Raw genomic sequence first — 57,671 nt, forward strand, 5'->3', positions numbered from 1 at the left:
GTCAAGGTGTGCGCACACGCCAACAGCGACCGCTTCCTCACCGGCATACAAATGAACGAATCCGGGCAGCTTTCCCTGGGCAAACAACTCATGAACCTTATCCTCGAACTTACGAATTTCCAGCATTTTTTGAAAGATCCAGCCGGCTTTTTCTCTGCTTAACGTGATCTTCTTGTCCTGCACAACGTCTACCATACGTTCAACCTCCTCTTGAATTTGAAATGACATGGCCTGCAGCTTGTGAATAAGCGGCAGCGGCAATCCGTTTCGCCGCCTTCACACCAAATAACTAAGCAAAAACTGTGCCAAACCAAATCTCCCGCAGCAATGGCCGTTTTGTGCCCATGTCCCATAAAAAGTAGACAAAATGAGAATGGAGTCTCGTTTTGTCTACTTTTGTTCCCGATTTTACCGGTATAGAACTGGCATGGATGCATATTGTGCCATGAAGCGGAAATTTTTTTCTTTTGAAAAAGGAGAAAATATAGTATTGTGTAATATATATGCTACACATATTGACTTCTGGGAGGATTGCAATGAAAAAATGCATCACAGGCTTGTAGATCTTGAATGTAAGCCCTTACGGTAATGATTCTATTCTTCATTTATAAAAGGAGCGACAGGTGGATGGAAGGGGCATTTCTGGTTGGACTGCTGAAGATTATTTTGATTAATATTGTATTAAGTGGTGATAATGCGGTTGTAATCGCTTTAGCGTGCCGTAATTTGCCTCAGAACCAGCAGAAAAAGGCTGTAGTTTGGGGGAGTTTTGGCGCCATCGCATTAAGAGTCATTTTGACGTTCGTCGCCGTTTGGCTTCTGCAAATTCCTTTTGTACAAGTAGCCGGCGGATTTCTGCTGTTGTACATTGCCGTTAAGCTGTTAAAAGGCGGGGAAGATGAAGAACACTTGAAGTCCGGATCTACGATAACCGAGGCGATTAAAACCATTATCATTGCCGATTTTGTCATGAGCTTGGACAATGTGCTTGCAGTAGCCGGAGCAGCCGGCGGGAATCTTGTTCTGATCGGCCTGGGTCTGGCGATCAGTATACCTCTGATTATTTGGGGCAGCCAATTGCTCATGCGCCTCATGAACCGGTTCCCCATCATTGTGTGGCTGGGTGCCGGACTGCTTGGATATACAGCGGGAGAAATGGTATTAAGCGACAAGGCCGTGGGAAGTTATTTGGAATCGGTGTTCCCGGCGGGCCACTATGTGCTTCCGATCGGACTGGCTGTGCTTGTTATCGTTCTTGGAAAATTGGCTTCAAAGAAAAAAGGGAAAGAAAGCAGCGACGCCGTCATCGCCGAAGATGTTCATTCCACAGTGTCATAAATCATCCGGCATGGACGGCCGGATAGAGATTTGACTCCAAGGTATCGTGTCGGAACAATCATGCATATGGAAAACACCAAAAAGCTTAGTGAAGAAGCTGAAACTTCTTTACTAAGCTTTTTAGGCATTGCCGCATTGATGTGCCGCACCATGCCCCGGAAAACAAAATATATTTAACCTCATTAAATAACAGAATATTTATAAAATTTAGAAAATTGTTATTGAATTATTAGCGTGTGTGGAGTACTATTTAGTTAGAAAAGAACATTAACTAACTAACATAAGGCTAAAGGAGTTGATGGTGTGAAATTACAGAACAAAACGGCCATTGTAACAGGGGCCGGCCGGGGGATCGGAAAGGCTATCGCCAAGAAGTTTCTTCAGGAAGGCGCACAGGTGGTCATTTGCGATCTGGGAGAAACAAGATTACATAACGCGGCCAAAGAATTGAGTGAATATGGAACTGTGCACCGTATTACGGTTGACGTGACGAAGCGGGAGCAGGTTTTGGAGCTGGTGAAATTTACGAAAACGACATTCGGATCCATTGATATTCTGGCCAATAATGCGGGAATTGCCCGTTTCGAACCGTTCTTGGACATCACGGATCAAAATTGGCAGGATACACTGAATGTGAATTTGACAGGTGTCTTTCTGTGCTCCCAATTGGTTGCACACGAAATGAAACAACAACATGCAGGGGTCATCGTGAACATGGCTTCGACGAATGGAATATTGGGCGAAAAAGGTCTTGCTCATTATAATGCAACGAAAGCAGGGGTTATCCTGCTTGGCAAATCGATGGCGATCGAGCTTGCGCCGTTTAACATTCGGGTCAATTCGGTCTGTCCGGGATTCATACTGACCGAATTGGCGCTGGAAGGCGGCATGTCCAAGGAGGAAGTCCAAAACTACACTTCCAAAATTCCCTTGAACCGTTACGGCAAGGTGGAGGATGTCGCCAACGCATTTGCTTTTCTCGCTTCAGAGGAAGCGTCATTTATAACAGGAACGGAATTGGTCGTAGACGGCGGACAGATCTGTCAAGAATAAGCGAATGGGAAGGGGGCTATTCATGCTCGCTAACATCAGCCGGTGGGTAGATGAACATCGCCAGTATATTTTGGATTTTAACAGGTCCCTGGTTTCGATCCCGAGCGAAAATCATTATCCTGTGGGCGACGAAAAACAGATTCAGGAATTTATCTATCATTTTTTAAGTACGTTGAATTGTGACATGGATATGTTTCTGCCGACCGATGTACCGGGCCTGACGGAACATCAAGCCTATCTGGGCAATCGGAAGTATGAGAACCGTCCTAATGTTGTGGCAAGAAAGCGGGGAAAGGGCGGCGGAAGGTCGCTGATCTTCACCGGGCATGTAGATACGGTACCCAGAGGAGAAGACCCCTGGTCGGTCGATCCCTTCTCCGGAACAGTAAAAGACGGCAAGCAGTACGGGTTGGGCCTGTTCGACATGAAGGGCGGGATGGCGGCGGCTATGATGGCTCTCCAGCTGCTCGAAGATCTGAAGATTGCCTTAAAGGGAGACGTCATCATCGAGACCGTCGTCGATGAAGAGTATGGAGGCGCAAACGCCACGCTGGCCTGCGTGTTAAAAGGCTACGAAGCGGACTTGGCCATCGTGCCGGAACCGTCCAATCTCGCCATTTGCCCGGCCAATCAGGGCGGCAGTATGTTCCGAATCACCTTCCGGGGGCGTCCGGGCCGTTCCTTCAGCGGAGAGCCTTTGATCAATCCCGTCTTTGCCGCAGCAAGATTCCTTACGATCTTCCATCAGTTTGAAACCGATCACCGCAGAAAGAGATCCCAATCCCGTTGGTTCGTGAATGACCACGGCCTGCCCGCGTACGTACAAAGCGTGAAAGCGGGTCCCGTTAACTCGCCTCTAAGCGACAGGGTGCCAAGCCACTGTACGATCGATGTATGGATTCAGTGTTATCCGGAGACAACGGAAGAGGAGCTGCGCCGCGACTTCGAAAATTATTACAGGGAAAAGGCTGCCCATGATGACATTCTCCGCGATATGCCGCCTGTCATTGAGAAATTGATCCGTTTTCTGCCGGGGACAGGCATTCCTGAGGATCATCCTTCTTTAGAGGTGCTGTCCAAGGTGGCCCAAACCGTATATCCCGGCGGTCTTCCCGTACAAGGAGCGCCCTTTGCCTGCGACTCCTTCGTATTTAATCTTTACAGCCGGACACCGGCGGTCATCTGGGGACCCAAAGGCGGAAATGCCCATGCTCCTGATGAGTATATCGAGGTGGAGGACTTTTTCCTGCTGGTGAAGCTGTATGCGCTGGCCATGACGGAATGGTGCGGAGTTGACGGCAGTACGGAATGACCAACCGATGACCATTGATAAAAAGGGAGGAATAGACAATGAAAAAACAACTGCTGACCCGTCTGGCGCCGGCTCCTGCGGGTCCTTACTCGCAAGGGATCCAATTCGGCAATACGATCTATACGGCGGGACAAGGACCGATCGATGCCGAAACGGGAAAGGTTCAAGGCGATACGATCGAAGAACAAACGGCTAAAACGCTGGATAACCTCAAGTACATATTGGAGCAAGCCGGCGCTACGTTTGACGATGTGGTGAAAGTGACGGTCCATCTAAGCGACCTGGGGGATTTTCAGGCCTTTAACGAAGTGTATAAACGCTACTTTAAGGAGCCTTACCCTGTTCGTACAACCGTAGGCAGCCAACTGCTGGGCATCAAAGTGGAAATCGACGCCGTGGCCATTCTCAAATAAAATCTGATGCATCCGGGCAAATCGTTATACCGATGGAATAGTGGATACAAAGGTCATATGGAATTGGGGTGAGCCATGGAAATTGAAAAAGGTACGGTCGGATCAGGAATAAAGAAGAAAGAACAAAAAATTCGCCGCAGCAGCCGGATCATCGGGAAAACAATGCCGTATCTCTGGCTGCTTCCGAGTATCAGCCTCATCGTATTCATTACCGTTTTCCCGATTTACGAGCTATTTTCCGCTTCCGTGTCCCAAATCAGCTTATCCGGAGTGAAGAAAGGATATATCGGATTTCGCAATTTCTCCAACGTCCTGAGCGACGCCGTATTTTTGACGGTTTTAAAAAACACGCTGATCTGGACGGTTAGCGTAGTCGGCATCAGCACCGTGCTGTCACTGGGAATCGCACAGCTGCTGAACAGGGATTTTCCCGGGCGGCGATGGGTGCGTGCCGCCCTGATTATCCCATGGGCGGTATCCTTGATTATTACCTCCGTGATTTGGAAATGGATTCTCGATTACAACTACGGTGCCTTGAATTTGATTCTGCTTAAGCTCAACCTGATTAATGAAAATATCTTCTGGCTGGCTTCGCCGTCGACTTCTTTTCCTGCGATGATCGGAGTGGGGATATTCGTGACGATTCCTTTTACGAGCTTTGTGCTCCTCTCCGGCCTGCAGTCGATCTCCGCCGAATTGTACGAATCCGCCAGTGTGGACGGCGCAAACGCCTGGAGCCAGTTTTATCATGTCACCCTGCCGCTTTTAAGACAGCCTCTGACCATCAGTACGGTGCTCAACACCATCTATGTTTTCAATTCGTTCCCTATCATCTGGTCGATGACCAAAGGGGATCCTGTCCATCAGACGGATACCATCATTACCTATCTGTACAAGCTGGCCTTTGCCGCTCATAAGATGGGTGAAGCCGCCGCCGTATCCGTGATCAGTTTTCTTCTTCTATTGTTGTTTTCCATTATTTACACGACCATTGCCTTGAGGAGGGAATAGCCGTGCCAAGGTCAATGAGAATTCAAAATGCATTCCTTTCCATGTTCGCTTATGTTCTCTTTGCTGTCATGGTTTTTCCTTACCTGATCATGCTGATCGTTTCATTAAAAAGCAAGGCCGAGGTCTATTCGATCCCCCCGACCTTCTTTCCGGTCAACTGGACATTTTCCAACTTTGCGGATATTTGGCATATGGTGCCGTTGGCCGATTATTTGCTGAACACCGTCGTGATTGCGGGCGGCGCCACGGCTTTGGCGTTGATCTGTGCAATTCCGGCCGCTTACGTGCTGGCACGGATGAAATTTAAAGGGAAACAAATGTATTTGTATCTGATTATGATAACGCAGATGTTCTCGCCGATCGTGCTGCTTGTCGGCTTGTTCCGCGAAATGCATTGGCTAGGTCTGATGGATTCGGTCTGGGGACTTGTTCTCACCAATGCCGCCTTCAATCAGGCGTTTGCGGTGTGGATACTCAGCGGTTATTTCTCGACGATCCCGTATGAGCTTGAACAGGCCGCCTGGCTGGACGGTTGTACGAAATGGCAGGCCCTGCGCAGGATTACGCTGCCCTTGGCCGTTCCGGGGATCATGACCACCGTCATTTTTGTTTTCATTGCCGCATGGAATGAGTTCGCCGTCGCGTTGACCTTCATTTCGACGGAAACGTCGAAGCCGCTGACCGTCGGAATTTACGCTTTCTTCGGCATGTATGACGTCCAATGGCAGTATGTGTTCGCCACCTCGCTGGTAGCGATCGTGCCGGTCGTTATTCTTTTTCTCAGCATCGAGAAGTATTTAATTAGCGGACTTACGGCAGGAGGAGTGAAGCATTGATGGAAAGTGAAGCAGCTTTAGGAATCGAATCCATAGACACCCCGGCGCTGGTCGTGGATTTGGACATCATGGAAAGAAATATGAAGCGGATGGCTTTAAGAGCGGAGGAAGCGGGAGTGCGTCTTCGGCCGCATGTAAAAACCCATAAAAGCCCCTGGATCGCCTTGAAGCAGCTGCAGTATGGAGCGTTCGGCATTACCGTGGCCAAAATCGGGGAGGCCGAAGTGATGCGAAAGCACGGGATTACCGACATTCTGATCGCCTATCCGATCGTCGGAGAGCAGAAGCTTCGGCGGCTGGAGAAGCTGGCCGCTCATGCCGAGGTAACCGTAGCTTTGGACAGCGTGGAAGCGGCGCGCGGGATTTCCGAGGTTGGCCGCCGGCTCGGCAAAACCATGTCCTTATACATTGATGTGGATACGGGGCTGCAGCGCTGCGGAAGACAGCCGGGGGAAGAAACGCTTCAGCTCGCCGGGGATATCGCCAAGCTGCCGTTTGTTCGCATAACCGGGCTAATGACCCATGCGGGCCACTCCTACAAGGCGGATTCTCAGGAAGAACGGATTCGCATCAGCCGACTGGAAGGAGCGCTGCTGGCGGAAACCAAACGGCTAATTGAGGAAAAGCTCGGGCTGGATATTCCGGAGATCAGCGTGGGTTCGACGCCGACATCGTTTCACTGCAAGGAGGTTGAAGGCATTACAGAAATCAGGCCGGGCACCTACGTTTTCAACGACGCGACGATGGTCTCGCTAGGGCTCGCCGGGATTGTCGATTGCGCCTTGACGATCCATACAACGGTAGTCAGCAGACCTTCGGAAGACCGTGCGGTCATCGATGCGGGCTCCAAAACCCTCTCCTCGGATAAAGGGGCTTATACGGAGGGATACGGATGCATTCGTTCGGCTCCGCAAGTCCGGATTGACCGGCTTTCCGAGGAACATGGGGTCATGCTTACTGCACATGATTTTCCTGTCTCCATTGGCGGCCGTCTGGAGATCATTCCCAACCATGTTTGCCCGACGGTAAACCTGGCGGATGAATTGATCGGTATCCGAAACGGAAAGGTGGAAACCGTGATTCCGGTTGAAGCAAGGGGAAAAAACAAATGAGGGAAGCCCATTACGGATGCCGCATCGATCCTTACGGGACCTACAAAGGCATGAGAACGCTGGTGCTGCAGAACGAATTGATCCGGATGTCGATATTGCTCGATAAGGGATCGGACATTTTCGAATTATTGTATAAGCCCAAGGATGTCGATTTCATGTGGCGATCCCCGATCGGGCTGAGGCATCCGCCTATCCCCGCTTCCATGCAGAATCCCCAGGGCATTTTTACGGATTATTATCACGGAGGCTGGCAGGAGCTGTTTCCTTCGGCCAGCGGACCTTCCTATTACCAGGGCGCCCATCTTGGCTTTCATGGCGAGGTGGCGACATGTCCGTGGGAGTTTGCCGTTCTCGTCGACGAGCCGGAGGCAGTAGAGGTGCTTCTCACGACCAAAACATTAAGAACGCCCTTTATTCTGGAGAAAAGAATCCGCCTGGAAGCGGGCCGGCCGGTCATCCAATTTCGTGAGACGATCCATAATTACGGCAGGACGGAGCTTGACTTCATGTGGGGTCATCATCCCAGCTATGGAGCTCCTTTCTTAAGCGAGGACTGCATTCTCGAGCTTCCGGATTGCACGATTATTACCTCGGACAAAGCGGAGCCATCAAACCGCCTGCCGCACGGCAACCGCTTTGACTGGCCGTACGCTGTCGATGTACATGGAAAACCGGCGGATTTGCGTAAAATTGGAGGCATCGGCGCCGAAACTACGGATATGTTTTATGCGACGGCCTATAAGGAGGGCTGGTATGCCCTGACCAACCGCCGCATGAATCTGGGCATAGGGATGGCGTGGCCTGTGGACGATTTTCCCCATCTGTGGATTTGGCAGGAGTTTGGCGGAACGAAGGGCTATCCGTGGTACGGTAACGCTTATACGGTCGTCATCGAACCTTTCACCAGCCGTCCGTCGATCGGGGAAGACGGCCTTAATGAAGCGATCCGCAACGGAACGGCGAAGAAAATACGCGCAGGGGATAAGATCAGCAAGGAATTAAAGGTTGTTATCTATGAAACCGACAGAGGCGTGGAGAAAATCTTACCGACAGGCGAGGTGATCGAACGGTGAAAGCGGGCTGCTGCAAGATCGATATCACGCCGCAAACCGGTACTCCTATCGGCGGAAACATTCGTCAGGATAACCGGTCCAAGGGCGTACATGATCCTTTATATGCCAATTTCCTGTATTTGAACGACGGAAGGCATGCTTTGTTGTTCATCGGACTGGATTTGATCGGCATTTTCGCATCGTTCGGAAGGCTTATTAAGGAAGGCATCCGCGAAAGAACGGGAATCCTGCCCGAGAGCATCATCCTGTTCGCCACACATACCCATTCCGGGCCTGATGTGATGGAAGCCTTCAAGGACGAATACGATCCGCTCGTCATCTCGTATATTGAAGAACTGACCCGCAAAGTGATCGAAGGGGCCGTCCTATGCACGGACAACGTCTGGGAAGCGGCGGTCGGTATCGGCAAAGGATATGAAGACGCGCTTAGCTTTAACCGGCGCATCATGATGCAGGACGGAACGCTGCGCATGAACTGGGAAGGGCTGGATCCCTCCCAGGTGAAATCTGCGGCCGGGCCGATCGACCCGGATGTATTCGTGATTTCGGTTGCGGACGAACGGCGGGCCATCCGCTCGATCTTGGTTCATTTTACGCTTCATACCGCTGTACTGGTCGGTAAGGATGGGTTGATATCGAGGGACTATGTGCACAGCTTGACCGAACGCTTGGAGCACCGGTTCGGCCGGGATACGGTTGTGCTCTTTGCGAACGGCGCCGAAGGGGATATCAATCATATCGATATATCCAATCCGGGGCAGGCGCGCGATTTTGGGGAGGCGGAGCGCATCGGAAGCCGGTTGGCGGGTCGGGTGCTCGATGTTCTGCCGACATTGAAGTATTCGGCTGCGCTCCGGTTGAAAAGCGTTTCGAAACCGGTTTTACTCCCGAGAAGAAGGATTACGGAGGAACAGGTCCGGCACGCCCTGCAGCTTCTGGAAAATGCAGGATGGAGCATTCCCTCTCTGCTTGACGGCGTGCCGGATGAAGCTTATGCCAAAGAAATATTGATCCTCAGTCAACATAAAGCCGAGTTTCTGCAAACGGAGCTTCAAGCGGTTCAAATCGGAGACCATGCGCTGCTGAGCCTGCCGTGCGAGCTTTTTGCAGAACTGGGTCTGGCTATAAAAGAACGGTCCCCTTATCTCTATACCCTGATTGTGGGGATGGCGAACGATTATATAGGATATGTGCCTACGGAACGCGCTTTTGAAGAAGGAGGATATGAAATCAAAACCGCAAGAACCAGTCAGCTCACGCCGCAGGCCGGAGAGCTGATCGTTCGGGAGTCCATCGGCCTGTTAAACGGACTTAAAGGGGGTGAGAGCATCCCGTAACGGACCCATCGTGCTCTTGCAGACGCTTGCTTCACAAATAGTAACTTTTGGAGGGATTCAAAGTGAACAACAGGAATTCATTAAAACGGGCGCCGGTATTCTTAACGTTGTTATTACTGATGTCCTCTCTATTGGGAGCATGTACCGGGGGCAATTCGACAGACGGAAGCCCGCCACCCTCTCCGGGCCCATCTTCTTCCGGCGGCGGCAGCGGGGAGAAAAAAGAAATCACCTTCATCGCCGCTCAATACAGCAATGCGACCGAGCCTTTTCTCAGAAAGGTTGTCAGTGCATTTGAACAAGCGAATCAGGATATCAAAGTGAACCTGCAGGTTGTCGGTTGGGACGTTCTGGAGCAAAAAATAAATACGATGGTGAGCACCCAACAGACGCCGGACATTTTGAACTTGAACCATTATGCTGCATTTGCCGCTGATGATCTTCTTCTTCCGTTGGACGAAGTGATTTCTCCAAACCTGAAAAGCAAATTTTACGAGTCGTTTTACAAAGCGGGTGAGCTGGACGGCAAAAGCTACGGCCTTCCGCTTCTCGCATCGATCCGCGGTCTGTACTATAACAAAGATCTCTTTGAACAAGCAGGCATTAAAGAGCCCCCGGCAACATGGGATGAACTGAGGCAAACGGCCAAAGCCATTAAAGAACAAACGGGAGTCGACGGCTTCGGCGTACCGATGACGACCTTCGAAGGGCAAGCCTACTTCTCCTATTTCATTTGGGGGAATGGAGGAGATTGGAAAAAGGGCGATCAATGGGTGCTGAACTCTCCGGAAAACGTGGAGGGACTGCAGTATTTGACCAACCTTGTACGTAATGACAAAGTGACCAACCCCGAGCCGACCGCCATCAACCGGGATGAGCTGCAAAAGGTGTTCGGAGCCGGGAAGGTCGGGATGATGATTACGGCCAACTTCCTGCCGACCATTCTGAAGGCGGATGCGCCGAACCTGAAATACGGAGTGGCGCCGATTCCGGTCAATGCAGGCAAACAGCCTTTCAACCTGGGGGTACAGGATTTCCTGATGGTGTTCAAGTCGACCAAAAACAAGGAGGCCGTCGGCAAATTCCTCGAATTCCTCTATGAGGATCAACGTTACGAAGAGTTCATGAAAAATGAAGGTATGCTGCCTGCGACAAAGAGTGTCGGGGAAAGTCTATCCAAGCAGGATCCGTTGGCGGCACAGTTCATCAGCCAACTGCCGATCGCTAAATTTTATCCGTTAAACGATCCTAAATTTACTCAAATACGTTTGGAAACCATCAAGGCGGTGCAGCAGTCGCTGCTCGGCCAAAAATCGCCCAAACAGGCATTGGACGATCTGCAAAAAATAGCGGAACAATAATCAATGAAGAGCGGCTGGAAAGCATATTTACGTTCTATCCGCTCCTTTTCCATGAACGGAACAAATGGGGGATACGAATGGACAACGGGATTTTTTTGAACTATGCTCAAATGGAAAAAACTTTAACCAGTGCGGTCCTGGCGGATATTCTGGACGAAATGGGTTACAGGCAGCAGTGCATGACTCATGATATACGACCGGTGATTCCTTTTTCCAAATTTGCAGGCAGGGCTTTAACCGTGCTCGCTGCGGATGTTTACGAAATTCCGTCCGCACCTTATCAAAAGGAGCTTAAAGCGATCGATGCGCTGCAGGAAGGGGACGTCCTTGTTGCTGCGACCAATGGTTCGACCCGCAGCGGATTTTGGGGGGAGCTGCTCAGTACGGCTGCCAAAATCAAAGGATCGAGGGGAGCGGTGATTGACGGGTTGATCCGCGACAGTATGCAAATCAAACAAATGGAGTTTCCTGTGTTTGCCCGTGGCTATAGTCCGTATGATTCCAAGGGCAGGACCGACGTGATCGCCTGCAACGTACCTGTTCAATGCGGCGGTGTGCTCATCCGTACGGGGGATTTGATTTTCGGCGATCATGACGGCGTCGTCGTCGTTCCCAAGGAGATCATCCATGAGACGGTAACAAAGGCTTCGGACAAGGTGAGCGGAGAGAACCAAATGAGAAAAGCCCTCGAAAACGGGATGGGGATCGTGGAGGCGTTTAATAAGTACGGCATTTTGTGAAAATATATATAGATTTGGATAGGAGCTGCGTGAAATTTGCTTATCATTTCAAGAAAAACAGATATCAAACAATCGAATAAACTCAGTATTTTGCAGTGGGTCCGTAATTCGGGCGAAACGACCCAGCCGGAAATCAGCAAGGAATTGGGGCTGAGCCGCCCTACGGTTTCCGCTTTGGTGGAAGAATTAATTTTGGAAGGATATATCAAAGTGAGCGGAATGGGCAGTTCCACGGACCAGGGAGGCAAGCGCCCCAAATTAATCGCCTTTCATGCCAGGGGCGGAGGCATTCTTGCCTTGTATTTTACCGTGAATACCATAAAGGCGGCGCTCATGGATCTTTCGGCAAACCTTCTGCACGAGCTTCGCGTATCGATCACCCCGAAGGATACGACGGAAACGATGCTTGCCAAGGTGAAGGATTTGGCGGGTGCTTTGCTTCTAAAGGCGAAGGAGTTGGGGATTCCTGTCAAAGGAATCGGAGTAGGCTGCCCGGGACTGGTTGAGACAAGCACCGGAACGATTCTGACATCAACCCATTTAGAAGTGTTAAACGGTTGTTCACTGGGAGAAAGCCTGTCTTCGGCCTTTCATCTGCCGGTTTGGGTGGACAACGAATGCCGCAACCAGGTGCTGGCCGAAAAAATGTTTGGCGAAGGCCAAGACGTGGATACCTTTGTCAGCCTCATGACGGACGTTGGCATCGGGGCGGGGATCATTATCGATAACCGGATTATGAGGGGCAAAGACGACAGCTTTGGAGAAATTGGGCATACGACCATTCAAATGGACGGCTTGAAGTGCCGATGCGGAAATGACGGCTGCTGGGAGATGTACGCTTCGTCGAATTCCCTCATGTCAAGAATTCACGAAAACTTATCGCGCACGTTACTGCTGAAAGACATGGTGCAAACGCGGGACGAGTTGACCTTCGAACTGATCGGGGAAGCGATCCGCCGGGGAGATGACGTCGTATACCAACTGGCCATTGAGGATTTGGGCAAATATCTCGGGATCGGTATCGCCAATCTTGTCAATTCAATCAATCCGGAGCTGATCATTATCCATGGCGAAATGATTCACTTGGGAGAACGCCTGATCACCGAAATTGAGAAGCAGATTCAGCAGAGAGCTCTGCCGGTACCGAAGGAAAGGGTGCGGGTCATTTTTTCCAAACTGGGGCCGAAGGCCAACCTTATCGGATCGTGCGCTCTTGTGTTGAAAGAATTGTTCGATAATCCGGAGCTTTTATTTCAGGTTAATTTGTAAGGAAGGCTTGATCCGGCAGGCCGCGATGCCGCCTGCCGGATGAATGGTTAAAAAAGGGTATGGGGAGGGACTATCATGACAGAATGCAGCCTTGTATTGGATGCCAAAGCCGATCTGGGTGAAGGTGCGATATGGGATGCTGAAAAGCAGGTGCTTTACTGGGTGGATATTACGGGAAAAACGCTGCATGTGTTCGACCCGGAGCACCATACCGACCGTTCGATTCCCATTGGCCAATTCGTTGGAACCGTTGTGCCCAGAGAAGCGGGCGGTGTTATGCTGGCCCTGCAGAATGGGTTTTACTCGCTTGATTTGGAAACGGAGGTGCTGACCCCTGTCATGGATCCGGAACAAAATCAGCCGGAGAATCGATTTAATGACGGTAAGTGCGACCCCGCCGGAAGATTCTGGGCAGGAACCATGAACTTGAACGAAACAGGGCGGTCGGGTGCCTTGTATTGTTTGGATACGGATCTGAACGTCCGCAAGATGCTGACGGGAATCGGTATCTCCAACGGTATTGTCTGGAGCCTGGATTGCCGTACCATGTATTACATCGATTCACCGACAAAGCAGGTGGTCGCCTTCGATTACGAAATGAGCTCAGGAACGCTGAGCCGTCAAAGGGTGATGATTGATTTGACCTTAGATCATGCGCTCCCCGACGGAATGACCATCGATGCGGAAGGCATGATTTGGATCGCCCATTGGGGCGGATATCGGGTTACCCGCTGGAATCCGGATAACGGGAAGCAGCTTGACGAAATAAGGGTTCCAGCCTCTCAGGTGACGTCATGCGCTTTCGGTGGAAAGGATCTCGATGTCCTGTATATTACGACGGCCCGCCATGGACTCCATGAACGGGAGTTGGATAAACAGCCGTTGGCCGGTGGAATATTCAGCGTAGCCGCGCAGGTTAAGGGGCTTCCGGCATTTTCGTTCAAGGGGTAATGAAAAGGTTGCGGGCATCAGTCTTGTAATAGAATAGAACAAATTATGGACAGGAAGCTGCGGCTTCCTGTTTTCTTTTTCGGAAGGAAATGAAGTTAATATTGTATATTTTATTGCCCTAACTATTTTCATTGTTGTAGACTGAGGAATAGGACAAACTCGAGGGTTAGTGAATGGAGACGAATGGATGGAGAATATTAAGCGATTCTTTTTAAATCTGACGGTAAGACGATTTCTGATCATCTTAGTAATATGTTTGCTGTTGTTTAGCATAAGGGACATGCTGAACCTCATTCTGTTAACCTTTTTATTCATCTACATTATGAACAGTCTTCAGCATTTTTTAACGAAGCAAATCAATAAATACATCCCGGTCAACAGCAAGGTCATTATCATATTGCTGTATCTTATTTTAGTTACGACCATCGTCATCGGTATCATTAATTATTTGCCGAAGCTTTATGTTCAAATCAAACAATTAAAAGCTACTCTGATCGGGCTGTCGCATTTGCCGGTTCCTCAGGATGAGCTGTCTCAATATGTGTACAAAACCATAAAAGACCTGGATTTGCAATCCTACGTAAGACAAGGCTTCGAATATATTCTTAAAATCAGCAATTGGGGGACGACGTTCGTACTGGCAATCGTGCTGAGCTTTGTCTTTATCCTCGAAAAAAACAGAATTGCCGCCTTTACATCCAGATTGAAAAACAGCAAAATTTCCTGGTTATATGAAGAGCTTGAGTATTTCGGGAAGAAATTCGTTTTATCTTTTGGCAAAGTGCTGGAAGCTCAACTTCTTATTGCTACATGCAATACCATCTTTACGGTTACCGGCCTATGGATTCTCGGCTATCCTTACCTTTTTGCGCTAACCATCATGATCTTCCTGCTTAGTCTGGTTCCCGTAGTAGGTTTCTTGGTTTCATTAATTCCTTTAAGTATTATCGGATATGCGATAGGCGGTTATCTGATGGTCATCTATGTGTTATCTATGATTGCTGTGCTTCACTTTCTTGAAGGGTATTTCCTGAACCCGAAGCTGATGTCTTCCAAAGTGAACCTTCCTATGTTCTATACGTTTATTATTCTCATTTTTTCGGAGCATTACCTGGGCACATGGGGCCTGATCGTGGGAATTCCGATCTTTATCTTTTTATTGGACATGCTTGATGTCGATACGTCGGCGTAACACGAAATTTATGAAAGCTGCTGGTGCAGTCATTGCAGTCTACAGACAAAACGTTAGCCGCGGCGGCGCGATTCAAGGACGGGGGAGGATTTTGGGCAGCCCCACGTGGAAGTAGGGAGTGTTAGAGAACGGAAGATTCTTTTATGCAGGCGGTTCATGATCTGGGACAAGTATTTCTGACTTTCTCAAAGTTGGAAATACTTTTTATTTTCCATCACTTTTTTTGAAATGGTTCAATTCAGGATGAAAGTAAAGCCGCATATGTTGTAACAGAATTTTCTTGTTCCTCCCCAAATATTAAGCTATTATCTATACATAGCGTTTTATAGGAATCATTCTATTTTCAGTACGACGTGCAGTCTCACCTCAAAAGCAAAAGCACCGCAATTTCCTTCTCCATCACTCTTGCAAATACCCTTTCCTGACAAAGCTTAAGATCCGTGAAGCATTGTCCAAAATTCAACATTTCATGATCAGCGCGTTAATAAGATTATCATGCCGGGCATCATAGACTTTTATTTGATAAAATTTTTTGATTATTCAGATATTAACGTATTTCTCACAGCTTAATCATGCCCTATAGGAAAGGAGTAACCTAATGCAAATGCAGCACGTCGTTCAAGAAGCGTTTCATCCCCGCGCGTTTGGATCGCTGCCGTCCGAGGTCAGTGAACTTGCAACTCCCCGGTATTTCCCGCGAGGGAGCATTATCATCCGGCAAGGCGAACCCGCACAGTATTTTTTCTATGTGCATGCCGGCCATGTAAGGGCTACCATCGTTCGTCCGGACGGTACGGAGAAAGTGCTGGCCTTTGCGGAGCCCGGGCAGTTTTTTGCGGACGTTCCGTTCTTTCAGCACGCTAATCACTGGTACACGGGAGAAGCCGTAGAATCTACCAAGGTCAGTGCATTTTCCAGGGAAACCATGGAGAAAATTATTCGCATCCGTCCGGACTTCGCCTTCACATTGATGCAATCGATAGCCCATAAGGTATGGATGCTGAGCAACCAGATGATGACCCTGACCTTCGATCCCTCCGAGGTTCGGCTGGCCCGGATTTTGGTGGAGATCCTTGCCCGCAAACCCGAGGGTACGCGGGCGCTGTCCATGACCCATCAGGAGCTTTCCGCTTTGGCGGGTACCTCCAGAGTGATGGTGACCCGGGTGCTCAACGGATTGCGCGCGCGTGGATTGGTCGATCTCCGGAAGGGCGTTCTGTTCATCACGAATATGCCGGAGCTGGAGCGGTTGGCGGCCTTCGAGATTGGGTGAGCGGGACGCGGCGCAATCGGGCCGTACCGGCAAAATGATGGATATGTAACTAATGAACAGATCGGCAGGTCACCTCCCTGCTATACTGGGTTCAGGCAAACGCAGATGAGGTAGAATCTCAACCTTGTGGCGTTATGCACAATCAGGAAGATTCAGAAAGGGGAGGACCGAATGAGTTGGCGCATTGGTATCGACACAGGCGGCACGTTTACAGATGTGGTAGCTCTCAATGATGTGACTGGTGAGGAGAAGGTGTTCAAGACATCGAGTATTCCCGATGATCCGTCCCGCGCCTTCCTTGCCGGCATCGAAGGTGTTCTGGCAGAGATCGGCGCATCCGCTTCCGACGTTGCCATGCTGCTTCACGGAACCACCGTAGCCACGAATGCCGTATTGGAGGCAAAGTATTCACGCCTCGGACTTATTGTTACGAACGGGTACCGTCATATGCTCGAGGTTGCACGCCAGAACGTGCCCGGAGAATTTGGCGCCATCACCTGGTGGATCAAACCGCCCCGGGTTGTACCGTTGGAATTGGTTCGCGAGGTTGAGGGACGGCTCAATTATCGAGGCGAGGAGCTGCGTCCGCTGGACGAGCTGCAGATTCGATTGGCTGCACGCGAATACCGTGATCTGGGCGTTCAAGCGATTGCCGTATCCTTCCTTCATTCCTATCAGAATCCTGTTCATGAAGAACGTGCCCGGGAGATCATTCAAGAGGAATATCCCGAATGCTTTGTATCCATTTCCGCTGATGTCATCCGGGAATATCGCGAGTATGAACGGACACTGACCACGTGCTTGAATACCGGCTTAATGCCTCTTCTTTCCACTTATCTTGACCGGCTGGGCGATCGGGCACAAGGGGCGGGAATAGAAGCCCCGCTATATGTGATGAAATCCAGCGGCGGTGTCGCCACCGCCAATGAATTAATCAAACGGCCTATTGCCGCTTCTCTCTCGGGGCCCGCGGCTGGCGTCATCGCCGCCGCAGCCATTTCCGGCGCGGCCGGGATCCATGATGTGCTGACCCTGGATATGGGTGGGACCAGCACGGATATGGCTTTGATTGAAGGCGGAATCCCCCGTCTGTTATCTGAAGGCAGGATCGATATCTACGACATCAAATCTCCAATGATCGATATGACGACCGTGGGAGCGGGCGGCGGATCCATCGCCTGGCTGAGCGGCAGCAAAGCCCTGCGGGTAGGACCGCAGAGCGCGGGGTCGTTTCCGGGCCCTGTGTGCTATGGAAGGGGCGGCCAAGAGCCCACAATTACCGATGCGAACCTGGTGCTGGGCCGGATTCCGCCTTACCTGCTTGGCGGCTCGATTCCATTGGATCGGCAGGCTGCCTATGACGCCATACAAGCCAAAATTGCCGAACCCTTGGGGCTTTCCGTCGAGAAAGCGGCCGCAGGCATTCTCGAGATCGCTACGCAAAACATTGCTGCAGGAATACGCGTCGTCTCTGTCCGCCGTGGACGCGATCCCCGCAATTATGCGTTGTTCGCCTTTGGCGGCGCAGGCGGTCTCATGGCTTCCCCTGTTGCGAATGCGCTGGACATGAGCAGGATTCTGATCCCTACGGCGCCTGGAGCCACCGCTGCGGCCGGGCTGCTTTATTCGGATGTGCGTGTGGATCACGTGATTACCGATGTGCAGCGCGAAGACGCGCTCGATGTGGACCGGCTGAACGACGAGTTCCTGCAGCTGCGCGACCGGGTCTCGGCGGATCTCGCCCGTCAAGGGTTTGACAGCAGCAGCGGCATTCGTCTGCAGGCGTTTCTCGACATGCGATATGTCGGACAGGCGTTTGAAATTCGTGTACCCCTGCCTGTTCCTGACGGTTCCATTGCCGGATCGCTTGCCGGTACCATCAAAAGCTTCCATGCTGCTCATGAAGACCAGTACGGGTACTCCTACGAGAACAAGACGCTGGTCGAAATCGTAAATATCGGAGTAACCGGCTTCGGGCTGCTCGCACCACCTCGCCAGTATGCAAAGCAAAGCTCGGAGCTCCGGTGGAGCGACTTGCTGAAGTCTATACAGCCGATGTATGTAAACGAGGCGTCAGATTTCGTGGATTGTCCGGTGTACGCACGCCCCACAGAACCCATCCCGGAGCCGCTTGCCGGGCCGGCGGTCATTGAGCAGTACGATACCACTACCGTTGTGGAACCCGGGTGGTACGTTACGGTAAACGAGTTCGGGCACTTGCTCCTCACACGATACGCTAAAGGAGGATCTTAATATGTCAAACGACAAACCTTTGATTTTCGACGCGTCCATTTACCAGCCGCCATTGTATAAGCCGTTCCGGCAGCAGGAGTGGCCCCGTTCGGAAGAGGAATGGGCGCGCATTGAACGCTTCAAGGCCCAAGTGGATCCTATTACTCTGGACGTCGTGGAGGGCGGTTTGGAGGCTGCGGTAGATGAGGGTGAAGCGGCTGTTGAGCTTGCCGGGCGCTCAACCATCATTCGTGAGCAGCACGATTATCGGGCTTCGATTTGTACCGTAGACTGCAATAATGTAACATCGGTTTCCTGGGGAGCCAGTGCGGACCCTATACGCGCCCACTTTCCTCTTGAGGAGATTCACGAGGGGGACGTATTTCTCTACAATGATCCTTACGATTCCCATGGTACGATTACGCATTTGCCCGACTACTGTGTGTGCGTCCCTATTTTTCACAGCGGTCGTCTTATTGCTTTCTCCTTGATCTTTGGTCACACCGAGGATGTGGGCGGCCGGTCGGTAGGCAGTTGGCCGACCACTTCCACAAGTATATTTGAAGAGGGGATCCAGATCCCTCCGGTCAAACTGTACAACCAAGGCAGGTTACAGGACGATATCTATAAGATTGTGCTCCGCAATACCCGCTTCCCGGATACGATGCGCGGAGATCTGGATGCTTTCATCGGCGCCTGCCGTCTCATTGAGCGTCAAGTAAAGCAGCTTTGCGACCGTCTTGGAGCCGATATCGTCGAGGCCGCCATGTACAAGCTGATGGATCGCTGCGCGGAGGCGGTACGGGATGTGATCCTGCCTATGTTCCCCAATGGAGAGTTTACGGGGGAGGATTTCCTCGATAACGATGGAATCAACCTGGACGATCCGGTCAAGCTCATGGTCACCCTGCGCAAGGACCCCGAGAAGATCATTCTGGATTGGACGGGGACGAATCCGCAAACCGAAGGTCCTCTGAACTCGCCCAACGACGGACGCTTTTTGTCCAAATGGGTAGGCTCGTTCCTGGCCGGATTTGCACCGGGGACGGTGATCAACGAAGGCGTGACCAGAGTATTCCGCTGCGAGTTGCCGCCTGGAACCGTGCTCACGTCGGAGTATCCGGCGCCTGTGATCAACCGTATGCAGTGCTGGTTCCGCGGCTTCGGCGTTTATGGAGCGGCCCTTGCCCAGGCTTTTGGAGGAAACGTGTCGGCGGATATGCACTGCGTTCAGGTATATGGCGTTTACGGTTACGACGAGGAAGGAAAGCCTTGGCTGTACCGCGAAGTATTCGGCGGCGGCTCCGGAGCGCGGACCTATGCGGATGGAACCGATGCAGTAGACATGGTGAACGATGCCAAGAACCTTCCGGCGGAATTTATCGAGCAGCGCTATCCTGTTATTGTCGAGCGGGTTGCTCTCAATCCCGATTCAGGCGGATGCGGCAAATATCGCGGAGGGATGGGCTATGTGAAGGACATTCGTATGCTGGCCGACGGGTATTACGTTACGTATGTCGACCGCACGGCGTTCGGTTGTTACGGCGTTAACGGCGGCGGGCCGGGCAAGCCCGGGGGAACATGGATTAATCCCGGTACTGCTGACGAACGGCTGATCCAGTTCTGTCAGGAAGGAATCCCGGTGAAAGCGGGCGATATCATCCGGGTTACAACTCCTGGCGGCGGAGGTTGGGGGGACCCGCTGGAGCGGGATGTGGAGGCCGTACGCATGGATGTGCTGCGGCAGCTGGTTTCCATCGAAAGCGCCGAGCGCGATTACGGTGTGGTGGTTCATAAGCGCATGCAGGGACTCACCGCCGAGTATGTCGTTGACGAGGAAGCCACTCGGCTGAAAAGGCGGGAAATTCATCAAAAGAGGGCTCCTCTGAAGCTGATCGACCGCGGTCCATACGCTGAAGAGAAACGTAAAGCCGGCAAAATCACGTTCAATGATGTGTTTCTTCCCCCTTCTGGTATGGCGGATCAGGAAGTCTCCGGTGAAGCGCAGCTGTTATGAGTTTTGTCGAGCTGAAATATTTGACGTCGTCCGAGGCCAGGGCGGTTGGGCAGGACCGCGGCGCGGTCGGTCTGATCCCCATCGGTGCGCTCGAGCAGCATGGGCCGCATTTGCCCCTGGTGACGGATTCGGCATTGGCTGAAGTGTTGGCGGCCGAGGTTGCGGCACGGTGCAGAGAACCCATCGTTGTAACACCCACGATCATGGCCGGCCTATCGGAGCATCACGCGGATTTTCCCGGCACAGTGACCCTTGGTCCCGTAACGCTCGGAGCCGTAATTCAGGCATACATCACGGCATTGAGGCGTATGGGGCTGACCCGTATCGGTCTGTTCAGTTTCCATGGCGGGAATTTCCGGTTTCTCGGCAAATATGCGGCCGGTTGCAGCAGTATATGGCCCGGAATGCAGGTAGCCGCTTATACCGATTTCAGGCGTTTCCTGCATGTCATGTTTCAAGCCGGGGTGAAGGCAGGGCTCAAGCTTGCGTCTACGGACAGTCATGCCGGCGCGATTGAGACGAGTCTGGCGCTTCATGTCATGGGAGAGCACCGTGTACGCGCGTTTGAAGCCGTCACAGGCTATACGGCAGGAGAAGCAGGATGGTTGGAAGCCATCGAGACCAAGGGTGTGCAGGCCATTAGCCCCAGCGGCGTTTTCGGGACACCGGGCGGCGCCAATGCTGCCGCCGGCAAAGTGATCCTGAATGCTTTGTCTGAAGAGGTCGCGGTTTGGCTGAAGGATGCCTTTAAGCTCAGAGAATTCAATTCATCCGCCCCGCTGCACGAACGCAGCTGATTCCCGGCGAAGCCTCCATTCCAAAAAACGACTTCATTCCTGTATCCCGGGAGTGAAGTCGTTCGTTTTTTGGGGGAATCCCTGTTCACGTTAAGAATCAGTATGGACAAATCGAGAGAAAACATGGATAGTAAGAGAAAAGCAGCATGGGATTCTTCGGATAAGGAGGTTTTATACGGATGATTCATGAATTATGGTCGCAAGGGATCGTTACCCGTGCGGATGAGCTGAGGGATTTGGTAGGCTCTCCTCACGAAGCCGTACTTAAAAAAAGCATTGCACAAATCGATTCACATGTTCGAAATTATGTGTCGATGTCGCCGCTTTTCTTTCTGTCCACAGCCAATCAAGAGGGGAGGTGCGATGTATCGCCCCGCGGAGATGAACCGGGCTTCGTCAAAGTCATAGACGACCGGCATCTGATCTATCCCGAACGGCCGGGAAACCGGCGTGTCGACTCCTTGTTGAATATGCTTGAGAACCCATATGCAGGTATGCTCTTCATCATACCGGGCCTGGAGGAAGTGTTAAGGATTAATGGCCGGACAAGGATCACGCGCAATGAGGACATTTTAACAGCGATGCAATGGAGTGAAGTGCCTCAATTGGGTGTCATTGTAGAGGTGGAGGAGTGCTTTATTCACTGTCCGAGAGCACTGAAGAAATCAAAGGTCTGGGAAGCGGAGTCCCGGCCTGCAAAGAAAGATTTGCCTTCGGTCAACGACATGTTCCATGCTCATCTGCAAATGAATGGGTTCACGATCCAAAAGTAATATACGGAAATGAACAAGCTGGTGAAAGGAAAAGGATCCCCGCACCGGCTTGTTGTTTTAATGGCTAATATACTTGGCGTACAACGATTTGGCGATGTCAATGTCCTGCGTTCCCTGCACCAGCACCCGGCCGTCTTTGAACAGCACCAGCGCATAATCGCCGACGTGAAAGCGCAGAAGGAAGGGATTCCGCTCGACCTTCCCGATCCTGCGAAATACGTTCTCCTCTTCTTCCAGGTTAACCGATCGTCCGCCTCTCGGGGTGATCTGGACCGTATCTCTGCCGCATAAGGCCGTAAACACCTCCAGGCTGTCCGCAGCCGGATAGAGAAACTCGAATTCCCCTTTGCCGCAGGCCGGGCAATCGGGGTGCTTTCCCTGACGAATATCCATCTGCATATGCCGGTTCGTCCACAGCTCGAATTGCTCCAGGTAAGGGTTAAGGTGATGCTCTGCGCCAACCATAAGCTTTAAAGCTTCCGCCGCTTGATAAGAGGCAACAATATGAACGATAGGTCCGATCACGCCTACCGTATCGCAGGTTTCCCCTCGGCCGGCAGGGGGATCGGGGAACAGGCAGCGGTAGCATGGAGTGACGTAGGGCCGGATCGCCGCAAACATGCCTCTGGAGCTTACCGCACCGCCATAAACCCATGGAATGCGGTGCTTGACGGCGACATCATTCAGCAGGTACCGTATCTGAAAGTTATCGGTTCCGTCCAGGATGATGTCCATGTCGCTGAGCAGCTCTTCCGCATTATAGGCATGGACGTCCCCTACGATGGGCTCAATGGTAACCGACGAATTCACTTTTTTTAATTTGTCCGCGGCGGCAACGGCTTTCGGCATATGATTCCTGGCATCCTCTTCGTCATAGAGCATTTGTCTTTGAAGATTGCTGGTCTCTACGAAATCGCGGTCGATGCAGCGCAAATACCCGACCCCGCCGCGAACCATATGGTTGGCCAGCACCGTGCCGAGCGCCCCCAGCCCGACGATCGCCACCCTGCTGCCCGACAGCTTCTCTTGTCCCGACGGGCCGATGGGGGGAAACAGCATTTGCCGCGAGTAGCGGGCGTTCTGATTTGGTTCCATAGGTACCTCCTCTACCCCTGCAAGGGTTAATAGATCATTTTGCCGCTGATAAAATCCTGAAGGGCTTCGCTTTGGGGGGATTCAAAAAAGGCTTGCGTATCGTTTTGTTCCACGATCCGTCCCTGATAAAGGAACAGGCACCGGTCGGACAGGCGTCTGGCCTGCTGCAAATGGTGGGTAACCATGAGGATCGTCATCGGGCTTTCCCGGCGAATCCGGGTAATGATCTGTTCAATGATCAATACGTTCGGCGGGTCGAGATTGGAGGTAGGCTCATCCAAAAGCAGGAGCTTGGGCTGCAGGACAAGCGCCCGCGCCAGTGCAATTCTCTGGGCTTCGCCTCCCGACAGGGATGCCGCTTTACGTCCCTCCGCGGCTTCGAGACCGACCAGCCTCAAGGCTTCCATGACCAGCCGCGCTTTCTCGCTGCGGGGAACGCCTCTATAGCTTAACCCCAACGCTACATTCTCAAAAACCGTGGTCTGAAACATGACGGGCTTTTGCGCGACAAACGCCATTTGCCTTTGCAAATGAAGCCCTCCCGAATGGGAAAGGGAAGTTAAATCCACCCGGTGCCCGGAAAAAAATAAGCTGCCCGATTGAGGCTTCTCCAGAAAGTTCAATACGCGCAAAAAGGTGCTCTTGCCTGCGCCGCTGGGACCTACAATGCCATAAACGGCGCCTTCATCAAAGGCGGCATGGGGGATGGACAACAGCATCCGATCGCCGGCAGCAACGGTAAGATGCTCGACTTCAATGGGCTTCATCGGGACCGGTCCCTCCTGTCGTTTAAGTTCCGCAGCGCGCCTGCAACGAGAAAGCTGTTAAAAATAAAGCTGATCAGCAGAAGGACCATACCGATTTGCAAGGCGACATCGTAATTCCCCTTACGGGTCTCCAGAATAATGGCCGTGGTCATCACCCGGGTCTCATGCTCGATGTTCCCGCCGACAAGCATGACCGCGCCGACTTCCGATATCGCACGGCCGTAGGCCGTGGATATTCCCGACCCTATTCCGCTTCGGGCTTCCCTGAGGATCGTCCATACCAGCTGGAAAGGGGAGGCTCCGAGGCTTTTGGCCGTTTCCCAATACGTTCTTTCCCGCGCCTGAACGGCAGACATGGTCAACCCCGTAATGATCGGAGCAACCAGGATGCTCTGTGCGATGACCATCGCCTCCGGAGTGAACAGCAGCTGAAGAAAACCGAGCAGGCCGTATTTGGACAGCAAGAAATACACAATCACGCCGGTAAGAACAGGAGGAAGTCCCATGAACGTAAAAACCAGAATGACAATCAAGCGTTTTCCGGGAAAGGAATAAAGTCCCAGAAAAGCGCCGCAAGGGATGCCGATGAGCATCCCGATGAGGATGGCCAGGGTGGAAACCCGGATGGATAATCCTATAATTTCAAGAACATGTAAGCTAAAGATTCCCTACACTCCCTTTTTCTTATCTTTTTTTGGCGCCGGGGACAAACAATCCTTTCCCATACTCGGCCTTCCCGAACTCTTCAATCATCTTTTGGCCTTCATCGCCTGTCAAAAATTGAATGAACTGTTCCGCCTCTTTGGCTTTTTCGGTAGATTTGACCTGGATCACGCCATAAGGATTGAGAAGGGAAGCATCTCCTTCCTTCAAAACGACAAGATCAAGATCTCCTTTGCGGGACAAGTAAGTCGCTTCATCCGTCAGTGTATAAGCATTCTTTTCATCCGCCATTTGGAGCGTCGCCCCCATGCCTTGGCCGGCCGATAAATACCATGGTCCTTCAGGCTTGAGACCTGCGGCTTCCCAGATGGACAGCTCCTTTTTGTGGGTTCCCGAATCATCTCCGCGAGAGATGAAGGCCGCTTTTTTCTCGGCTATCGTTTTAAACGCCTCGGGCGCCGTCGCCATTCCTTTAATGCCCGCAGGGTCGTCTTGGGGTCCGACAATCAGAAACTGGTTCACCATTACATCATAAGCATTGATGCCGAAGCCCGAGGCTACAAATTCATCCTCCGAAGGTCTGGCATGAACGAGGAGAACGTCGGCGTTGCCGTCCTTCCCTAATTGAATCGCTTGTCCTGTACCTACGGCGACGACCTTGACCTGAATACCGGATTTTTGCTCGAATGCCGGAAGAAGGGAATCCAATAGACCTGAGTCTTGAGTGCTGGTCGTTGTGGCCAGTGTAATGGATCTTTTTTCTTCGGATGCGGTCGTGGTAGCTGCTTCTTGTACAGGGCTGCCGCAGCCTGTAATTACGCCCAACAGGAGCAGGGAAATAAAGAAATAAGAAAACGCCGGAATTTTTCTGTTAGATAGCATGCTACCCTTCTCCTTCACAGTGAATTTTCATAAAATAAACGCTTTCAAAATATAATGTATTACGAAGTTACTTTCATAGCAATCTTTTTTGATCAATTCATTGGCAAAAAAAGGAGGAACTATTTAATATATGTCGAAATAGTATGAATATTAATGAAAATTTGTTTTTATTAGAATAGGAGGCGAGCGGCATGAACTTAGGCGGGTTCAAGAACAAAGAAGTAGTGGTCGATTTAACATCCGGAACCGTCAGCTACAGGGAGATTAATGAGGAGCTGGCAAGGAAATTTATCGGAGGCCGGGGGCTTGGAGTAAAATATCTGCTGGATAACGGGCCCCAGGTGGAAGCGCTGTCTTCCGAAAATATGCTCTGTATTATGACGGGCCCCGTATCCGGCTCAAGAACGGTAATGAGCGGCAGATTATGCGTCGTTACCAAATCTCCGCTTACGGGTACCGTTACCGATTCCCATATGGGAGGATGGACGGCGGCGAGGCTGAAATGGTCCGGGGTCGACAATATTATTTTTACGGGGAAGAGCGCAAAACCGGTCTACCTGTACATTGAGAACGGTCAAGCCGAGTTGCGGGATGCCAGCGACGTATGGGGTAAAGGGACGCGGCATACGATTCAGGTGATGAAAGACCGATACGGAAAAGAAAATCTGAGCGTCATGTGTATCGGGCAGGCCGGAGAAAACCTCGTGCGCTATGCCGGCTTCATGAACGAAAACGACCGTGCGGCGGGACGCGGGGGAACAGGGGCTGTCGCAGGCTACAAAAATTTGAAAGCGATTGTGATCAAGGCCGAACAGAAAGGAAATATGCCCGTTCCGGCCAAGGACGATGATTATAAGAAAGCGAATCAGAGCGGGCTCAAGGCGGTGATGGAAGGCGGGCTTACCGCTCCCAGGAAGGGCGGACTTTCCGTATACGGCACCAACGTGCTTACGAGCCTGATTAATGAAGTCGGGGCATTGCCGACCATGAACTCCAAATATACGAATTGGGATGCTGCGGAAGGCCACAGCGGGGAAACGGTCAATTCGACTTTGCTCGTGGCGGACAATACCTGTCACGCCTGTCCCGTGGCCTGTAAGAAGGAAGTGGAGGTCAAGGAAGGCAAGTACAAGACAAAGGTCGAAAGCTTCGAGTATGAATCGGGCTGGGCGCTGGGCGCGAACTGCGGATTGAGCGATGCGGCAGCGATCTCTTACATGATCAATATGTGTAATGAATACGGCATGGATACCATCGAGCTGGGGAATGTACTTTCCGTGACCATGGAAGCCGCTGAACGGGGGCTTATCTCTGAGAATATTTCCTGGGGCGATGCGGATCGGATGATTGAGCTGGTAGAGCAGATGGTATTCCGCCAAGGCATTGGCGATATCCTGGCCGAAGGGCCTGCCCGTGCAGCTGCGAAGTTCGGCGATCCGAACCTGGCAATGGCCGTCAAGGGGCAATCGATTCCGGCCTATGATCCCCGCGGCATTCAAGGGATCGGTCTTGGCTTTGCCACAAGCAACCGCGGAGCCTGTCACCTGCGCGGCTACACCGTAGCCAGTGAAATTGCGGGAATTCCGGAGCCTACGGACCGGCTTGTAGCGGAAGGAAAAGGGGCGCTGCTGAAAATATTCCAGGATCTTCACTCCTTCTCGGATTCGATGAACGTATGTAAATTCTCCTCCTTCTCCGAAAATGCCGATCACTATGCGCAGCAGTACTCTGCGATGACAGGTGCTGACATTACGGGCGACGATGTATTGAAAATCGGGGAGAGAATCTACAATCTGGAGCGTTACTATAACAATCTCGCCGGCTTTAACAAGCGTGAGGACGATTACTTGCCTAAACGCTTTACGCAAGAGCCTGCCACCGGGAACAGCGCGGGCTCGGTAAGCCGGATGGATATCATGCTTGATGAGTATTACCAGGTTCGCGGTTGGAGGGACGGAGTCGTTCCGGAGGAAAAGCTGAAAGAATTGCAAATCATCTAAACTAAACAAGCATAAAAAAAGGTGGAATCCGGATTCCACCTTTTCTTTACCCTCCTGCCCTGAATGTTTTTCGGCGGAAGGCTGCAATGACTTGTTGAAGAGCTTCCTGGGACGATGCTTCAAAACGGATAAAGACGGCATTTACGATGAATACGGGTGTAAATCGGAGTTGATTTTCGCTTAGAATGTGTGCCTGCCAATCGGGTCCTTGAAAAACAAAAGGAAATTCAAAGGTCTGTTTTGCCGCCCCCAGTTCTATCAAATAAGTCTTCAGATGCTCTAGAGGAATGCCGCGAAATTCCAATGTCCGCTCTGCCGTCATCGATTATCCTCCGGCTACAGGGGGAAAGAGAGCGAATTGGTCTTCCCCGCTGACGGGAGTATTCAATCCGTCCAAATGAATGATGTTTCTACCGTTAATAAACACATGGACGAAGGGCTTGAGCTTCCGCTCATGATCAAATACCTCATCATCCATGGCGGGATAAAGCTTGATTAAATCCTCGAGCACCTGAATGACAGAGCTTCCGTCAGGAGAGGGTACTTCCACGACCTTGTCCAGGCAAATTTCACGGAAATTGGCAAACAGCTTGACCTTCATATGGACAGCTCCCTTCTTTTGTTATCTTTCATTATAATGGATTTATTTCCTTTTTGTGTAGATGCAGAGTTGATCCCATTTTTAGCCGCAGGAGGAGCGCATGAAATTCTTCAATGTAAAAACCGTAGACGAAACAGTGAACATCATCGAAACGCATTTTGCTCCCATTCACGAACCTGTTCGGGTTTCGATCCGGGAGGCGGTGGGCCGTGTCCTTGCCGAGGATGTATATTCCAGGGAACAGGTTCCGCCCTTTGCCAGATCTACGGTAGACGGCTATGCGGTTCAGGCGAAAACAACCTATGGCGCATCGGAGTCCATGCCCGCTTTTCTGGATATTACGGGAAAAATTCAAATGGGCAAGAGAGCGGAGATTCCGCTTCTGGAAGGGCAGGCTCAATATATTCCTACAGGGGGGATGCTGCCGGAGGGCGCTGACAGCATCGTGATGATTGAGCATGTGGAAGAGGTGGGCGACCTGCTTAATGTCTACCGTCAGGTCGCTCCGGGGGAAAATGTGATCCGGGCCGGCGACGACGTAGAGATAGGGGAGCATGTCCTTCACAAGGGGATACGGCTTCGTCCGCAGGATTTGGGCTTGTTAGCGGCCATAGGCATAACGGAGGTGGCGGTCGCCTCCATCCCGGTCGTCGGGATTCTCTCCACCGGCGATGAGATTGTTCCTCCGGACAAAACGGAGCTTTCCCCGGGAGAGATCCGTGATATCAACAGTGTGATGATAGGTTCCCGGCTTATGCAGCTTGGGGCCGAAGTGATTTATGGCGGCATAGTGCAGGATGAGTATGAGGAGTTTTTGGCCCGTGCGCGTGCCCTCTTCGGCAAGGTGGATTTTCTTCTTTTGTCGGGAGGAAGCTCGGTGGGAACAAGAGATTTCACCGTTCAAGTCATTGAGGCGCTGGGTGAACCGGGCGTGCTGGTACATGGTGTGGCTACAAAGCCGGGAAAACCGACAATTATTGGAAAATCGCAGGGAAAACCTGTCATGGGATTGCCCGGACATCCCGTATCCGCACTTATCATGCTGGATTTACTCGGCGTCCCTATCCTGAAGCAGCTTCAGGGCGAATCGAAAGATGCCTTTGATAAGCGGTTTAAGGCGCGCATATCCCGTAATGTTCCTTCCGCCGTAGGACGGAGCGATTATATTCGGGTTCGTCTGGAGGAGCGCGAGGACGGGCTGTGGGCGGTACCTGTCTTCGGCAAGTCGGGTTTGGTTACGACTATGGTCGAAAGCGACGGTATTATGGAAATTTCAGCGAATAAAGAAGGCATTTTGGAAGGAGATCATGTAAAGATCAAGCTGTTTGGCAAGGAGATCTGACCGTAGCGGCAAATGAAATAAATGAATGCAGAAGGCTTTGGAAGGGGTATACCATGCGAAAAATCTACTTGGAAGACACTCCGCTGCAGGACGCCCAGCGTGAATTTCTGGAGAAAATCACGTTTGACAGAAAGGTGGAATGGGTCCGAACGACCGAGGCTTTAGGCAGAATCACGGCCGATCCTGTGTATGCCAAGGTATCGATGCCGAATTACAATGCTTCTGCCATGGATGGAGTCGCCGTTGCGGCGGCAAAAACCTATGGGGCGGATGAACAAAATCCCGTTCGACTGAAGCGGGGTGTTGATTATGAAATCGTGGATACAGGCGATCCGATCCCGCCCGGGTTCGATGCCGTGATCATGATTGAGCATATTCATCAGGTGGACGAGGATACGATAGAAATTTTGGAACCGGTAGCCCCTTGGCAGCATATCCGTCCTATAGGGGAGGATGTCGTGGTGGGGGAAATGATCGTTCCGGCTCATCATGCCCTGCGTGCGGTGGACTTGGGGGCGATTCTGGCAGGCGGAAGGGTCGAGGTTGCCGTGCTGTGCAGGCCGAAGGTGGCGATCATTCCCACAGGCACCGAGCTCATCGAGCCGCGCGATGCGGTAGGACGCGGAGAGATTGTGGAGTTTAACGGAACCGTGTTTGCCTCGTATCTGAAGGAATGGGGTGCGGAGCCGATTTATCTCGGTATCGTTAAGGATGAGTATGATACAATTAAAGATAAAGTGCTGGAAGCGACCCGGCTGGCCGATATCGTTATTCTGAATGCGGGCTCTTCTGCGGGAACGGAGGATTATACCGTTCATGTCATCTCTGAATTAGGCCGGGTCTTTACTCATGGAGTGGCCACGAGACCCGGAAAGCCTACGATTACAGGCGTTGTGAACGGGAAACCGGTGATCGGCGTGCCGGGGTATCCGGTTTCGGCCTATCTGTCGTTGGAATGGTTTGCGCGTCCTTTGGTCCATCATTATTACGGTCTGATCGAGCCGAAGCGCAATCTTCTTCAGGTGAAGCTCGGAAGAAGAATCGTATCCGATGCGGGAGCCGACGACTTTGTCCGCATGACGGTAGGCTGTATTGATGGAGCCTATATTGCCAATCCTTTGACCCGCGCGGCTGGAGTTACAATGTCGATGGTGCGTGCGGACGGCTTGCTTCGCATTCCGGCTGGACATATGGGCTATGAGCAGGGAGAGATGGTAGAGCTTGAGCTGTACCGCCCTAAAGAACAGATCGACCGTACGATCGTGATTACCGGCAGCCATGATTTGTCCGTGGACGTTCTGCATACCCTGCTGCGGAAGACATACCCCGATCGTTTTCTGGTTTCGTCTCATGTCGGCAGTTTGAGCGGAATCCTCGCGATCCAAAAAGGGGAGGCCCATGCGGCCGGTGTTCATTTATTCGACGAGGAAACGGGAAGCTACAATATTCCTTATATTGAAAAGTACCTGAAAGGCCATGAGGTCGTTCTGGTTCAGCTGGTTTATCGCGAACAAGGCTGGATCGTTCCGAAAGGGAACCCTTTGGGGATCAGGTCTGCCGCAGATATTGGCAAGTCCCAGCTGACTTATATGAACCGGCAGCGGGGGGCCGGCACCAGGATTTTATTTGACTACCTGCTAAAACAAGAAGGCATCGACCGGAATACCATATATGGATATGACAGGGAAGCCATCAATCACCTCAGCGTTGCGGCGGCAGTGGCGGGTGGCGCGGCGGATGTCGGTCTGGGTATTTATTCTGCGGCCCAGGCGATGGACCTTGATTTTATCCCTGTATCGGAAGAACGTTATGATCTCTTGATGAGCAAGCATTTTTACTATAGTCTAGAGGGGGAGACCCTGTTACAAGCGATTCGATCCGAGTCGTTTAAAAAAGAAATGGAATCCTTGGGAGGGTACAGCTGCCGGGAGTCCGGACAGATCGTTTACGAGAATTAATTTCGCTCGTTGAGGGAGTGATTAGCGCATGCAGAAACCAACCCATTCAATTGTCGACAAGCTACAACGCCCCCTCCGTGACTTGCGCATATCCGTTACGGATCAATGCAATTTCCGCTGTCGGTATTGTATGCCCGAAGAAATATTCGGGTCCGATTACAAATTTCTACCCAAGGAGAAGCTTCTCACCTTCGAGGAGCTGACCAGACTGACCCGGATTTTCGTTTCTCTGGGTGTGGAGAAGGTGCGCATTACCGGCGGGGAGCCGCTGATGCGCAGGGATCTTCCAACATTCATTCACATGATCAGCAAGGTCGGCAGAGTCAAAGACATCGCCATGACAACCAACGGCTCTTTACTGGCCAAGCACGCGAAAGCTTTGAAGGAAGCGGGGCTGCACCGGGTTACGGTAAGTCTTGACAGCCTGGATGATGACCGGTTTGGCCAAATGAACGGCCGGGGATTCAAGGTATCCCACGTTCTTGAAGGAATTGAAGCGGCCGCCGCTGCAGGCTTGCAAATTAAAGTGAATATGGTGGTTCAAAAGGGGACGAACGATCAGGATGTACTTCCCATGGCCAGATATTTTCGCGAGCAAGGGCACATCCTCCGTTTTATTGAATATATGGACGTAGGCAACTCCAATGGATGGCGGCTGGACCAAGTGCTTCCCAGCCGGGATATCGTTGAGCGGATCCATCGTGAAATGCCGCTAGAACCGGTCGGGCCCAATCATTATGGAGAGGTGGCTTCAAGATATCGCTATCTGGAGGGAAAAGGGGAGATCGGCCTAATCTCTTCCGTCACTCAAGCCTTCTGCTCCACTTGCACCAGAGTAAGGCTTTCCGCGGAAGGGAAGATGTACAGCTGTCTGTTCGCTTCAGCCGGAACCGATCTCCGCGCCCCTTTGCGAGAGGGTAAGAGCGATCCGGAGATCCGGGAATTGATCACGGAGTTTTGGCGTCACCGGACGGACCGTTATTCCGAAGAAAGGCTCTCCAATACGCCTGAAATCACGAAAAAGAAAAAAGTCGAGATGTCTCATATCGGCGGGTAACTGGAACGCCATAGGATGAAGAGGAGATGAAATGTCTCCTCTTTTTTGTGCTGTTCCGGTTTTTGCAGACCGTATGACAGGCCATCGAAAAGCGAATGTATTCCAAAAAATTCTATGAAAGCGTTGACAAGAGAAATGGCTTATATTAAAATCTAAGCAACAAACCATAATGTGGAATTATAAATCCACTGTATGGATTCAAAAGGAGGAGAGTCAAGTGGCCAATTCCGTTAGCGAAGAAGAGATTTTCAACCAATATTATGAGGAGCTTGAACAGGATCAGTTGGGACCGCTGTGGACCAAGCTCAGGTATATGGTGACCAAAGAGCCGGCCCACGATGTGGAGCCTTATCTTTGGAAATGGCAAACGATCCACAAGCATCTTTTGAGGTCTGGGGAGCTGCTGCCACTGGGAAGAGACAGTGAGCGGCGGGTCGTTTATTTGCAGAATCCCTCCCTTATGAAAAAAGGCTTGATCGGCTATGCCACCAACACCTTATATGCCGGAATTCAATTATTGCTTCCGGGCGAAGTGGCGCCGGCACACCGTCATACTCAATCCGCGATCCGGTTTATTATTGAAGGGGACGGGGCTTTCACGGCGGTCGACGGCGAAAAAACCTATATGGAGCAAGGGGATTTAATTTTAACGCCGTCATGGACATGGCACGATCATGGACATGAAGGAAAGGAACCCATGATTTGGATGGATGGGTTAGACGTTGGTCTTGTCCGCAACCTTGCCGGTTCCTTCTATGAGCCTCATCCCGATAACGCTCAACCTGTCACGAAGCCGGATAACGGTTCTACGCTCCGATACGCCGGCGGTTCCTATCGGCCGGTAACGGAAAGAAAGAAGCGAGGCTATCCTTCACCGCTGTTGGCTTATAAATGGGAAAAGACGAAAGGGACATTGCATCATTTATCCCAATTGCAGGAGGCAGATCCATTTGACGGTTATGCGGTGGATTATATCAATCCTTTGACTGGAGGTTCCGCAGATCCGCGCATCGGTACAACGATGCAAAAGCTGCCGCCCGGCATGCATACACAGGCTCACCGTCATGTGCACACGGCCGTCTATCATGTGTTGGAAGGTACCGGTTATACCGTCATTAACGGTCAAAAGTTTGAATGGTCGAAAGGGGACTTTTTCGTTCTTCCGCCATGGAGCTGGCACGAGCATGTGAATGCAGGCTCCCGGGATGCCTATCTGTTCTCGATTAACGATCGTCCTGTCCTGGAAATGTTGGATCTGGAAAAGGAACAGCCCTATGAGGAGCATAACGGAAATCAACCCATCACCGGCATCTTTACCCCCGTGGTTCAGGAATCCGAATGAATGAAACCGATGAATGTGCATGGAGCATAAACGAAATGGATGTGGAGGCGCTGCCCGTTGAAAATTGCCCTATTTAATCAACATCGTTTAGGTATTGTCCAAAATGACCGGATCTACGATGTATCGGAAGCTGTCTCCTGGAATGCTCACAATCCTCAAGAATCGTTAGAGCGGTTGATTTGCAGCTTTAACGAATGGAAACCGAAGCTGGAGCTGGCCTTAACAAATTCCGATTCTTATCCGTTAACAGAAGTGAAATTACAAGCCCCTGTACCGAAGCCAAGCAAAATTTTAGCAGCTCCGGTAAATTATTTAAATCATCAATCCGAAATGAACGCCAAATTTAACAACGCTCCCTATACGATTGAAAAGCTTGGTTTATTTCTAAAAGCACCGTCGTCCATTATCGGGCCGGGCGAAACAGTCCTTTTGCCTTACAAGGACCGGCGGCATGACCACGAAGCGGAGCTCGCGTTTGTTATTGGAAAGGAAGCGAAGAATATCACCGCTGCTGAAGCGGGGGAATATATATTTGGTTATTTTGCCTTAATGGATATTACGGTTCGAGGCGAGGAGGAAAGAACGTGGCGAAAGTCGTTTGATACGTTTACGCCGATGGGCCCATGGATTGTCACATCCGACGAGATCAACAACCCGCATCATCTTCAAATGGAGCTGTGGGTAAATGAGGAGCTGCGGCAGAACACCAATCTCAGCGAGATCATCTGGGATTGCTGCACCTGCTTGGAGAAGGCCTCGCAAGCGATGACGCTGTATCCGGGAGATATCATTACAACGGGAACGCCAGAGGGAGTTGGACCCATTACCAAGGGAGATTGCGTCCGAATCCGCATTGATCGGATTGGTGAATTTAGCGTGAATGTCGATTTTAAAGATGATGCTGTTTAATGCATGGAGGACTCGAAGATGACAAAAACAAACAACATTCCTTTTATGGTTATCGGAGGCGGGATTGGCGGATTGGCGGCAGCTTTAAGCATTGCGAAAACCGGACGGCCGGTTCAAGTGCTGGAGCAGGCTCCGGAATTCGCAGAGGTTGGTGCAGGCTTGCAGCTTGCGCCTAATGCACTGGCGGTATTGGATAAACTGGGAGTATTGGGTACAGTCATGGAAAAAGCGGTTGCGCCCCGAAGGCTGGTTTTGATGGATGCCATCACCGGCCAAGAAATGACCGCCCTGGATTTAGGCGGCGCCTTCCTCCAGCGTTACGGCTATCCCTATATTGTGACGCATCGGTCGGATTTGCTGGATGCACTGCTTGCAGCATGTCGTTCCCATGATCTGATTACGTTGTTGAACAACAAAGAGGCGCTGTCCGTCGAGGATTTGGGGGACCGGGCCCGGGTCAGTTGCAGAGACGGCTCGGTTTACACGGCCGATGCGGTAATCGGCGCCGATGGACTATGGTCCAGAACGCGTAAATTATTTGTTGAAGACAAAGCCGTCTGTTCGCATTATGTAGCTTATCGGGGAACCATTCCGATCTCTGAGATTCCCGAGGCCAATCTGGATGACGTCGTCTGCTGGATCGGTCCGAATCTGCATTTGGTTCAATACCCTGTACGCCGGAAGGAGCTTTACAATCAGGTCGTCGTTTTTAGGAGCTATCAATACAAGGAAGACTCCGACGATTGGGGGACCACGGCAGAACTCGATGAGCGGTTCAGCGTGTGCTGTCCGTCCGTTCTCAACGCCGTTTCCTTTATTCACCGCCAACGCCGTTGGCCTTTGTACGACAGACAGCCGATCCATACATGGACGGAAGGACGGATTGTGCTGCTTGGCGACTCGGGCCACCCTATGCTGCAGTATCTGGCGCAAGGAGCATGTCAGGCGTTGGAAGACGCCTTCGTTTTAGGCGAGAAACTCGAAGCGCATGGAAGCCAAATACAGCAGGCGTTTATGGCCTACCAGCAGGAACGGGCTCCAAGAGCCGCCAAAGTGCAGCAGACCGCCCGCGTCTTTGGCGATATCCTTCATACGGAGGACAATACAGCCATTCTTCTGCGAAACGCGATATTATCTCAGCGAAAAACGGATGACTACAGTGTGGTCGATTGGTTATACGGAAAGTTTGTCCCGATAAATCAAGAACGTTAGTTTTGAAATGGATATCTTGAAACCGATTACAAACTGAAATAAAAAATGGGCAAGGGGGATGGGAAGCATGAAAAAGCATCTGGATGAAGAGACAAGGAAAAGCATTGAGAACAGCCTGGAACGAGGATTGTTTCCCCAATGGGTATTGACCGATCCGGATATTTACAATATTGAAATGGAGCAGATCTTTTTACGTACCTGGCAGCTTTTGGGACATGAATCGGAAATCAGGGAACCAGGGCAATATGTCACTCGTTGGATAGTGAATGATCCGGTACTGTTGGTGCGAAACGGCGGCGGGGAAATTAAAGCGTTTTTGAATTCCTGTACACATCGGGGAGTTCACTTATGTACGGCCGATGCCGGTAAAAAGAAAAGCTTTACATGTCCGTACCATGGGTGGTCCTATAACCTTGACGGCGACCTGATCGGTATTGTTGCCGGGGATAAAATTTATGGAGAAGAAATGGATAAGAAAGACTGGGGACTCCGTCCCATTCCAAGAGTAGAGGTATATAAAGGCCTGATTTTTGCGAATCTGGACCCTCAGGCGATGCCTTTGGAGGAATTCCTTGGCGAATTTAGATGGTATTTGGATATCATGCTGGGACGGAGCGATGGAGGTATGGAGGTGCGGGGCGTGCCTCAGCGCTGGGTCGTTCATGCGAACTGGAAGATGGTATCGGAAAATTTTGTAGATCCCTATCATGTTCAAACCTCGCACCGGTCAACGGTTGAGCTTGGCATGAGTCCCGAAGATCCGTTATATGCAAGCTATGGTCATGGTGTAGCCTGTAACCACGGACACGGGATCTGCGTCATCACAAGCAGTCCCAAGTCCAAAGCCAGACCGGTTAAATATCAGGGGTTGCCGCAAGAAATGTGGCCTATGTTTGAACGGAATTTAACCAAAGAACAGCTGGAAGTGTTTGAAAAAGTAAAAGTGCTTGTAGGCACATGCTTTCCGAATATGTCGTTTAACTGTCCGCTTCACGGCAACGAAGGTCATTTATACAATTACTTTAACGTGCGTGTTTGGCGGCCGCTCGGACCCGATAAAGTGGAAGTCATTTCATGGTTCCTGATTGATCAAAGTGCGCCGGAACAATACAAGGAAGATGCTTATAAAGGATATATCGGCTCGTTTGGCCCTTCGGGAACGTTAGAGCAGGACGATACGGAAATATGGGCACGGGTGGTGCAGGCCAGCAAAGGCTTCATGGTTCGGGACAAATCGCTGAATTACAATAACTTCTCCAACTATTTAATGGGATATGACCATGTTGCTCCCGATGAAACCTTTCCAGGGCCGGGTGTGGCTTATTCAACCAACTATGTGGATTTTATGACCAGAGGGTATCATGACTACTGGTTTGAGATGTTGACCAAGGAATAGTCGGAGGAGATGAACAGGATGAACATGGAAACGTATTTTCGCGTGACTCATTTTTATACCCGCGAAGCATCTATACTGGACCGCAGGCTTTTTAATGAATGGCTGGATCTGCTTGCGGATGATATTGTATACCGGATGCCGGTTCGGATTACCCGTGAAGAGAGGGATGGGTCCAACATCGTGAATGACATGACTTTCTTTGAAGATACGAAGACTTCATTAAACCTGCGCGTAAAAAGGTTAAGCACAACGTCGGCATGGGCGGAAAATCCTGCGCCACGCACCCGGCATTTCGTATCCAATATTCTGGTTGAAAGCGAGTCGGATCAGGAACTAAGCGTTCGCAGTCACTTTTTATTGATGCGAAGCCGGGCGTCTGAAACCGAAATCGAACAACTATTTGGAGAACGAATGGATGTTCTGCGAAAGGCCGGAGATGGGTTTAAGATTTGTTCCCGAACGATTATTCCCGATCAAACGATACTCAATCTGAAAAATCTCAGCATGTTCTTATAATTCATCATTTATTTAGAGTAAGACGTGAAAGGGGGAAGATAGGGTTGGACGCACAGATGATGTTATTTCAACAAAGCTTTTGGAGCGGTATCACCATCGGATTTATTTATGCTCTTATCGCTCTCGGGTTCACGATCATTTTCAATGTCAGCAAGATTCTTAATATCGCCCAAGGAGAATTTACTATGATCGGCGCCTTGAGCTTGTACTCCTTTGTCACGACGTTAAACAGTCCGTATTGGGTAGGTCTATTGTTAACCGTCGTATTAGCTTCGGTGATTGGGTGGTTCATGGTCAAAATGGCCATTAACCCGTTAAAAAAGCCGGATATTCTTACGATGATTGTGGTTACCGTTGCGTTCGGGGAAATTCTCAAAGGTGCCGCGTTTCTGGTCTGGGGCAGCGATAACTTTGCGATACCGGCTTTGTTTAAAAGTGTATCCATCCCCGTATTTTCGGCGAATGTGGATTCGCAAACGATTCTGATCATTGCGGTGTCGCTGCTCATTTATTTTGGTTTCAGATGGGTGAATAAAAACACTTATTTTGGCAGGGCTTTGACGGCCATCTCGGGAGATCCGTATGCGGCCGGATTAATGGGGATTCATGTCAAACGAATGATCCTTGTCGTTTTTATTATCGGTTCCATTATGGGATCTGTGGCCGGAATTTTGGCAGGCCCGCTCATTACGATGAGTTATTATCAGGGATCGATGTTAGGAATAAAAGCGTTTATTGCCGCTCTTCTGGGAGGGTTGGGCAGCTATGGAGGGGCTATCATCGGCGGGTTAATCCTCGGACTATTCGAAGCCTATGCCGCCGGCTTTGTTTCTTCATTGTTAAAAGACGCGTTTTCGTTCATCGTCCTGCTTGTTTTACTCGTGTTTCTGCCAAGCGGTTTGGTATCCGTCAAGTCACTCTATAAAAAGAACGGCTGATTCTTAATGTGATGTTAACAAATCGACAGGAGGGGATAGAGTGACTAAAAAATGGGTTTCTTGGGATCTGGCATGTTTAGTGCTGTTTATCAGCATCGCTCCTTTTCTTTTAGGAGAATCGTATTTTTTTGAAACGGTCAATATTGCCGGGATTTATGCCATTGCGGTGATCGGCCTGAATTTAATTCTGGGCTATGCCGGACTCATTGCGCTTGGACATGCGGGTTTTTTTGGTTTAGGCGCTTATGTATCCGCATATCTGTCCATTCATTTGAATGTGCATCCGTTTTTATCGATTCTGCTGAGCTGTATCCTGATCGCGATGTTTACCTTTCTTATTGCGTTCCCGCTGTTAAGATTGTCCGGCTACTTTCTCGCATTGGGGACATTGGGGCTTGGGGTCGTACTCTTCACTTTAATCAACAGCGGTGGTGAAATCACGGGAGGACCCAACGGACTTGCCAATATTCCGGGCTTTTCTATTGGATCGTATCAATTTCATTCGTTCCACGATCATTTTTATCTGATCTGGATTACGGTGCTGATCATCTTCATTCTGACGAAAAATCTGGCGAATTCCCGTGAAGGAAGAGCGATGAAGGCCATCCATTCCGATGAGGGGGCTGCGGCTTCCTTTGGCGTCAATGTATTCCGATTTAAAATGAAAGTCTTTGTTCTGGGCTGTACCTTGGGCGCATTAGCCGGCGGATACTACGCTCATTATATGGTTTTTATTTCTCCGGACATTGTAAGTATGCATAATTCGATCAATATGTTGATCATGGGTTTTCTTGGCGGACTTGGTTCGTATCTCGGACCGATTACGGGGACTTTCGTTTTTCAAATTATTCCGCAGATCTCAGCCTTGATGGAGGACTACGAGATTTTGATCAAGGGGATTATTTTTCTGCTGGTTGTTCTTTTTCTTCCGGGAGGCGTTCAATCGGCGATCGATAAGGTATCGTTATCGTTAAAAGGAAGAAAGACGACCCCAAAGGAAAACAGGGTGTATCAAGAATCGATGGGGAAGGAGTGAACGATTTGGGTTTACTGCAAGTTGAGGGCATATCCAGGCATTTTGGTGATTTGAAGGCCGTTTCCAATGTGTCTTTTGAAGTGGAGGAAAAGCAAATTGTTTCGGTTATAGGACCGAACGGAGCCGGGAAATCGACGCTGCTTAATTTAATCACCCAAGTGCTTCCTCTCTCAAGCGGCAGAGTTATGTTCAAGGATACGGATCTGGCCAGTAGAAGGACTCATGAGCTTGTAGGTATGGGAATCGCGAGGACGTTCCAAAATATTCGGTTGTTTTCAATCCATAAAATGAATGTGTTGGAAAATGTCATGCTGGGTTTGCATCATCAATACGACCATGGTTTATTTTCTGCCGGTATCGGCTTGAGAAAAGCAAGAAGCAACGAGAAACAGATGGAAGAGAGAACTTTTGAAATCCTTGCTCTTCTTCGGATCGAACCCTTTGCCTATACACCGGTTACGGAGCTGCCGTTCGGTATTCAGCGTCTTGTCGAATTGGGGCGTGCGCTTGCAGCCAAACCCTCCCTGCTGATCCTGGATGAACCTGCAGCCGGGCTAAATGATATGGAAACCGAAGTGCTGTCAGATCTGATTCTGAACATTAAAAAGGAAGGTGTATCCATTCTTCTGGTTGAGCATCATATGGGTCTGGTGATGAATATTTCCGACAAGATCGTGGTATTAAATTACGGACAAAAATTGGTCGAAGGCAGCCCCGCAGACGTCCAAAACGACCCCAAAGTCATCGAGGCTTATTTAGGGAAGGAGAAAGCCCATGCTGGCGCTTAAAGACATTTATGCGAAATATGATCAGCTGAACGTATTGAAAGGAATCTCGATTCATGTTGAAAAAGGAGAGGTGGTTAGTATATTAGGCGCGAACGGAGCCGGGAAAACATCGGTTTTGAAAGCGATAACAGGAGGGATAACGGTTACGTCGGGAAAGGTGTATTTTGGGGAAAAGGACGTCACGTCTCTTCCTGCACATGCCGTAGTTAAAGAAGGCATATCCCATGTTCCGGAGAACCGCAGAGTATTTCGGGAGCTCAGTGTGGAGGACAATTTGATCATGGGCGGGTTTAAGTTTACCCGCTCAAAGAAAGAGATGGATGCCAGAATGGAATCGGTCTACGAGATGTTCCCCCGGCTGCGTGAAAGAAAAACACAGAAGGCCGGTACGATGAGCGGCGGGGAGCAGCAGATGGTTGCCATCGGCAGAGGCCTGATGATGTCGCCGAAGCTGATGATCCTGGACGAACCGTCCCAGGGCCTGGCTCCCAGGATCGTGGAGGAAATTTTTGAAGCGATTCAAAAGCTTGGCAAGGAAGGGCGAACCATTGTTTTAGTTGAACAAAACATATTTCAGGCACTGCAGATCTCAAACCGGGCGTATGTGATCAAGTCCGGGGAAATCATGATGGAAGGGGACGCTAAACAATTGCTGGCAAGGGAGGATATTAAGGAGGCCTATTTGCATTAATCTAAGGTTAAGCGAATACATAAAGTAAAAGGGGAGAGTAAAATTGAGAAAAGTGAGTTTGACCCTATCCGTTATGATGGTATTCGTTGTCGTCCTGCTTGCAGCTTGCGCGGGCAATCAGACGAGCAGTCCGGCTTCGGCTCCGAATAAATCCGGCGAAGCGGCAAAGACGGATGCGAAGAATCCGATTGTCTTGGGGTCCACGATGGCTATGACCGGAGGTGCGGGATTTCTCGGGTCAAGTATGAAAGAGGTTTTTGACATGGTGGCCAAACAGGTGAATGCGGAAGGGGGAATTAACGGCCGCGAGTTGAAGCTGATTTATTACGATGATGAGAATAATCCGGAGAAAGCGGTACAGAATGCACAAAAGCTGATTAAAAAGGACGGCGCCAAGATTATTTTGGGGCCAAGCACAGCTCAAACCTCCGGCGCTATCCAGTCCGTTGCCGATAAGAATAAAGTCATTATGTTTTCTTTATCCCCCACGTATACGGCTCCCGGGAACAGTTTTGGCTTCGTCACTTCTTTAAAGCAAGATGCGTTTCATGAAATTCCGCATGAATGGTATAAACAGAAGGGAATCAAAAAGGTGGGTTTGATCGCAACGACAGATACGAGCGGCAACATTTCGGCAAAGATTATCGAGGCCATGAACAAGAAAGACGGCATTGAGTATGTCATTGAAAGAATGGGGCTGCAGGATATCGATGTGACTCCGCAGTTGACCCGCTTAAAGAGCGCGGGCATTGAGGCGCTTGAAATTGTTGGCCCGGGTGCGCCACCGGCTATTGCCATCAAGAATGCAGGGCAAATCGGTCTCGATATTCCGCTGATCCTTAATGCTAGCCAGGTTTCCTACGCGTTTGCCAACTCGATCAAAGATTATATTCCGGAGCAGCTGTATTTCGCAGGTACTGCCCCTATCGCATGGAAAGGACTTAGCGAGCAAAATCCGCTGAAGCCGTTAATGGTCAAATTTGCGGATGACTTTAAGAAGGAATACAACAAGGAGATTGACCACGTGACGGCGATTGGCTACGATTCGATACTTACCGTTATTGAAGCGATAAAGAAAGCCGGCAGCGATGATCCGGAAGCGGTCAAACATGCGCTGGAAACTCAATTCAATAACTTTATCGTCACGACTGCGGTTGTAAACTATACCCCTGAGGATCATCAAGGTACAACCAACGATGGCGCCGTTATGCTGAAGCTGGATCCGGATTTAAGCTGGCATGTGGAATGGGAACCTAAATTCTGGGAGAAAAAATAAGAGGGTAAAGGAGAATGGGAATCATGGCTGACAATCGTGCGGTAGTCTATGTAGAACCCGGGAAAGTAGAGGTTCGGGATATCCGTTATCCGGAATTGATATTGCGGGATGGACCCGGAGTGAATCCGCTGAATGTGGGCAGAAAATGCGATCATGGGGTTATATTGAAAGTCGTCACGACGAACATTTGCGGTAGTGACCAACATATGGTCAGAGGCCGAACCACGGCTCCAAGCGGTCTTGTTTTAGGTCATGAAATTACGGGAGAAGTCATCGAAGTAGGGCGTGACGTTGAGTTTATTAAAAAAGGCGATCTCGTTTCCGTTCCGTTCAATATCGCGTGCGGCCGCTGCCGCAGTTGTAAAGAACGCAATACCAACGTTTGTGAAAACGTGAATCCGGACCGGCCGGGCTCCGCATATGGCTATGTGGATATGGGCGGCTGGGTCGGAGGACAGTCGGAATATGTAATGGTGCCTTATGCCGATTTTCAGCTTTTAAAATTCCCGGATAAAGACCAGGCGATGGAAAAAATTCTCGATCTGACGATGCTGTCCGATATTTTTCCAACCGGTTACCACGGTGCCGTAAGCGCGGGCGTGAAGCCCGGTTCTACAGTCTATGTAGCAGGTGCCGGTCCTGTGGGTTTGGCAGCGGCTCATTCGGCTCAATTGCTGGGTGCGGCTGTCGTCATTGTCGGCGATTTGAACGGCGAACGATTAGCGCAAGCCCGAAGCTTTGGATGTGAAACGGTTAATCTGAAAGAGCATCCCAATGTAGGGGAACAAATCGAACAAATCTTGGGTGTTCCCGAAGTGGATTGCGCCATTGACTGCGTAGGCTTTGAAGCGCATGGCCATGGTCACGCACACGGTGAAGCACCGGCTACCGTATTGAATTCCATTATGGAAGTAACCCGTGCAGGAGGCCGACTTGGCATTCCGGGTCTTTATGTAACCGGTGATCCGGGGGCCGTAGACGAGGATGCGAAGATCGGAACGTTAAAGATCCGCTTCGGATTGGGGTGGGCTAAAGCTCATACGTTTGTAACGGGCCAAACTCCGGTGATGCAGTATCATAGAGAATTGATGATGTCGATTTTGAACGGTAGAGCACAGATTGCAAAGGCGGTAAACGCCACTTTGATTTCGCTGGATCAAGCACCTCAAGCTTACTCGGAATTTGATAAAGGGGCTTCCAAGAAATTTGTCATCGATCCGCACGGGTCGATTAAGCATTAAACCTTGCGGCGCTGCGGGATTTGCCGTGTATGCCAAGAATATACACGCGAACCCGCAGGGCCGTTTTGTTTTTTGACTTCCCTACAGGACATGCGAATCATAGGTTTAAAGCCGGACCCCGCCGAATGCTTCTTTAAAGCCCATTTTTAAGGATATTTGACTTGCGGCCTCCTTGACCATTAATTTTGCCGGCTCCAGCCGGTCGCCATCCAACTGCACGGCAGGTCCAAGAATTGCTAAAGCCGCAATCAGCTTGCCTTCCGCATCATATATAGGCGCACCGATGGCAATGCCGCCTTCATACGTTTCTTCCATATCCGCATAGACTCGTTCCTCTTTGATTTTTTTGAACCGGACGCGAAGCACGTCCAGATCGGTGACGGTCTTGGAGGTCATTCGTACAAGGGGATGCTTTTGCAATAAACGCTCAAGCTCATCTTCCGTCAAATGGGCCATAATGACTTGTCCCAAAACTCCAAAATTAATAGGGCGGCGCAGTCCGATGTAAGAGGAATATTTAAAACCAACCGGGTTTTCCCGTAAAAAAACATAAACAAACGTTTCCTGCTCGATGACCGCCATAATCACCGTTTGTTTGGTATTAGTCTGGAGGTTAATAAGTATTTCCTCCGCCTCTTGCCTGACGTCAAGGAGAGTGGTAAGCGTACCGGCATATTCTAACAATTTTAATCCCAACCGGTAATTTTGGTTCTTTTGATCGTATTGAATAAGCCCCCGAAGCTCCAGCGTATACAATATTCGATAAGCGGTTGTTTTCGGCAATTTGGTCTTGGCTACGATCTCATCGATTGTTAGAACGGGGTGCTCTACAGAAAACACATTTAATAAATCAATAGCCCGATCGATGGCCCGAACGGAATTTACGTTGACATCACGCATGATAAGATAGTCCTCCCCATCGTTATAACAAATATTGAATCCATTATATGAATTATACAATCCATTTTATTTTTATACAACTATAAGCTATGCCGTTGCCTGTACCATTGGTCCATTTTTTACTTATAAGGCCATCGTGGTCAAGAACCCATCCTTTCCGTAACATTTTCACATAAAATAAAGCAAAATACTTTCGAACTGCTTTAAGGGAGGAGGGAGGAGCGTTTATTGGACTATACCGACAAACGACAATTTAAAAAACATGGTAAACGTAGAAGTGCGGTTGTTTGTGTGCCGGAAAGGAAAAAAAGGATAAGGCGAAACCAAAAGGTTCCTTGCCGGAAAAGAAAAAGGAAGTGCAAGAAAAAGATCATCGTAACAAAAATCGTGTATAAACAGGGTCCGCCCGGACAGCAGGGGCCACCTGGACAGCAAGGTCCTCCGGGGGACGCTTCCATTCGTATCATACCTGATGTAAGGAGATACTTTTTCGTAGCGGATACAGACATCGATCTTTCCAATACCCAAATGATTCCCGCCAATCGATTTATTAACGATGATGGGGAACCAGTAAACGAATTCGTAGAGCTGGGCGATGAGGGTTATTATAATTTATATGTGAATGCCGTATTACAAGAAGGAAAGATATATAACGTAAACCCCAATGCTTTAACGATATATTCCAATGAAGAAGTGATTTACGCAAGTACTTTAATCATTTTAGAAGCGGTAGGCTTCTCGATCAAACGGATTCACTAAAGGGTGATTTAAACGATGATCCACATGCCTGCGCCCGATTTTTAATAAATGGGTCATTAATCTAAGAAATTTATGATAAGTAGAAATATAATAATCATAGAATGGGAGGTGAGGAAATGGCACTGAGAATTTTGAAAATTTTTGCTTCGGCGACTACGACAACAACGACGGAAACAGTACCTACGGTGGAGCGGTTTTTTTATGAAGTCGCGGCACAGGTAACAGCCGGAAATACATTGACGATTGCTGTAGGAGATTTTGAGACCGATGCTGGTGTAGCTGCTACCTCGCTGCCGGCACTCGCTACGAACAATAGTTACGTCAATGTGTTTGTCAATGGTATTTTAGTAATGAACAACCTGGTGACGTATACGGATGGCGCGGCAGGACAGCTTGAGATTGAAGTACCGGTAGGATCCGAACCTATTGAGGCGACTACTCCCGTAGTATTGGAAGTGGTCAATTTCGCCCCTTCATCTACCTCCACTACAACGGTTATAACCTAATTCCCGATCGCTTATATGAACGGAAGATCAACAATAATTTTATAGCACTCCGCGGAGTGTTTTTTTTTTGCTGACTAAGCTGACATTTTTCTGCTAAAAAATAAACCGACACGAGCTGCGAACAGCCTTTGCCGGTTTATTAAAACTAGCCGGATTGATTTTGTCTTGTGCGGCCGCCGTTGATATATCCTCTTGCGATGCGTGAGGCCCGAAAGGTAGAAACGACAACCAGAGTCTCCTCCCGGGTCATGCTCCGGCCTTCATAAGAAAAGTCGGATAAATCGGCGATTTGCTCGTCCGTATATTTGTCGAATAAGTCAATTAACAATTCAATGTGTTGATCCATGTCATGGTTCTCCCCGGGTTGTTTTAATTACGATTATATTACATAAGGCAATGAGATCCGTCAACTTGTCTTATTTAATTGTTGCCGGACAAATGACGGATAAGAAATTTGTATAATTTTTAAAAAGATAATTTGTTTTTATTGACAATTATTTTGATAACATGTTACTTTGGACATGGTATTAATTCCCTATCCGGTTTTTATTCGGGAAAAATGTTTTCATATATATTGACATTGATAAAGGCATACTTATCGAAAGATAAGGACGCAAAGCCACGGGTCTAAGGCATAAGCTATGACAGCCGGGTTGCCAATGGGTAGCACAGGACCCTTTGGGGTCCTTTTTTATCCATTTCCGACATTCAAGACCAAAAGGACGACCTCGTAAGCGCTAGAGAAAATCTCTCTTCTCTCCGGCGGTTCGTCCAATGATCATGATATCCGGTTGCAAATAAAATCAACAAAAGAACAGGAGGATGACTTCAATTATGGATGAATTCACGGATGCCGAGTTGGCCGCTTGTGTAATTCAAGGCGACCAGAGCGCATTCAACTCTCTGCTAAGTCGTTATCTTCCGATGATTTATTATTGCAGCAAGAAGTATTATGCTCCAGGTCTCATGCGGGGAGATATGAATCAAGCCGGATGTATCGGGTTATTTATCGCTTGTAAAAGGTATAACCCCGCCAAAGGAATGGCGTTTTCAGGTTTCGCGAAGATGCATATCAAGCATTATATCATCAACGCCGTAAAAGCAGCCTTAAGAAAAAAACAGCAGATTTTAAATCAAAGCGTGTCGTTAGATGAAACTCCTTTCTGCGATCAAGAAAGGACCAGCCGTTATGAACTCATCCCCCATTTCACGCCATCGGCGGAAGAAATATTTATGAATAAGGCAAGGAATAATGAGTTGTTCGACTTGATAAAAACGCATTTAACGCATTTGGAGAGGGCAGCGGTTTTGGGTTTGCTGGATGGTTTGGTCTATAAAGAAATAGCTGACTTGCATGGCGTGGGTAATAAATCTATCGATAATGCGTTGAAAAGGGCTAAAGGGAAATTGAGAAGCGCTCTTTATAACAATGCATAGTTTTGCAGGAGCAGTGCTTTGGCGGACAGGGCACAGGACATAAGACAAGCCCAAGGGAGCAGGAACTCCTTTGGGCATTTACCGTTGGAGGTCGGGCGTTTAAATAACCAGCAGAACCAGTGCCAAAAAGAGAAAAAAACCTAAGGTGTATAGAAGGTTCCATGCTGCGATTCGAAATGTGCCTTGTCGGATAATAACGGAAAACATATTCAGCGTTCCGCTAAAAGGGCCGATGGAAAACGTCATAACGGCGCCCCCTACCAAAGCAATGGCCAAGTGCTCGGCCGAAATTCCCAACGCCAGGGGATTCATCGCTTCCGCCAAAAGGGTGATCGCTGTGATGGGATGCATTCCCATGAAGCCGAACCCGAGTGTGATCAAAGGGACGATGAGCAAAAAGAGGCTGGAACCAACTGCGTGATTGAATTGCAGCATAGATTCGATAACGTAATGATTGTATCCGGAATATTGGAGCGCTTGAACAAAAAAACCGGTGCTGAGGAAAATCGCAAACTGATCCGCCATACCGGGCATTTTATTGATGACGTAAGAACGGGCTTCCCCCAAAAAAGCGGTTCCCTGCTTTAGAGCCAACGCCCAAAGGAAAGCACAGGGAAAGGCCAAAATCGATGTGGTCACTACGAGCCCCAGAGACCATAGGCCGGTTAGTCCCACGTTAACGGAAATGAGCAGAAGAATGACAAGCACGATCTGCCATATTTTGGCGATGGGCTTTTGAATGAACGGTTGATGTACAGCTTTTTCAGACTCTTGAGCCGAAGCCATTTCGGATAGGGTCTGATGGTGTTCGTCCGATGGAATTTCCGGCCGACGGCTTCCTGAACGCCTTTCAATTAACCAAAAAATCAACCAGTTAAGGAATAACCCCAAAAGGCCAATGATAAACAGCTTGTAGAAGACACTGGACCAGGGAACCTTCGTCGTTTCCAAAGCGATGGCAACCCCGCCGGAGAATGGGGACCAGGCGACGGATACCGCATAACCGTTAAGGATGGCCAAGCACATGAATTTGTCGGTATGTTTCAATCCGATCTTTTCTACTGCGCCTTTAATACTGTAATACATGATCGGAATCGTGGCCAAATTCAAAATGCTGCTGAGCAAAAACGAAATGGAACTAATGGTACGGTGTAATGAAGTGACGCTTCGCGTTTTTTTGGATAAGATCTCTTCAATGGACTGGTCGTAACGGCCTAATTTCAACGGAATGGCGAGAAACGGGAGCATGGCGAACAAAGAAAGCAAGTAGAGCATATCGCCATAAATGTATAGATAATTATAAGGATCGATCCCTTTTTGCATCACAAGCCAAGTCCCCGTCACCAAAAACAATAGTGCAAAAATTTTGGTGGTTAAACTGGAAGCAGGGATCGATAACAGAATCGCAATGATGGACAAAATGGAAATCATCGGGGCCAGCTGATGAAAGTCCCCGATCTTATATACCAAAAAGATGATAACAGCCAAGGTGAAGACGATAGAACGAGCGATCTGACTATAGCGTGATATGGTTCCCACCTCTACCGATAATGAAATTACTTGTCAGAAGCCGATAGAACGAATTGCTCGCTTGATAGGATGTAAAATAATTAATTCTCAGTATACACAAAGATGTGTATACTTGTATACAATAAAATACAAATTGTTTTCCGTTATCGTTTTTCATCAGCCGGTTCGACAGAGATCCATGTTTATTTTTGGGTAAATACGCTAACCAAATTTTCCTTGGAGATGGCTAAATGCTTTTTTAAGACCGTTACGGCTTGTTCCGTATTCCCTTGCTTGATGAGCGAAACGATTTCTTTGTGCTCGTCTTCACGCTCGACAGCCCACTCTAAAGTCAGATAATACACGCGAAAACGGGAAATCGTATCGTGAAGGGAATCAATGAACTGCTGAACCCGTTGGTTTTCAAGGGCAGAGATGATCGAGAGATGAAAATAGGTGTTCATTTCTCCCCGCTTTTGCAGATTCCCTTGCATGCGGTATTCTTCCCCACGCTCGATCGCTTCTTCCATTTGCCGGATCACGGGATGACTGGATGTAATTCTTCGTAGAGCTTCCGCTTCGACGATGGAGCGAATCTCATACACTTCATGGATATCCTGGAGCGTAGGCATCGTGACAACAACTTTTCTTCCAGGCAAAAACGTGACCAGGTTTTCCGTCTCCAGAATCCGGATCGCTTCACGGACAGGCGTGCGGCTGACGGAAAGTTTATCGGCGATCTGGTTTTCGCTCAACAGCTGTCCCGGTTTTAACGTACCGTCCAGGATGGCCGTTTTGAGTTTTTGATATACCGCCTCACGAAGAGGGATGTAAGATGAGGAATAATCCAAAGGCTCGAGAGTAAAATCGGATGTGATGAGAGTTAAATGGCTATCCATAGTCATTACCTCTTCCTAATCAAATTGTGTTAATATTTTACACCATGAAATACTATTGCACAACTTGCCTATGATCTCACAATCATTGTTGACAGCACAGAAAGGGAAAGTTATATTCATGTATACAAGTATACTATTGTGTTGGGAGGTGCATATATATAGATCAAACCATATAAGCATTCATTTGGGAGCTTTAAATTTTCAGCAGGATTGTTTGCGTTTTGAAAAGACTAGAGAAAGGAGAAAACCTGAGTTTTGAAGTGAAAGCGGTTACAGAATTGGGTCTAATGAACTTGAATTTTAAGGCTGATCCAACAGGTAACAAAAAAATGTAAACGCTTACTGACAATAATTTGTATGGCACAGTATCATGGGAAATACCAATAACTGGTTAAAGGGGCATAGCGTATGGCAAAACCTGTGGAAAAATTGGAGCTTCAGCCGAAGGGCGGAGGCTTTTTGGAAACGTTGAGAAGCATGGGGCCCGGATTAGTCGTTGCATTCGCTTGGCTTGGAACAGGGGATTTGGTAGACTCGTCCGTATCCGGCGCCAACTACGGATATGACTTGATGTGGGTGCTTTGCCTTGCGTTATTCTGCCGCTATTTCTTTGTTAATGCACTCGCTAAGTATCAATTGTGTAATCGTCATGGAGACGAAACGATCTTTCACGGTTTTTACCGCGTGTGGAAAGGGTTTCCGATTGTATTGGGCGTCTCGGCTTATATCATGGGTTTCGTTTACGTATCTTATATGATTCGTGGAGCGGGTGTAGCTTTACATCACTTGTTCGGCCAGGCGGGTAACAGTTTTCTTTGGTCTCTTGTCGGAGTGGGTCTGGCCATTTATGTGACAACCCGGAAGCGTCAATTGAAAGCGCTTGAATTTATAGCGCGCACTGCTTGCATTGTTATTATTCTTTCTTTTATTTACGCCATATGGAACACCGGCATTAATGCGGAAGCCTTTATCGAAGGTCTGAGCTTCGGGATACCGGCCAATAATGATGCGTTTGGCGCATTGCTTATCGCCGTTTCGATTATCGGGGCTGTCGGAGGCTCCGCTGCAAACCTGCTGTATCCCTATTTGATGAACGACAAAGGGTGGAAAGGACCTCGGCAGCGTAAACTGCAAATCATGGATCTCCTTACCGGTATCGTTGCAATCATCGTGATTAATTTGGCTATCTGGATTGTAGCTGCCGAAACCATGTACGGTCAAGGGCAAGTCATTCATAACGAAGTCGACCTGGCTGCAATGATGGCACAAGCGGTGGGGCCCATTGGACCGGTTCTGTTGTGGATCACCGTGTTTCTCGTCTGCTTCACCTCTTATCCCACGTTTTCTGTCGGATTCACTAAGCTGTTAATGCATGGCGTACATCTCTCGACCAAACGGGGAGAGAAATATGAAAAACCCGAACAGGATCCCCGGTTTAAATGGTTTTCGATTGGGGGACTTCTTCTTGTGCCGCTTATTTTCTCCATGCCTTTTGCTCCCAATTTAGTCACTCTAACGATCGTAGGCAACAGCTTGGCTGTCATTACCGCGCCGATCATTATTTTGGGAATTATTTTTATGACCTCCCGTAAAAGCATGATGTTACCGGATTATGTGAATAAATGGTGGGAAAATCTCATTCTTGGTATTGTTGGATGTATCGGCTTATGGGCAACTTACAGTTTGTTGATCGTGTTAATCGATAAGTTGGGTTAATGCAGAAACCGTTTGATCCGCATACAAAACAGAAAGAAAAACCGCATTTGATTGTATACAAGTATACAATAAATCATATATACTGAATGTAGTAAGATGATGATTCTCAAAAGCAAAGGAGCGTATACGATGGATGAACTTATGATGCGGGAACATCCTACCCATTTCATCCAAACGGGGGTCATTGATTGTGACGTTCACCATGCGGTCCCTTCGATACAAGCCCTTTTCCCGTACTTAACGGACCGCTGGCGCGATTATATCGTGGAGCATGGAATCAAAGGCTTGGAGCCCAATTATTATCCGAAGGGGGCAGCCCTTTCGGCCAGACCGGGCTCAGAGCTGTCCTCCGGCCACCCGCCGGGCTCGGATCTGGATACCTTGCGCCGCCAGGTGCTGGATCCGTGGAATGTACAGTATGCCATTCTTAATTGTCTTTACGGGGTTCAGATGATCCACAATGAGGATTGGGCGCAAGCCATGGCGTCGGCGGTTAACGATTGGCAGCTTGCCGAATGGCTCGATAAAGAGCCGCGGCTGCGCGCCTCGATGGTCGTCGCCAGCCAAAATCCGGAACAGGCGGCGGAGGAAATTCACCGGTTGGGCCGGCACCCCGGTTTTGTCCAGGTGCTTTTGCTCGTCCGCTCCGAGATGCTTTACGGCAAAAAGCATTTTTGGCCGATTTACGAGGCGGCCCAGCAGTATGGGCTGCCGGTTGGGATTCATGCCGGCGGGATGACCGGTTACCCGACGATGCCGGTCGGTTGGCCTTCGTATTACCTTGAGGATTATGTCAGCCATGCGCAAGCCTTCCAGTCGCAGATCGTCAGTCTGATCACCGAAGGCGTGTTTCAACGGTTCCCCGCACTTCGGGTCGTGCTGTTAGAAAGCGGTTTCACATGGCTGCCGGCGTTGATGTGGCGGCTCGACAAGAACTGGAAGGGCCTGCGCCGGGAGGTGCCGTGGGTGGACCGCCTCCCTTCGGAGATGATCCGGGAACATTTCCGTCTGACGATCCAGCCGCTTGATGAAGCGCCGGTGCCCGAGCACCTGCTGCAAACCATGGCCCAACTGCGATCCGATGACATGCTGCTGTTTTCCACCGATTATCCGCACTGGCACTTCGATACGAAGGAAGAGGCGCTTCCGGCCAAGCTTCCGCCGGGACTGGCGAAGAAGATTTTGACGGAAAACGCCCGTGCGGTGTACCGTTTCTGATCCTGTCAAGTGAGTATGAACCGTAAGGAGGAAGAAGCATGACGATGTTCAATTCCTTGGTGAAAGAGCCCAAACGCAAAACCGGGGCCCGTTTCATCGACTGCGATATTCATAATGAGGTTCCCTCCAATGAAGTGCTGAAGCAATATCTTCCTCTGCGTTGGAGAAATTATATGGACATGGTCGGCCTGCGGAGCTACCACGGGTTCACCAACAATATCCCTTATCCCAAGGGCAATCCGGGCGGAACGCGGACGGACTCCTGGCCTCCTAACGGTCAGATCCCCGGCTCCGACCTCAACTTCATGCGGGAGCAGCTGCTTGATCCCTTGAATTTGGAGTGCGGCATTCTCAACTGCCTGTACCGGGTCGGGGAGCAGCTTAACGACGAATACGGCGCTGCGCTGGCCCGTGCGGTCAACGACTGGCAGATTGCCGAATGGCTCGATAAGGAGCCGCGGCTGCGCGCTTCCATTGTCATCCCGTACGAGAATGCCGAACTATCGGTGGAAGAAATCAACCGGGTCGCCGGCCATCCCGGTTTTGTCCAGGTTCTGATTATGCCGCGTACCCGGGAGCCGATGGGCCGGCGGAAATATTGGAAAATTTATGAAGTCGCGGAAAGCCACGGTCTGCCGATCGCCGTTCATTTTGGCGGATTAGGCGGTAACGCAACGACCTCCTCCGGGTTTCCTTCGTACTACATCGAGGACCATACCAATATGGCGCAGGCATTTCAATGCCAGGTGATCAGCATGGTATGCGAAGGGGTTTTTGAACGCTTCCCGAACCTGCGGACGGTGATGCTGGAAGGGGGATTCGCCTGGGTGCCTTCGCTGATGTGGAGGCTGGATAAGCATTGGAAGCGTCTGCGCGAGGAAGTGCCTTTCCTAACGCGTAAGCCGTCTGAATATATCCGCGGACATATGCGTTTTACGACGCAGCCGATGGAGGAGCCGCCGGTGTCCGAATATCTGCTTCAGGTCATCAGGCATTTGGGCTCGGACGAGATGCTGATGTTTGCGACAGACTATCCCCACTGGGATTATGATGCGCCGGATCTGACGTTCCCGCCCAAATTCCCGGAGGCGTTAAAGCAAAAGATTTTTTATGATAACGCCCGCTCGTTCTACCGACTTTCCGATAAGGAGGACCGTGACGATGCAAACTAAAGTACAAAAATATGTAGTTGCAACGGTAGATGAAATTCCTCCCGGAAAACGAAAAATCGTGAATGCAGGAGGGCGCTCGATCGGTGTTTTCAATGTGAACGGCGAATTTTTCGCTCTGCGCAACCGCTGTCCGCATGGGGGCGCACCGCTTTGTGAAGGGGTTTTGAGTGGATTTGTTCAATCACGGGACCGGGGTAACTACAGCTATTCCCGAAAAGGAGAAATACTCCGCTGCCCCTGGCACCAATGGGAGTTCGACGTCAAAACCGGCCAATCCTGGTTCGATCCGGTAAAAACCCGGGTTCGCACGTACGAGGCCAAGGTAGAGGCGGGATGTTCGCTGGCGGAGCATGCCGGAACGGAAATGCGGGAAGGGCCATATATAGCGGAGACGTTCCCGGTTTCTTTGGAAAAAGATTATATCGTTATTGAAATCGAGTCTTAAATGATAAAGGAAACAACGGGGGGATATAACCGGTTGTTTCCTTCGTTTATGAAAAGAAGCTTACGGATCATACTTCGAATGAAAAAGGAGTGGGATCGAAATGAAAAAGTATGTACGGTACCATCCGGATCATCAGGAACGGGAGTATCCCAGGCGAATTGCCGGAACGCTGCTGACGAATCCGAACTTCGCGGAATTGGCCCAATTATTCGGCGGTTACGGAGAACAAATTGACCGGCATGAAGATTTCGCGCCGGCGTTCGGCCGGATTGGAATAAAACCGTAAGCGGCGGAAGAAAACAGCTTGCCCTTCAGTCTGCGGCAGGTTACTATGGTAAAGAAGCATCATCCAATTTGGCGGTTCAGGGGGAGAATTGAATGGAGCACATCGTTTTCAACCAGATCGAACTACATCGAAGCCGTACATTAGAGCTCGTTACCGGGTTGTCCGAGAGTCAGGCGGATATCATACCGGAAGGCTTCAACAACAACATCCGCTGGCATTTGGGGCACATATTGACCACTCAGGAGAGGTTTGCATACCGTTTAATCGGAGAACCGCTCGGGTTACCGGAGGAGTTGATGAACATGTTCCTCAACGGTACGAAACCGGCTGACTGGCAAACCGCCCCTCCGGATTTGCCGTCTCTCATCAAGCTCTTGCAGGAACAGCCAGGCCAAATCCGGCAGCGTCTGCAAGGAAGGCTGGAGCAGCAAATCACGGTTCCGTTTAAAGACTTCAAGCGGCATGACGAAGCGCTGCTGTTTGGCACCTGTCATGAGGCGATGCATGCAGGCTATATCATGGCCCTTAAACGAGCGGCGGCCGTCGCTCAAAGATAACGGAGACCAAAGCCCGGTGGAGCGGCATCCTCTGTCGGGCTTTGTGGCTTTGTGCAGAGAGTCGGACGATTGGCCGGCCTGCCGCCAAGACGGCTTCATATCCTTTATTGAAATGGATTAGTTTTCTCATTTCTTTATGTCTGTTGTGTATAAGCTTGTTCATGCCAGCCAAGAAAAGGTACCATTCCTCCGGATCTCCCCATACGTTTCCCCTCTGCAGTTCCATACCCATTCGACTCTTTCGGGACAGCATTACCCTGTTGCACAAACTGTCTTCTGCGGCGGCCGCACCCATCACGCCCCGGGCATTCGTTATAAAGATCAGTACATTGACTGTTGCCCGAAGCCGTGATAGGCTTAACATCATACAAGTTAAAATACCGAATAACGTTTATTATATCGAAGGAAGTGAACTCATGGAGCAAAAATATGCCGTTCCGGCTCTGGATCGGGCGCATGCGGTACTGACGCTGCTAACCGAGGAGCCCTACAAATGGAAGCTGTCCGACCTGTCCAAGCATTTGGGCATCAGCAAGAGCACGCTGTACTCTCTTCTTCTGACCATGGAACGTTTGCATTGGATCCACCGGGACCGCAACGAGACTTATGCCCTTGGAAGCGCCTTGGGCGATTTCGGGAGTGCTTATTTCCGCCAGTACGACCTTGTTGAAGAATTCCGGCGAACCGCCGAGCCGGTGATGCGCAAGCTTCAGGAATCGGTTCAGCTGGCTCGCTTAGATGGGAGCGATGTACTGTATCTGGCCAAATTAGAAGCGCCGTCTCCGGTACAAATGGTATCCGGGCCCGGGGTCCGGTTCCCGGCACATGCGACGGGCTTGGGAAAAATTCTGATGTCCGACATGGATGCCGAACAGGTCCGCCGCATATTTCCGCAGGAAACGTTGCATAAAGTTACCGTGCATACCATCGGCTCCCGGGAGGCGTTCCTGCAGGAGCTGGAAACGGTCCGCCGCAACGGATATTCCTTGGACATTCAGGAGGGGGTAATGGGATTTTGCTGTGTGGCTGCACCCGTTCGCCGCCGCAGCGGCGAGATTATCGCGGCGGTCAGCTGCTCCATGCCCATCCATCACTGGGAAGGAAAGAGAGAAGAGGCGATCCGTGAAATTCGCGCATTAGGGCAGCGGTTGTCAACAAGTATGTAAGATGAATGATCAGATCAAGCCACAGTCTGACAATCATTCCGATCCCAAGCCAGAGAGGGAAAGGGATGATTGTTTTTTTTTTGCTGAAAACTCATTGACACAAACTAAAAACTGTGGGAAGATGATGTCAAGGCTAAATAAAGAACGTTGTTCAAAATAATGAACAAGGAGGGCGGATAGTGATGATGCCGGGATTTGACAAGGCACAGCTGCAAACGATTTCGTTCGTGAATCGACGGGAGAGATCTTCACGAGCCGTTGGAAGGCCGAGGATTCAAGTGAGAGCTAATCAATCATTTGATAAGTAAAGGAGAATGAATGATGGTACAATATGTGAAAACAGGAAATCTTCAAGTTGCTCCGGCCCTTTATCAATTTATTAATTCCGAAGCTTTACCCGGCAGCGGGGTGGATCAGGAGCGGTTCTGGTCCGGTTTTGAATCCTTGATCCATGATTTGGCACCCAAAAACAAGGCGTTATTGAAAAAACGTGATGAAATCCAGCGATTGATAAATGAATGGCATAAGGAACATAAAGCAGAGTTTGAATTCGAAAAATACAAGGCGTTTTTGCAGGAAATCGGTTATCTGGAGCCGGAAGCAGAGGATTTTCAGATTACCACCCAAAAGGTCGACGATGAAATTGCGCGGCAGGCGGGTCCGCAGCTGGTTGTGCCGGTCAATAATGCCAGATATGCGCTTAACGCTGCGAACGCGCGCTGGGGAAGCCTGTACGACGCTCTGTACGGAACGGATGCGATTGATGACGAAGGAGGAGCTCAGCGTACAGCGGATTACAACCCGGTTCGTGGCGAGAAGGTCATCGCCTACGCCAGAGATTTTCTCGATCAAGCGGCTCCGTTAGCAAAGTCTTCACATCGGGAAGCCGTCCGGTATTCGATCGTTGAGGGGCAATTGGCCGTTTCGCTTCGCAGCGGAGAGACTACCGGACTCCAGGATGCTTCCAAGCTTGCGGGGTATCAGGGAAGTCCCGAGGACCCTTCGGCCGTATTGCTTCAAAATAACGGGCTGCATTTTGAGATTCAAATCGACCGTAACCATCCAATCGGCCGAACCGATCAGGCTGGCGTGAAAGACATTCTTCTGGAAGCTGCGTTAACGACGATCATGGATTGTGAAGACTCGGTTGCCGCTGTCGACGCCGAGGACAAGGTATTGGTATACGGCAATTGGCTGGGGCTGATGAAGGGGAACTTGTCCGCTACCTTCCCGAAAGGAAATAAAACCGTCACACGGACGCTCAATCCCGACCGGTCATATACGTCTCCTGCAGGAGAGGA

Annotated in this window: 56 protein-coding genes and 1 riboswitch (2 of these 57 cut by a window edge); of the genes, 45 read left to right on the forward strand and 11 right to left on the reverse strand. The window is 50.0% G+C overall.

Annotated features, from left to right (window positions below; translation table 11 throughout):
• Positions 1-195 carry the 5' end (the start) of a thiamine pyrophosphate-dependent dehydrogenase E1 component subunit alpha gene (locus tag BLT35_RS08320; RefSeq protein ID WP_074727568.1) on the reverse strand. Its footprint begins 801 nt before the window's first position, so 195 of the gene's 996 nt are visible here — the first part of the coding sequence; it begins with the start codon at positions 193-195; its stop codon lies beyond the left edge, outside the window.
• 432 nt (positions 196-627) lie between these two features.
• Here BLT35_RS08320 and BLT35_RS08325 point away from each other — a divergent pair, with 432 nt between their 5' ends.
• The 19 genes from BLT35_RS08325 to BLT35_RS08415 all read left to right on the forward strand — a co-directional run bounded on the left by BLT35_RS08325 (position 628) and on the right by BLT35_RS08415 (position 22,090).
• Entirely contained in the window at positions 628-1,338 is a 711-nt protein-coding gene (locus BLT35_RS08325; RefSeq protein ID WP_074727516.1) for a TerC family protein, read from the forward strand.
• 303 nt (positions 1,339-1,641) lie between these two features.
• Complete coding sequence (locus BLT35_RS08330; protein WP_062409088.1) at positions 1,642-2,391, forward strand: SDR family NAD(P)-dependent oxidoreductase; 750 nt, start codon at positions 1,642-1,644, stop codon at positions 2,389-2,391.
• A gap of 22 nt (positions 2,392-2,413) precedes the next feature.
• On the forward strand, positions 2,414-3,703 hold the full coding sequence (locus BLT35_RS08335) for a M20/M25/M40 family metallo-hydrolase (protein WP_074727517.1): 1,290 nt from the start codon (positions 2,414-2,416) through the stop codon (positions 3,701-3,703).
• 38 nt (positions 3,704-3,741) lie between these two features.
• Positions 3,742-4,116 carry a RidA family protein gene (locus BLT35_RS08340; protein WP_062409086.1) on the forward strand — a complete coding sequence of 125 codons (375 nt, stop codon included), beginning with the start codon at positions 3,742-3,744 and terminating at the stop codon, positions 4,114-4,116.
• A gap of 75 nt (positions 4,117-4,191) precedes the next feature.
• Positions 4,192-5,127 (forward strand): carbohydrate ABC transporter permease, encoded by a 936-nt coding sequence (locus tag BLT35_RS08345; RefSeq protein WP_254777527.1) that lies wholly within the window; start codon positions 4,192-4,194, stop codon positions 5,125-5,127.
• Positions 5,128-5,129: 2 nt separating this feature from the next.
• A complete protein-coding gene (locus BLT35_RS08350) occupies positions 5,130-5,963 on the forward strand; it encodes a carbohydrate ABC transporter permease (RefSeq protein WP_235594315.1) in 834 nt (277 codons plus the stop codon).
• Complete coding sequence (locus BLT35_RS08355; protein ID WP_074727518.1) at positions 5,963-7,075, forward strand: D-TA family PLP-dependent enzyme; 1,113 nt, start codon at positions 5,963-5,965, stop codon at positions 7,073-7,075. The genes BLT35_RS08350 and BLT35_RS08355 overlap by 1 nt, the downstream gene beginning before the upstream one ends.
• Positions 7,072-8,148 (forward strand): DUF4432 family protein, encoded by a 1,077-nt coding sequence (locus BLT35_RS08360; protein ID WP_062409084.1) that lies wholly within the window; start codon positions 7,072-7,074, stop codon positions 8,146-8,148. The genes BLT35_RS08355 and BLT35_RS08360 overlap by 4 nt, the downstream gene beginning before the upstream one ends.
• Complete coding sequence (locus BLT35_RS08365; protein ID WP_062409083.1) at positions 8,145-9,485, forward strand: hypothetical protein; 1,341 nt, start codon at positions 8,145-8,147, stop codon at positions 9,483-9,485. The genes BLT35_RS08360 and BLT35_RS08365 overlap by 4 nt, the downstream gene beginning before the upstream one ends.
• A gap of 62 nt (positions 9,486-9,547) precedes the next feature.
• A complete protein-coding gene (locus tag BLT35_RS08370; RefSeq protein ID WP_062409082.1) occupies positions 9,548-10,846 on the forward strand; it encodes an ABC transporter substrate-binding protein in 1,299 nt (432 codons plus the stop codon).
• A 110-nt stretch (positions 10,847-10,956) separates the two neighbouring features.
• Positions 10,957-11,586 (forward strand): RraA family protein, encoded by a 630-nt coding sequence (locus BLT35_RS08375; RefSeq protein WP_175471958.1) that lies wholly within the window; start codon positions 10,957-10,959, stop codon positions 11,584-11,586.
• A 36-nt stretch (positions 11,587-11,622) separates the two neighbouring features.
• Positions 11,623-12,855 (forward strand): ROK family transcriptional regulator, encoded by a 1,233-nt coding sequence (locus BLT35_RS08380; RefSeq protein WP_062409080.1) that lies wholly within the window; start codon positions 11,623-11,625, stop codon positions 12,853-12,855.
• 75 nt (positions 12,856-12,930) lie between these two features.
• Entirely contained in the window at positions 12,931-13,806 is an 876-nt protein-coding gene (locus BLT35_RS08385) for an SMP-30/gluconolactonase/LRE family protein (RefSeq protein ID WP_062409079.1), read from the forward strand.
• Between the two features lie 280 nt (positions 13,807-14,086).
• Positions 14,087-14,998, forward strand: coding sequence for an AI-2E family transporter (locus BLT35_RS08390; protein WP_375162774.1), 912 nt, complete (start codon positions 14,087-14,089; stop codon positions 14,996-14,998).
• A gap of 598 nt (positions 14,999-15,596) precedes the next feature.
• Entirely contained in the window at positions 15,597-16,271 is a 675-nt protein-coding gene (locus BLT35_RS08395; protein WP_062409077.1) for a Crp/Fnr family transcriptional regulator, read from the forward strand.
• A 171-nt stretch (positions 16,272-16,442) separates the two neighbouring features.
• Positions 16,443-18,524 (forward strand): hydantoinase/oxoprolinase family protein, encoded by a 2,082-nt coding sequence (locus BLT35_RS08400; protein ID WP_074727519.1) that lies wholly within the window; start codon positions 16,443-16,445, stop codon positions 18,522-18,524.
• A gap of 1 nt (position 18,525) precedes the next feature.
• Positions 18,526-20,520 (forward strand): hydantoinase B/oxoprolinase family protein, encoded by a 1,995-nt coding sequence (locus tag BLT35_RS08405; RefSeq protein ID WP_074727520.1) that lies wholly within the window; start codon positions 18,526-18,528, stop codon positions 20,518-20,520.
• Complete coding sequence (locus tag BLT35_RS08410) at positions 20,517-21,317, forward strand: creatininase family protein (protein ID WP_054817879.1); 801 nt, start codon at positions 20,517-20,519, stop codon at positions 21,315-21,317. The genes BLT35_RS08405 and BLT35_RS08410 overlap by 4 nt, the downstream gene beginning before the upstream one ends.
• A 179-nt stretch (positions 21,318-21,496) precedes the next feature.
• Positions 21,497-22,090 (forward strand): MSMEG_1061 family FMN-dependent PPOX-type flavoprotein, encoded by a 594-nt coding sequence (locus tag BLT35_RS08415; protein WP_054817880.1) that lies wholly within the window; start codon positions 21,497-21,499, stop codon positions 22,088-22,090.
• A gap of 57 nt (positions 22,091-22,147) precedes the next feature.
• Here BLT35_RS08415 and BLT35_RS08420 read toward each other — a convergent pair whose 3' ends face one another.
• Genes BLT35_RS08420 through BLT35_RS08435 form a run of 4 tightly spaced genes read right to left on the reverse strand, consistent with a single transcriptional unit; the run spans position 22,148 to position 25,497 of the window.
• A complete protein-coding gene (locus tag BLT35_RS08420; RefSeq protein ID WP_074727521.1) occupies positions 22,148-23,185 on the reverse strand; it encodes a ThiF family adenylyltransferase in 1,038 nt (345 codons plus the stop codon).
• 26 nt (positions 23,186-23,211) lie between these two features.
• A complete protein-coding gene (locus BLT35_RS08425) occupies positions 23,212-23,952 on the reverse strand; it encodes an ATP-binding cassette domain-containing protein (RefSeq protein WP_062409073.1) in 741 nt (246 codons plus the stop codon).
• Positions 23,949-24,617: an ABC transporter permease gene (locus tag BLT35_RS08430; protein ID WP_074727522.1), complete on the reverse strand. Its 669-nt coding sequence runs from the start codon at positions 24,615-24,617 to the stop codon at positions 23,949-23,951. The genes BLT35_RS08425 and BLT35_RS08430 overlap by 4 nt, the downstream gene beginning before the upstream one ends.
• Before the next feature lie 19 nt (positions 24,618-24,636).
• Positions 24,637-25,497 carry an ABC transporter substrate-binding protein gene (locus BLT35_RS08435; protein WP_062409071.1) on the reverse strand — a complete coding sequence of 287 codons (861 nt, stop codon included), beginning with the start codon at positions 25,495-25,497 and terminating at the stop codon, positions 24,637-24,639.
• 191 nt (positions 25,498-25,688) lie between these two features.
• Here BLT35_RS08435 and BLT35_RS08440 point away from each other — a divergent pair, with 191 nt between their 5' ends.
• The gene (locus BLT35_RS08440) at positions 25,689-27,497 is read left to right on the forward strand and encodes an aldehyde ferredoxin oxidoreductase family protein (RefSeq protein ID WP_062409070.1); all 1,809 of its coding nucleotides are present in this window, start codon (positions 25,689-25,691) and stop codon (positions 27,495-27,497) included.
• Between the two features lie 46 nt (positions 27,498-27,543).
• On the opposite strand, the gene BLT35_RS08445 is transcribed toward BLT35_RS08440, so the two are convergent.
• Together BLT35_RS08445 and BLT35_RS08450 are read right to left on the reverse strand one after the other, a co-directional pair.
• Complete coding sequence (locus tag BLT35_RS08445; RefSeq protein WP_062409069.1) at positions 27,544-27,819, reverse strand: MoaD-like domain-containing protein; 276 nt, start codon at positions 27,817-27,819, stop codon at positions 27,544-27,546.
• A gap of 3 nt (positions 27,820-27,822) precedes the next feature.
• A complete protein-coding gene (locus BLT35_RS08450) occupies positions 27,823-28,098 on the reverse strand; it encodes a ubiquitin-like small modifier protein 1 (protein WP_054817882.1) in 276 nt (91 codons plus the stop codon).
• Positions 28,099-28,198: 100 nt separating this feature from the next.
• Between BLT35_RS08450 and BLT35_RS08455 the strand changes: the two genes are divergently transcribed.
• From BLT35_RS08455 to fdhA, 14 genes are all read left to right on the forward strand, one after another.
• The gene (locus BLT35_RS08455) at positions 28,199-29,440 is read left to right on the forward strand and encodes a molybdopterin molybdotransferase MoeA (protein WP_074727523.1); all 1,242 of its coding nucleotides are present in this window, start codon (positions 28,199-28,201) and stop codon (positions 29,438-29,440) included.
• A 53-nt stretch (positions 29,441-29,493) separates the two neighbouring features.
• Positions 29,494-31,398 carry a molybdopterin biosynthesis protein gene (locus tag BLT35_RS08460; RefSeq protein ID WP_074727524.1) on the forward strand — a complete coding sequence of 635 codons (1,905 nt, stop codon included), beginning with the start codon at positions 29,494-29,496 and terminating at the stop codon, positions 31,396-31,398.
• A 28-nt stretch (positions 31,399-31,426) separates the two neighbouring features.
• Complete coding sequence (gene moaA / locus BLT35_RS08465; protein ID WP_074727525.1) at positions 31,427-32,455, forward strand: GTP 3',8-cyclase MoaA; 1,029 nt, start codon at positions 31,427-31,429, stop codon at positions 32,453-32,455.
• A gap of 217 nt (positions 32,456-32,672) precedes the next feature.
• Positions 32,673-33,797 (forward strand): cupin domain-containing protein, encoded by a 1,125-nt coding sequence (locus BLT35_RS08470; RefSeq protein WP_062409065.1) that lies wholly within the window; start codon positions 32,673-32,675, stop codon positions 33,795-33,797.
• A 57-nt stretch (positions 33,798-33,854) separates the two neighbouring features.
• Positions 33,855-34,706 (forward strand): fumarylacetoacetate hydrolase family protein, encoded by an 852-nt coding sequence (locus tag BLT35_RS08475; protein ID WP_074727526.1) that lies wholly within the window; start codon positions 33,855-33,857, stop codon positions 34,704-34,706.
• A gap of 18 nt (positions 34,707-34,724) precedes the next feature.
• Positions 34,725-35,918 carry an FAD-dependent monooxygenase gene (locus BLT35_RS08480; RefSeq protein ID WP_074727527.1) on the forward strand — a complete coding sequence of 398 codons (1,194 nt, stop codon included), beginning with the start codon at positions 34,725-34,727 and terminating at the stop codon, positions 35,916-35,918.
• A 67-nt stretch (positions 35,919-35,985) separates the two neighbouring features.
• The gene (locus BLT35_RS08485) at positions 35,986-37,314 is read left to right on the forward strand and encodes an aromatic ring-hydroxylating oxygenase subunit alpha (RefSeq protein WP_062409062.1); all 1,329 of its coding nucleotides are present in this window, start codon (positions 35,986-35,988) and stop codon (positions 37,312-37,314) included.
• Positions 37,315-37,332: 18 nt separating this feature from the next.
• A complete protein-coding gene (locus BLT35_RS08490) occupies positions 37,333-37,830 on the forward strand; it encodes an aromatic-ring-hydroxylating dioxygenase subunit beta (RefSeq protein WP_062409061.1) in 498 nt (165 codons plus the stop codon).
• 44 nt (positions 37,831-37,874) lie between these two features.
• Positions 37,875-38,768 carry a branched-chain amino acid ABC transporter permease gene (locus tag BLT35_RS08495; RefSeq protein ID WP_062409060.1) on the forward strand — a complete coding sequence of 298 codons (894 nt, stop codon included), beginning with the start codon at positions 37,875-37,877 and terminating at the stop codon, positions 38,766-38,768.
• Positions 38,769-38,808: 40 nt separating this feature from the next.
• Positions 38,809-39,804, forward strand: a complete 996-nt coding sequence (locus BLT35_RS08500; RefSeq protein ID WP_062409059.1) for a branched-chain amino acid ABC transporter permease — start codon at positions 38,809-38,811, stop codon at positions 39,802-39,804.
• A 5-nt stretch (positions 39,805-39,809) separates the two neighbouring features.
• Positions 39,810-40,592: an ABC transporter ATP-binding protein gene (locus BLT35_RS08505; RefSeq protein ID WP_083351239.1), complete on the forward strand. Its 783-nt coding sequence runs from the start codon at positions 39,810-39,812 to the stop codon at positions 40,590-40,592.
• The gene (locus BLT35_RS08510; RefSeq protein ID WP_054817887.1) at positions 40,579-41,283 is read left to right on the forward strand and encodes an ABC transporter ATP-binding protein; all 705 of its coding nucleotides are present in this window, start codon (positions 40,579-40,581) and stop codon (positions 41,281-41,283) included. Before BLT35_RS08505 ends, BLT35_RS08510 begins: the two co-directional genes overlap by 14 nt.
• 52 nt (positions 41,284-41,335) lie before the next feature.
• Positions 41,336-42,559, forward strand: a complete 1,224-nt coding sequence (locus BLT35_RS08515) for an ABC transporter substrate-binding protein (RefSeq protein ID WP_235594344.1) — start codon at positions 41,336-41,338, stop codon at positions 42,557-42,559.
• 23 nt (positions 42,560-42,582) lie between these two features.
• Positions 42,583-43,800 (forward strand): formaldehyde dehydrogenase, glutathione-independent, encoded by a 1,218-nt coding sequence (gene fdhA / locus BLT35_RS08520; RefSeq protein ID WP_054817940.1) that lies wholly within the window; start codon positions 42,583-42,585, stop codon positions 43,798-43,800.
• Between the two features lie 105 nt (positions 43,801-43,905).
• On the opposite strand, the gene BLT35_RS08525 is transcribed toward fdhA, so the two are convergent.
• On the reverse strand, positions 43,906-44,700 hold the full coding sequence (locus tag BLT35_RS08525) for an IclR family transcriptional regulator (protein ID WP_062409055.1): 795 nt from the start codon (positions 44,698-44,700) through the stop codon (positions 43,906-43,908).
• 228 nt (positions 44,701-44,928) lie between these two features.
• On the opposite strand from BLT35_RS08525, the gene BLT35_RS08530 reads away from it, so the two are divergent.
• Both BLT35_RS08530 and BLT35_RS08535 read left to right on the forward strand, forming a co-directional pair.
• Positions 44,929-45,459: a DUF4183 domain-containing protein gene (locus BLT35_RS08530; RefSeq protein ID WP_083351240.1), complete on the forward strand. Its 531-nt coding sequence runs from the start codon at positions 44,929-44,931 to the stop codon at positions 45,457-45,459.
• Positions 45,460-45,575: 116 nt separating this feature from the next.
• Entirely contained in the window at positions 45,576-45,965 is a 390-nt protein-coding gene (locus BLT35_RS08535) for a DUF4183 domain-containing protein (RefSeq protein ID WP_054817893.1), read from the forward strand.
• A gap of 145 nt (positions 45,966-46,110) precedes the next feature.
• On the opposite strand, the gene BLT35_RS08540 is transcribed toward BLT35_RS08535, so the two are convergent.
• On the reverse strand, positions 46,111-46,311 hold the full coding sequence (locus BLT35_RS08540; protein ID WP_054817894.1) for a hypothetical protein: 201 nt from the start codon (positions 46,309-46,311) through the stop codon (positions 46,111-46,113).
• A gap of 232 nt (positions 46,312-46,543) precedes the next feature.
• A riboswitch (cyclic di-GMP riboswitch) is annotated at positions 46,544-46,626 on the forward strand.
• A 173-nt stretch (positions 46,627-46,799) separates the two neighbouring features.
• Between BLT35_RS08540 and BLT35_RS08545 the strand changes: the two genes are divergently transcribed.
• Positions 46,800-47,402: a sigma-70 family RNA polymerase sigma factor gene (locus BLT35_RS08545; protein WP_054817895.1), complete on the forward strand. Its 603-nt coding sequence runs from the start codon at positions 46,800-46,802 to the stop codon at positions 47,400-47,402.
• Positions 47,403-47,501: 99 nt separating this feature from the next.
• Here the strand turns inward: BLT35_RS08545 and BLT35_RS08550 are convergent, their stop codons facing one another.
• Together BLT35_RS08550 and BLT35_RS08555 are read right to left on the reverse strand one after the other, a co-directional pair.
• Entirely contained in the window at positions 47,502-48,941 is a 1,440-nt protein-coding gene (locus BLT35_RS08550; protein WP_139170785.1) for a hypothetical protein, read from the reverse strand.
• 173 nt (positions 48,942-49,114) lie between these two features.
• On the reverse strand, positions 49,115-49,810 hold the full coding sequence (locus BLT35_RS08555) for a GntR family transcriptional regulator (RefSeq protein ID WP_062409052.1): 696 nt from the start codon (positions 49,808-49,810) through the stop codon (positions 49,115-49,117).
• A gap of 408 nt (positions 49,811-50,218) precedes the next feature.
• On the opposite strand from BLT35_RS08555, the gene BLT35_RS08560 reads away from it, so the two are divergent.
• The 8 genes from BLT35_RS08560 to BLT35_RS08595 form a co-directional block, all read left to right on the forward strand.
• Positions 50,219-51,526: an Nramp family divalent metal transporter gene (locus tag BLT35_RS08560; RefSeq protein ID WP_054817901.1), complete on the forward strand. Its 1,308-nt coding sequence runs from the start codon at positions 50,219-50,221 to the stop codon at positions 51,524-51,526.
• A 129-nt stretch (positions 51,527-51,655) separates the two neighbouring features.
• The gene (locus BLT35_RS08565) at positions 51,656-52,744 is read left to right on the forward strand and encodes an amidohydrolase family protein (RefSeq protein WP_212741245.1); all 1,089 of its coding nucleotides are present in this window, start codon (positions 51,656-51,658) and stop codon (positions 52,742-52,744) included.
• 38 nt (positions 52,745-52,782) lie between these two features.
• Entirely contained in the window at positions 52,783-53,916 is a 1,134-nt protein-coding gene (locus tag BLT35_RS08570) for an amidohydrolase family protein (RefSeq protein WP_074727530.1), read from the forward strand.
• A complete protein-coding gene (locus BLT35_RS08575; protein ID WP_062409050.1) occupies positions 53,906-54,361 on the forward strand; it encodes a Rieske (2Fe-2S) protein in 456 nt (151 codons plus the stop codon). Before BLT35_RS08570 ends, BLT35_RS08575 begins: the two co-directional genes overlap by 11 nt.
• Before the next feature lie 100 nt (positions 54,362-54,461).
• The gene (locus BLT35_RS08580; protein WP_054817903.1) at positions 54,462-54,647 is read left to right on the forward strand and encodes a hypothetical protein; all 186 of its coding nucleotides are present in this window, start codon (positions 54,462-54,464) and stop codon (positions 54,645-54,647) included.
• Positions 54,648-54,739: 92 nt separating this feature from the next.
• Positions 54,740-55,204: a DinB family protein gene (locus tag BLT35_RS08585; protein ID WP_074727531.1), complete on the forward strand. Its 465-nt coding sequence runs from the start codon at positions 54,740-54,742 to the stop codon at positions 55,202-55,204.
• A gap of 416 nt (positions 55,205-55,620) precedes the next feature.
• A complete protein-coding gene (locus tag BLT35_RS08590; RefSeq protein ID WP_054817905.1) occupies positions 55,621-56,370 on the forward strand; it encodes an IclR family transcriptional regulator in 750 nt (249 codons plus the stop codon).
• A 321-nt stretch (positions 56,371-56,691) separates the two neighbouring features.
• Positions 56,692-57,671, forward strand: the beginning of a protein-coding gene (locus tag BLT35_RS08595; RefSeq protein ID WP_074727532.1) for a malate synthase G. It continues 1,204 nt past the right edge of the window; the window shows 980 of its 2,184 coding nt (coding positions 1-980); it begins with the start codon at positions 56,692-56,694; its stop codon lies beyond the right edge, outside the window.

The sequence above is a fragment of the Paenibacillus naphthalenovorans genome, assembly GCF_900099895.1.
Lineage (GTDB): Bacteria > Bacillota > Bacilli > Paenibacillales > NBRC-103111 > Paenibacillus_G > Paenibacillus_G naphthalenovorans.

Excerpts from the sequence above, each read along its gene's own strand:
- moaA (WP_074727525.1), top strand. The coding sequence starts at position 31,427 with ATGCAGAAACCAACCCATTCAATTGTCGACAAGCTACAACGCCCCCTC.
- BLT35_RS08440 (WP_062409070.1), top strand. The coding sequence starts at position 25,689 with ATGAACTTAGGCGGGTTCAAGAACAAAGAAGTAGTGGTCGATTTAACA.
- BLT35_RS08445 (WP_062409069.1), bottom strand. The coding sequence starts at position 27,819 with ATGACGGCAGAGCGGACATTGGAATTTCGCGGCATTCCTCTAGAGCAT.
- BLT35_RS08585 (WP_074727531.1), top strand. The coding sequence starts at position 54,740 with ATGGAGCACATCGTTTTCAACCAGATCGAACTACATCGAAGCCGTACA.
- BLT35_RS08415 (WP_054817880.1), top strand. The coding sequence starts at position 21,497 with ATGATTCATGAATTATGGTCGCAAGGGATCGTTACCCGTGCGGATGAG.
- BLT35_RS08555 (WP_062409052.1), bottom strand. The coding sequence starts at position 49,810 with ATGGATAGCCATTTAACTCTCATCACATCCGATTTTACTCTCGAGCCT.
- BLT35_RS08395 (WP_062409077.1), top strand. The coding sequence starts at position 15,597 with ATGCAAATGCAGCACGTCGTTCAAGAAGCGTTTCATCCCCGCGCGTTT.
- BLT35_RS08535 (WP_054817893.1), top strand. The coding sequence starts at position 45,576 with ATGGCACTGAGAATTTTGAAAATTTTTGCTTCGGCGACTACGACAACA.
- BLT35_RS08565 (WP_212741245.1), top strand. The coding sequence starts at position 51,656 with ATGGATGAACTTATGATGCGGGAACATCCTACCCATTTCATCCAAACG.
- BLT35_RS08580 (WP_054817903.1), top strand. The coding sequence starts at position 54,462 with ATGAAAAAGTATGTACGGTACCATCCGGATCATCAGGAACGGGAGTAT.
- BLT35_RS08560 (WP_054817901.1), top strand. The coding sequence starts at position 50,219 with ATGGCAAAACCTGTGGAAAAATTGGAGCTTCAGCCGAAGGGCGGAGGC.
- BLT35_RS08485 (WP_062409062.1), top strand. The coding sequence starts at position 35,986 with ATGAAAAAGCATCTGGATGAAGAGACAAGGAAAAGCATTGAGAACAGC.
- BLT35_RS08545 (WP_054817895.1), top strand. The coding sequence starts at position 46,800 with ATGGATGAATTCACGGATGCCGAGTTGGCCGCTTGTGTAATTCAAGGC.
- BLT35_RS08360 (WP_062409084.1), top strand. The coding sequence starts at position 7,072 with ATGAGGGAAGCCCATTACGGATGCCGCATCGATCCTTACGGGACCTAC.
- BLT35_RS08510 (WP_054817887.1), top strand. The coding sequence starts at position 40,579 with ATGCTGGCGCTTAAAGACATTTATGCGAAATATGATCAGCTGAACGTA.
- BLT35_RS08355 (WP_074727518.1), top strand. The coding sequence starts at position 5,963 with ATGGAAAGTGAAGCAGCTTTAGGAATCGAATCCATAGACACCCCGGCG.
- BLT35_RS08385 (WP_062409079.1), top strand. The coding sequence starts at position 12,931 with ATGACAGAATGCAGCCTTGTATTGGATGCCAAAGCCGATCTGGGTGAA.
- BLT35_RS08340 (WP_062409086.1), top strand. The coding sequence starts at position 3,742 with ATGAAAAAACAACTGCTGACCCGTCTGGCGCCGGCTCCTGCGGGTCCT.
- BLT35_RS08405 (WP_074727520.1), top strand. The coding sequence starts at position 18,526 with ATGTCAAACGACAAACCTTTGATTTTCGACGCGTCCATTTACCAGCCG.
- BLT35_RS08480 (WP_074727527.1), top strand. The coding sequence starts at position 34,725 with ATGACAAAAACAAACAACATTCCTTTTATGGTTATCGGAGGCGGGATT.
- BLT35_RS08420 (WP_074727521.1), bottom strand. The coding sequence starts at position 23,185 with ATGGAACCAAATCAGAACGCCCGCTACTCGCGGCAAATGCTGTTTCCC.
- BLT35_RS08540 (WP_054817894.1), bottom strand. The coding sequence starts at position 46,311 with ATGGATCAACACATTGAATTGTTAATTGACTTATTCGACAAATATACG.
- BLT35_RS08345 (WP_254777527.1), top strand. The coding sequence starts at position 4,192 with ATGGAAATTGAAAAAGGTACGGTCGGATCAGGAATAAAGAAGAAAGAA.
- BLT35_RS08410 (WP_054817879.1), top strand. The coding sequence starts at position 20,517 with ATGAGTTTTGTCGAGCTGAAATATTTGACGTCGTCCGAGGCCAGGGCG.
- BLT35_RS08325 (WP_074727516.1), top strand. The coding sequence starts at position 628 with ATGGAAGGGGCATTTCTGGTTGGACTGCTGAAGATTATTTTGATTAAT.
- BLT35_RS08425 (WP_062409073.1), bottom strand. The coding sequence starts at position 23,952 with ATGAAGCCCATTGAAGTCGAGCATCTTACCGTTGCTGCCGGCGATCGG.
- BLT35_RS08570 (WP_074727530.1), top strand. The coding sequence starts at position 52,783 with ATGACGATGTTCAATTCCTTGGTGAAAGAGCCCAAACGCAAAACCGGG.
- BLT35_RS08375 (WP_175471958.1), top strand. The coding sequence starts at position 10,957 with ATGGAAAAAACTTTAACCAGTGCGGTCCTGGCGGATATTCTGGACGAA.
- BLT35_RS08525 (WP_062409055.1), bottom strand. The coding sequence starts at position 44,700 with ATGCGTGATGTCAACGTAAATTCCGTTCGGGCCATCGATCGGGCTATT.
- BLT35_RS08590 (WP_054817905.1), top strand. The coding sequence starts at position 55,621 with ATGGAGCAAAAATATGCCGTTCCGGCTCTGGATCGGGCGCATGCGGTA.
- BLT35_RS08390 (WP_375162774.1), top strand. The coding sequence starts at position 14,087 with ATGCTGAACCTCATTCTGTTAACCTTTTTATTCATCTACATTATGAAC.
- BLT35_RS08455 (WP_074727523.1), top strand. The coding sequence starts at position 28,199 with ATGAAATTCTTCAATGTAAAAACCGTAGACGAAACAGTGAACATCATC.
- BLT35_RS08575 (WP_062409050.1), top strand. The coding sequence starts at position 53,906 with ATGCAAACTAAAGTACAAAAATATGTAGTTGCAACGGTAGATGAAATT.
- BLT35_RS08435 (WP_062409071.1), bottom strand. The coding sequence starts at position 25,497 with ATGCTATCTAACAGAAAAATTCCGGCGTTTTCTTATTTCTTTATTTCC.
- BLT35_RS08490 (WP_062409061.1), top strand. The coding sequence starts at position 37,333 with ATGAACATGGAAACGTATTTTCGCGTGACTCATTTTTATACCCGCGAA.
- BLT35_RS08400 (WP_074727519.1), top strand. The coding sequence starts at position 16,443 with ATGAGTTGGCGCATTGGTATCGACACAGGCGGCACGTTTACAGATGTG.
- BLT35_RS08460 (WP_074727524.1), top strand. The coding sequence starts at position 29,494 with ATGCGAAAAATCTACTTGGAAGACACTCCGCTGCAGGACGCCCAGCGT.
- fdhA (WP_054817940.1), top strand. The coding sequence starts at position 42,583 with ATGGCTGACAATCGTGCGGTAGTCTATGTAGAACCCGGGAAAGTAGAG.
- BLT35_RS08450 (WP_054817882.1), bottom strand. The coding sequence starts at position 28,098 with ATGAAGGTCAAGCTGTTTGCCAATTTCCGTGAAATTTGCCTGGACAAG.
- BLT35_RS08335 (WP_074727517.1), top strand. The coding sequence starts at position 2,414 with ATGCTCGCTAACATCAGCCGGTGGGTAGATGAACATCGCCAGTATATT.